General features: G+C 66.9%; 57 protein-coding genes (2 of these 57 cut by a window edge). 20 read left to right on the top strand and 37 right to left on the bottom strand.

Going from position 1 to position 54,968, the window contains the following annotated elements; all coding sequences use genetic code 11:
• From guaA to guaB, 4 genes are all read right to left on the bottom strand, one after another.
• Positions 1-299 carry the 5' end (the start) of a glutamine-hydrolyzing GMP synthase gene (guaA, locus tag KW843_RS07270; RefSeq protein ID WP_218294368.1) on the bottom strand. 1,321 nt of this gene lie to the left of the window's left edge, so the window shows 299 of its 1,620 coding nt (coding positions 1-299); it begins with the start codon at positions 297-299; its stop codon lies beyond the left edge, outside the window.
• 43 nt (positions 300-342) lie between these two features.
• Positions 343-777, bottom strand: a complete 435-nt coding sequence (locus KW843_RS07265) for a type II toxin-antitoxin system VapC family toxin (RefSeq protein ID WP_218294367.1) — start codon at positions 775-777, stop codon at positions 343-345.
• Positions 774-1,034: a type II toxin-antitoxin system Phd/YefM family antitoxin gene (locus KW843_RS07260; RefSeq protein WP_218294366.1), complete on the bottom strand. Its 261-nt coding sequence runs from the start codon at positions 1,032-1,034 to the stop codon at positions 774-776. Before KW843_RS07260 ends, KW843_RS07265 begins: the two co-directional genes overlap by 4 nt.
• A 109-nt stretch (positions 1,035-1,143) precedes the next feature.
• Positions 1,144-2,619, bottom strand: a complete 1,476-nt coding sequence (guaB, locus tag KW843_RS07255) for an IMP dehydrogenase (protein ID WP_218294365.1) — start codon at positions 2,617-2,619, stop codon at positions 1,144-1,146.
• A 110-nt stretch (positions 2,620-2,729) separates the two neighbouring features.
• Between guaB and KW843_RS07250 the strand changes: the two genes are divergently transcribed.
• Entirely contained in the window at positions 2,730-3,269 is a 540-nt protein-coding gene (locus KW843_RS07250; protein WP_218294364.1) for a DUF4124 domain-containing protein, read from the top strand.
• A gap of 63 nt (positions 3,270-3,332) precedes the next feature.
• Here KW843_RS07250 and KW843_RS07245 read toward each other — a convergent pair whose 3' ends face one another.
• Both KW843_RS07245 and KW843_RS07240 read right to left on the bottom strand, forming a co-directional pair.
• Positions 3,333-3,704: an RnfH family protein gene (locus KW843_RS07245; protein WP_218294363.1), complete on the bottom strand. Its 372-nt coding sequence runs from the start codon at positions 3,702-3,704 to the stop codon at positions 3,333-3,335.
• A complete protein-coding gene (locus KW843_RS07240) occupies positions 3,697-4,137 on the bottom strand; it encodes a type II toxin-antitoxin system RatA family toxin (protein WP_218294362.1) in 441 nt (146 codons plus the stop codon). Before KW843_RS07240 ends, KW843_RS07245 begins: the two co-directional genes overlap by 8 nt.
• 296 nt (positions 4,138-4,433) lie before the next feature.
• On the opposite strand from KW843_RS07240, the gene smpB reads away from it, so the two are divergent.
• The 4 genes from smpB to KW843_RS07220 all read left to right on the top strand — a co-directional run bounded on the left by smpB (position 4,434) and on the right by KW843_RS07220 (position 6,952).
• Positions 4,434-4,907, top strand: a complete 474-nt coding sequence (smpB, locus tag KW843_RS07235; RefSeq protein WP_218294361.1) for an SsrA-binding protein SmpB — start codon at positions 4,434-4,436, stop codon at positions 4,905-4,907.
• Positions 4,908-5,066: 159 nt separating this feature from the next.
• A complete protein-coding gene (locus tag KW843_RS07230) occupies positions 5,067-5,441 on the top strand; it encodes a hypothetical protein (protein WP_218294360.1) in 375 nt (124 codons plus the stop codon).
• Between the two features lie 27 nt (positions 5,442-5,468).
• Positions 5,469-6,023 carry a sigma-70 family RNA polymerase sigma factor gene (locus KW843_RS07225; protein ID WP_218294359.1) on the top strand — a complete coding sequence of 185 codons (555 nt, stop codon included), beginning with the start codon at positions 5,469-5,471 and terminating at the stop codon, positions 6,021-6,023.
• Positions 6,024-6,043: 20 nt separating this feature from the next.
• Complete coding sequence (locus KW843_RS07220) at positions 6,044-6,952, top strand: anti-sigma factor (RefSeq protein ID WP_218294358.1); 909 nt, start codon at positions 6,044-6,046, stop codon at positions 6,950-6,952.
• A 92-nt stretch (positions 6,953-7,044) separates the two neighbouring features.
• Here KW843_RS07220 and KW843_RS07215 read toward each other — a convergent pair whose 3' ends face one another.
• The 11 genes from KW843_RS07215 to KW843_RS07165 all read right to left on the bottom strand — a co-directional run bounded on the left by KW843_RS07215 (position 7,045) and on the right by KW843_RS07165 (position 20,330).
• Positions 7,045-8,139 carry an enoyl-CoA hydratase/isomerase family protein gene (locus tag KW843_RS07215; protein WP_218294357.1) on the bottom strand — a complete coding sequence of 365 codons (1,095 nt, stop codon included), beginning with the start codon at positions 8,137-8,139 and terminating at the stop codon, positions 7,045-7,047.
• Entirely contained in the window at positions 8,136-9,011 is an 876-nt protein-coding gene (locus KW843_RS07210; protein WP_218294356.1) for a DMT family transporter, read from the bottom strand. Before KW843_RS07210 ends, KW843_RS07215 begins: the two co-directional genes overlap by 4 nt.
• Before the next feature lie 68 nt (positions 9,012-9,079).
• On the bottom strand, positions 9,080-10,903 hold the full coding sequence (gene typA / locus KW843_RS07205) for a translational GTPase TypA (protein WP_218294355.1): 1,824 nt from the start codon (positions 10,901-10,903) through the stop codon (positions 9,080-9,082).
• Positions 10,900-11,904 carry a tRNA pseudouridine(55) synthase TruB gene (gene truB, locus KW843_RS07200; RefSeq protein ID WP_218294354.1) on the bottom strand — a complete coding sequence of 335 codons (1,005 nt, stop codon included), beginning with the start codon at positions 11,902-11,904 and terminating at the stop codon, positions 10,900-10,902. The genes typA and truB overlap by 4 nt, the downstream gene beginning before the upstream one ends.
• Before the next feature lie 2 nt (positions 11,905-11,906).
• Positions 11,907-12,278: a 30S ribosome-binding factor RbfA gene (gene rbfA, locus KW843_RS07195; protein ID WP_008904004.1), complete on the bottom strand. Its 372-nt coding sequence runs from the start codon at positions 12,276-12,278 to the stop codon at positions 11,907-11,909.
• An 18-nt stretch (positions 12,279-12,296) separates the two neighbouring features.
• Complete coding sequence (infB, locus tag KW843_RS07190) at positions 12,297-15,164, bottom strand: translation initiation factor IF-2 (RefSeq protein ID WP_218294353.1); 2,868 nt, start codon at positions 15,162-15,164, stop codon at positions 12,297-12,299.
• 24 nt (positions 15,165-15,188) lie between these two features.
• On the bottom strand, positions 15,189-16,673 hold the full coding sequence (gene nusA / locus KW843_RS07185; RefSeq protein WP_218294352.1) for a transcription termination factor NusA: 1,485 nt from the start codon (positions 16,671-16,673) through the stop codon (positions 15,189-15,191).
• Between the two features lie 77 nt (positions 16,674-16,750).
• Complete coding sequence (gene rimP, locus KW843_RS07180) at positions 16,751-17,344, bottom strand: ribosome maturation factor RimP (RefSeq protein ID WP_218294351.1); 594 nt, start codon at positions 17,342-17,344, stop codon at positions 16,751-16,753.
• A gap of 398 nt (positions 17,345-17,742) precedes the next feature.
• Positions 17,743-18,153: a thioredoxin family protein gene (locus KW843_RS07175; RefSeq protein WP_218294350.1), complete on the bottom strand. Its 411-nt coding sequence runs from the start codon at positions 18,151-18,153 to the stop codon at positions 17,743-17,745.
• Between the two features lie 78 nt (positions 18,154-18,231).
• Positions 18,232-19,512, bottom strand: a complete 1,281-nt coding sequence (locus tag KW843_RS07170; protein ID WP_218294349.1) for a cytochrome c — start codon at positions 19,510-19,512, stop codon at positions 18,232-18,234.
• A gap of 14 nt (positions 19,513-19,526) precedes the next feature.
• The gene (locus KW843_RS07165) at positions 19,527-20,330 is read right to left on the bottom strand and encodes a c-type cytochrome (protein WP_218294348.1); all 804 of its coding nucleotides are present in this window, start codon (positions 20,328-20,330) and stop codon (positions 19,527-19,529) included.
• Between the two features lie 152 nt (positions 20,331-20,482).
• Here KW843_RS07165 and KW843_RS07160 point away from each other — a divergent pair, with 152 nt between their 5' ends.
• Complete coding sequence (locus KW843_RS07160) at positions 20,483-21,952, top strand: PLP-dependent aminotransferase family protein (protein ID WP_218294347.1); 1,470 nt, start codon at positions 20,483-20,485, stop codon at positions 21,950-21,952.
• Positions 21,953-22,222: 270 nt separating this feature from the next.
• Positions 22,223-22,579 carry a hypothetical protein gene (locus tag KW843_RS07155; protein ID WP_218294346.1) on the top strand — a complete coding sequence of 119 codons (357 nt, stop codon included), beginning with the start codon at positions 22,223-22,225 and terminating at the stop codon, positions 22,577-22,579.
• A gap of 39 nt (positions 22,580-22,618) precedes the next feature.
• Here KW843_RS07155 and KW843_RS07150 read toward each other — a convergent pair whose 3' ends face one another.
• The 7 genes from KW843_RS07150 to KW843_RS07120 form a co-directional block, all read right to left on the bottom strand.
• Positions 22,619-23,188, bottom strand: a complete 570-nt coding sequence (locus tag KW843_RS07150) for a sugar O-acetyltransferase (protein WP_218294345.1) — start codon at positions 23,186-23,188, stop codon at positions 22,619-22,621.
• 45 nt (positions 23,189-23,233) lie between these two features.
• A complete protein-coding gene (locus tag KW843_RS07145) occupies positions 23,234-24,400 on the bottom strand; it encodes a Gfo/Idh/MocA family protein (RefSeq protein WP_218294344.1) in 1,167 nt (388 codons plus the stop codon).
• Between the two features lie 49 nt (positions 24,401-24,449).
• Entirely contained in the window at positions 24,450-25,460 is a 1,011-nt protein-coding gene (locus KW843_RS07140) for a sugar phosphate isomerase/epimerase (RefSeq protein WP_218294343.1), read from the bottom strand.
• A gap of 115 nt (positions 25,461-25,575) precedes the next feature.
• Positions 25,576-26,559, bottom strand: a complete 984-nt coding sequence (locus KW843_RS07135; protein ID WP_218294342.1) for a substrate-binding domain-containing protein — start codon at positions 26,557-26,559, stop codon at positions 25,576-25,578.
• Between the two features lie 206 nt (positions 26,560-26,765).
• Entirely contained in the window at positions 26,766-27,782 is a 1,017-nt protein-coding gene (locus KW843_RS07130) for an ABC transporter permease (protein WP_218294341.1), read from the bottom strand.
• Positions 27,763-29,340 carry a sugar ABC transporter ATP-binding protein gene (locus KW843_RS07125; RefSeq protein ID WP_218294340.1) on the bottom strand — a complete coding sequence of 526 codons (1,578 nt, stop codon included), beginning with the start codon at positions 29,338-29,340 and terminating at the stop codon, positions 27,763-27,765. Before KW843_RS07125 ends, KW843_RS07130 begins: the two co-directional genes overlap by 20 nt.
• Entirely contained in the window at positions 29,337-30,584 is a 1,248-nt protein-coding gene (locus tag KW843_RS07120) for an ROK family transcriptional regulator (protein WP_370628449.1), read from the bottom strand. The genes KW843_RS07125 and KW843_RS07120 overlap by 4 nt, the downstream gene beginning before the upstream one ends.
• A gap of 341 nt (positions 30,585-30,925) precedes the next feature.
• On the opposite strand from KW843_RS07120, the gene KW843_RS07115 reads away from it, so the two are divergent.
• Positions 30,926-32,209 carry an SEC-C metal-binding domain-containing protein gene (locus KW843_RS07115; protein ID WP_218294339.1) on the top strand — a complete coding sequence of 428 codons (1,284 nt, stop codon included), beginning with the start codon at positions 30,926-30,928 and terminating at the stop codon, positions 32,207-32,209.
• 506 nt (positions 32,210-32,715) lie between these two features.
• Here the strand turns inward: KW843_RS07115 and KW843_RS07110 are convergent.
• Entirely contained in the window at positions 32,716-33,192 is a 477-nt protein-coding gene (locus KW843_RS07110; protein WP_218294338.1) for a cupin domain-containing protein, read from the bottom strand.
• Between the two features lie 53 nt (positions 33,193-33,245).
• Positions 33,246-33,644 (bottom strand): 4-oxalocrotonate tautomerase family protein, encoded by a 399-nt coding sequence (locus KW843_RS07105; RefSeq protein WP_218294337.1) that lies wholly within the window; start codon positions 33,642-33,644, stop codon positions 33,246-33,248.
• 117 nt (positions 33,645-33,761) lie between these two features.
• Here KW843_RS07105 and KW843_RS07100 point away from each other — a divergent pair, with 117 nt between their 5' ends.
• A complete protein-coding gene (locus tag KW843_RS07100; protein WP_218294336.1) occupies positions 33,762-34,700 on the top strand; it encodes a LysR family transcriptional regulator in 939 nt (312 codons plus the stop codon).
• A gap of 40 nt (positions 34,701-34,740) precedes the next feature.
• On the opposite strand, the gene KW843_RS07095 is transcribed toward KW843_RS07100, so the two are convergent.
• Entirely contained in the window at positions 34,741-35,565 is an 825-nt protein-coding gene (locus KW843_RS07095) for a TetR/AcrR family transcriptional regulator (protein WP_218294335.1), read from the bottom strand.
• Between the two features lie 78 nt (positions 35,566-35,643).
• Between KW843_RS07095 and KW843_RS07090 the strand changes: the two genes are divergently transcribed.
• Both KW843_RS07090 and KW843_RS07085 read left to right on the top strand, forming a co-directional pair.
• A complete protein-coding gene (locus tag KW843_RS07090; protein WP_218294334.1) occupies positions 35,644-36,156 on the top strand; it encodes a DUF6022 family protein in 513 nt (170 codons plus the stop codon).
• A complete protein-coding gene (locus KW843_RS07085) occupies positions 36,153-36,824 on the top strand; it encodes a DUF5701 family protein (protein ID WP_218294333.1) in 672 nt (223 codons plus the stop codon). Before KW843_RS07090 ends, KW843_RS07085 begins: the two co-directional genes overlap by 4 nt.
• Before the next feature lie 48 nt (positions 36,825-36,872).
• Here the strand turns inward: KW843_RS07085 and KW843_RS07080 are convergent, their stop codons facing one another.
• Positions 36,873-37,598 (bottom strand): class I SAM-dependent methyltransferase, encoded by a 726-nt coding sequence (locus KW843_RS07080; protein WP_218294332.1) that lies wholly within the window; start codon positions 37,596-37,598, stop codon positions 36,873-36,875.
• 250 nt (positions 37,599-37,848) lie between these two features.
• Here KW843_RS07080 and KW843_RS07075 point away from each other — a divergent pair, with 250 nt between their 5' ends.
• The 5 genes from KW843_RS07075 (at position 37,849) to KW843_RS07055 (ending at position 41,974) form a co-directional block, all read left to right on the top strand.
• Positions 37,849-38,337: an Rrf2 family transcriptional regulator gene (locus KW843_RS07075; protein ID WP_218294331.1), complete on the top strand. Its 489-nt coding sequence runs from the start codon at positions 37,849-37,851 to the stop codon at positions 38,335-38,337.
• Complete coding sequence (locus KW843_RS07070) at positions 38,300-39,259, top strand: NAD(P)/FAD-dependent oxidoreductase (protein ID WP_255594584.1); 960 nt, start codon at positions 38,300-38,302, stop codon at positions 39,257-39,259. The genes KW843_RS07075 and KW843_RS07070 overlap by 38 nt, the downstream gene beginning before the upstream one ends.
• Positions 39,260-39,334: 75 nt before the next feature.
• The gene (locus KW843_RS07065; RefSeq protein WP_218294330.1) at positions 39,335-40,213 is read left to right on the top strand and encodes a GyrI-like domain-containing protein; all 879 of its coding nucleotides are present in this window, start codon (positions 39,335-39,337) and stop codon (positions 40,211-40,213) included.
• A complete protein-coding gene (locus tag KW843_RS07060) occupies positions 40,210-41,196 on the top strand; it encodes an alpha/beta hydrolase (protein ID WP_218294329.1) in 987 nt (328 codons plus the stop codon). The genes KW843_RS07065 and KW843_RS07060 overlap by 4 nt, the downstream gene beginning before the upstream one ends.
• A 211-nt stretch (positions 41,197-41,407) precedes the next feature.
• Positions 41,408-41,974, top strand: coding sequence for an ATP-binding protein (locus tag KW843_RS07055; protein ID WP_255594582.1), 567 nt, complete (start codon positions 41,408-41,410; stop codon positions 41,972-41,974).
• A 12-nt stretch (positions 41,975-41,986) separates the two neighbouring features.
• Here the strand turns inward: KW843_RS07055 and KW843_RS07050 are convergent, their stop codons facing one another.
• Positions 41,987-42,946: a DMT family transporter gene (locus KW843_RS07050; RefSeq protein WP_218294328.1), complete on the bottom strand. Its 960-nt coding sequence runs from the start codon at positions 42,944-42,946 to the stop codon at positions 41,987-41,989.
• A 129-nt stretch (positions 42,947-43,075) separates the two neighbouring features.
• Here KW843_RS07050 and KW843_RS07045 point away from each other — a divergent pair, with 129 nt between their 5' ends.
• Positions 43,076-43,942, top strand: a complete 867-nt coding sequence (locus KW843_RS07045) for a LysR family transcriptional regulator (protein ID WP_218294327.1) — start codon at positions 43,076-43,078, stop codon at positions 43,940-43,942.
• 178 nt (positions 43,943-44,120) lie between these two features.
• Positions 44,121-45,269 (top strand): zinc-binding dehydrogenase, encoded by a 1,149-nt coding sequence (locus tag KW843_RS07040; protein WP_218294326.1) that lies wholly within the window; start codon positions 44,121-44,123, stop codon positions 45,267-45,269.
• A 54-nt stretch (positions 45,270-45,323) separates the two neighbouring features.
• Here the strand turns inward: KW843_RS07040 and KW843_RS07035 are convergent, their stop codons facing one another.
• The 3 genes from KW843_RS07035 to KW843_RS07025 all read right to left on the bottom strand — a co-directional run bounded on the left by KW843_RS07035 (position 45,324) and on the right by KW843_RS07025 (position 47,201).
• On the bottom strand, positions 45,324-45,980 hold the full coding sequence (locus tag KW843_RS07035) for a DsbA family protein (RefSeq protein WP_218294325.1): 657 nt from the start codon (positions 45,978-45,980) through the stop codon (positions 45,324-45,326).
• A gap of 3 nt (positions 45,981-45,983) precedes the next feature.
• Complete coding sequence (locus tag KW843_RS07030; RefSeq protein ID WP_369642293.1) at positions 45,984-46,259, bottom strand: hypothetical protein; 276 nt, start codon at positions 46,257-46,259, stop codon at positions 45,984-45,986.
• A gap of 75 nt (positions 46,260-46,334) precedes the next feature.
• Positions 46,335-47,201, bottom strand: coding sequence for an MBL fold metallo-hydrolase (locus tag KW843_RS07025; RefSeq protein WP_218294324.1), 867 nt, complete (start codon positions 47,199-47,201; stop codon positions 46,335-46,337).
• A 128-nt stretch (positions 47,202-47,329) separates the two neighbouring features.
• Here KW843_RS07025 and KW843_RS07020 point away from each other — a divergent pair, with 128 nt between their 5' ends.
• The gene (locus KW843_RS07020; RefSeq protein WP_218294323.1) at positions 47,330-48,238 is read left to right on the top strand and encodes a LysR family transcriptional regulator; all 909 of its coding nucleotides are present in this window, start codon (positions 47,330-47,332) and stop codon (positions 48,236-48,238) included.
• Between the two features lie 228 nt (positions 48,239-48,466).
• On the opposite strand, the gene KW843_RS07015 is transcribed toward KW843_RS07020, so the two are convergent.
• The 4 genes from KW843_RS07015 to KW843_RS07000 form a co-directional block, all read right to left on the bottom strand.
• Positions 48,467-50,587 (bottom strand): alpha/beta hydrolase domain-containing protein, encoded by a 2,121-nt coding sequence (locus tag KW843_RS07015; protein ID WP_218294322.1) that lies wholly within the window; start codon positions 50,585-50,587, stop codon positions 48,467-48,469.
• 183 nt (positions 50,588-50,770) lie between these two features.
• The gene (locus KW843_RS07010; RefSeq protein WP_218294321.1) at positions 50,771-51,763 is read right to left on the bottom strand and encodes a tripartite tricarboxylate transporter substrate binding protein; all 993 of its coding nucleotides are present in this window, start codon (positions 51,761-51,763) and stop codon (positions 50,771-50,773) included.
• Between the two features lie 313 nt (positions 51,764-52,076).
• A complete protein-coding gene (locus tag KW843_RS07005; protein WP_218294320.1) occupies positions 52,077-52,439 on the bottom strand; it encodes a hypothetical protein in 363 nt (120 codons plus the stop codon).
• A 14-nt stretch (positions 52,440-52,453) separates the two neighbouring features.
• Positions 52,454-53,818, bottom strand: a complete 1,365-nt coding sequence (locus KW843_RS07000) for an acyclic terpene utilization AtuA family protein (protein ID WP_218294319.1) — start codon at positions 53,816-53,818, stop codon at positions 52,454-52,456.
• A 106-nt stretch (positions 53,819-53,924) separates the two neighbouring features.
• On the opposite strand from KW843_RS07000, the gene KW843_RS06995 reads away from it, so the two are divergent.
• Positions 53,925-54,818, top strand: a complete 894-nt coding sequence (locus KW843_RS06995; RefSeq protein ID WP_218294318.1) for a LysR family transcriptional regulator — start codon at positions 53,925-53,927, stop codon at positions 54,816-54,818.
• 88 nt (positions 54,819-54,906) lie between these two features.
• Here KW843_RS06995 and KW843_RS06990 read toward each other — a convergent pair whose 3' ends face one another.
• On the bottom strand, positions 54,907-54,968 hold the final stretch of the coding sequence (locus tag KW843_RS06990; RefSeq protein ID WP_218294317.1) for a VOC family protein. The gene runs 331 nt beyond the window's last position; only the last 62 of its 393 coding nucleotides appear in the window; its start codon lies beyond the right edge, outside the window — the gene reads right to left on this strand; it ends in the stop codon at positions 54,907-54,909.

The following is a 54,968-nucleotide window of genomic DNA, read 5'->3' as shown; positions in this document are numbered from 1 at the left end:
ACCTTGCCACCGAGTTGCTGCGCCATCGTTTGCATGCCGTAGCAGATGCCCAGCACGGGCAGACCCAACTCGAACACGGCCTGGGGAGCGCGGTCGGTGGTGTCCTCGGTCACGCTGGCGTGGCTGCCGGAGAGGATGATGCCCTTGAGCGAGCCGTCCTTCGCGTAGTCACGCACCCACTCGTCCGTCACATCGCAGGGGTGCACTTCGCAGTACACGTTGGCTTCGCGCACGCGGCGCGCGATGAGCTGGGTGACTTGCGAGCCGAAATCGAGGATGAGGATTTTCTGGTGTTGCATGGCGGTGGGTGGTCGAGGGGATGACAAGAAACGGGGCGCCTGGTCAAAGGCTGGAGAGGTCGAGAAGTGGTACGCCGCTGCGCTGGGCGGCGGCTGCCTGCGCCGCATCGAAGGTGGCCAGGGGCAGGCGCAGGGAGCGGGCCAGCCACAGGTAGGCGGCGTCGAACGTGGGCAGGCCGGTGTCGAGCGCAACGTCTAGCACGGCCTTGTGCTGGGCGGGGGCCAGTTCGTGCAGCTCCACACGGTGGCGGATGGCTTCGAGCACGCCCCACAGGCCTTCGACCGATGCGGGCGGGATGCGGCCGCTGTGAACGCCGCTGGAGATGAGGTTGCTGCACTCCCACTGCCAAAGGTTGGGGGCCTGGGGCTCGACTTCGTCGCGGCGGATCAGGGTGTAGAGGCGGCGCGTGTGCTCGCTGGCCGCATCGGGCAGCAGCCAGGCGGCGGTGACGGAGGCGTCGAGGACGAAGGCAGTCATGCTGCAGCCCTGCCCTTGCGGCGCAAGGTGTCGGGAGTGGCCACTTCGCCTGCGGGCCGGATGCTGGCGTGCAAAGCATCCATCTGGCCCAGCTCGCGAGCGATCTGCTCGTCGGTGATGACGGGGCGGCGGCGCACGGGCAGCAGGCGCACGACCTCTTTGCCGTGGCGGGTGATGCGCACTTCCTCGCCCTGCTCGACCAGCTCGATCAGGGCGGAGAACCTGCTTTTGGCTTCGTAGATGCCGACGGACTGCATGGATGCGCGGACCCCAAAAAGAAAAAGTCTGGCCTGAATGGTGAATTCAGACCAGACTATATCATTCTGACCAGATATTTTCAATCAGGCCAGATTAGATCGACGGTGCTCAGTCAGCCCTGTAGTTGGGGGCTTCCTTCGTAATTTGAACGTCGTGCACGTGGCTTTCGCGGATACCGGCGGTGGTGATCTCCACGAACTCGGCCTTGTTGTTCATGTCGTCGATGGTGGCGCAACCGCAGTAGCCCATGGCGGCGCGCACGCCACCGGCCATCTGGAACACGATGGAGACCATGGAGCCCTTGTAGGGCACGCGGCCTTCGATGCCTTCGGGCACGAGCTTGTCGGCGTTGGGATTGCCGGTGGTCGACTCCTGGAAGTAGCGGTCGGCGCTGCCCTGCTGCATGGCGCCGATGCTGCCCATGCCGCGGTAGCTCTTGTAGCTGCGGCCCTGGAACAGGATGACTTCGCCGGGCGCTTCTTCGGTGCCCGCGAACATGCCGCCCATCATGATGGTGCTGGCGCCTGCAGCCAGCGCCTTGGCGATGTCACCGCTGTAGCGCACGCCGCCGTCCGCGATCAGCGGCACGCCCGTGCCCTTGAGGGCGGTGGCCACGCTGTCGATGGCCATGATCTGGGGCACGCCCACACCGGCCACGATGCGCGTGGTGCAGATGGAGCCTGGGCCGATACCGACCTTGACCGCGTCGGCGCCCGCCTCGACCAGCGCCAGCGCGGCCGCGCCGGTGGCGATGTTGCCGCCGATCACGTCGACCTGCGGGTAGTTCTGCTTGACCCAGCGCACGCGCTCGATCACGCCCTTGCTGTGGCCATGGGCGGTGTCGACCACGATGGCGTCCACACCGGCCTTGACCAGGGCTTCCACGCGCTCTTCGGTGCCTTCACCCACGCCGACAGCGGCGCCCACGCGCAGGCGGCCCGAGGGATCGCGGGCGGCGTTGGGGAAGCTGGTTTGCTTGGTGATGTCCTTGACGGTGATCAGGCCCTTGAGCTCGAACGCGTCGTTCACGACCAGGATGCGCTCGAGCTTGTGCTTGTTGAGCAGCGCCTTGGCTTCGGCAGGCGAGGTGCCTTCCTTTTCGTTGACGGTGATGAGCTTCTCGCGCGGGGTCATGATCTGGTGGACCTTGACGTCGTAGCGCGTTTCAAAGCGCAGGTCGCGGCCCGTGACGATGCCCACCACCTTGCCGCCGTCGCACACCGGGAAGCCCGAGATGCCGAGCTGTTCGGACAGCTGCAGCACCTGCAGCACGGTGTGCTCGGGGGTGATGACGACCGGGTCGCGCAGCACGCCGGATTCATAGCGCTTGACCTTGGCCACCTGGGCGGCCTGCTCCTGCGCCGTGAGGTTCTTGTGCACGATGCCGATGCCGCCCTCCTGGGCAATGGCAATGGCCAGGCGCGCCTCGGTCACGGTGTCCATGGCGGCGGACACGAGCGGCAAGTTCAGTTGGATATTGCGGGAGAGTTTCGTCGCGAGGGACGTGTCCTTGGGCAGGACCTGGGAGTACGCTGGCACCAGCAACACATCGTCGAAGGTGAGCGCTTTTCCAAGAAGGCGCATGAGAAAGCTCCAAAAAACGGATTGTACCCGCGTCCGCGGGGCGCCGCAGGGCTCGCGCTCCTTTGCGCACGCACTGGCGGCTGCGTTGCTGCACGGCTAAACTTGCCTGCATGAAATTGCACAAGCTTGTTTTGCTGGCCGTTGCCTGCACCTGGGCCCTGGGTGCCGCTGCCCAATGGCAGTGGATCGACAAGGACGGCCGCAAGGTCTTCAGCGACCGCCCGCCGCCACAGGACATCCCGGAAAAGAGCATCCTCAAGCAGCCAAGCTACGCGACTGCACGCGTGCCCGCGGCTGCGGCAGCCGCCAGTGCGCCGGAAGCGGCCGATACCCCCGCCTCGGCTGCTGCGCCTGCGGCCGCATCCCCCCGCGCTCCCGCCAGCGCCGCCGGCAAGGACAAGGAGCTGGAAAAGCGCAAGGCTGAGGCAGAGGCCGCCGAAGCCGCCAAGAAGAAAGCCGAAGACGACAGGATCGCCAAGGCCAAGGCTGAAAACTGCACCCGTGCGCGCGCGGCCAAGGCCACTTTCGAGACCGGCGCGCCGATCAGGCAGAGCAATGCACAGGGCGAGCGCGTCTTCCTGGACGAGGCCCAGCGCAATGCAGAGGTCAAGCGCATCGACACGATCATCGCCTCCGACTGCAAACGCTGAGCGGTCATCCGTGGCAAAAAAACGGCGCCTGAGGCGCCGTTTTTGTTTCAATTGGTATCCCGATCAGTAGCCTGACTTGCCGCCCGGCCGCTGCCGCGCGAAGAGGCCCGTGGAACGCGCGCCCTGCCGGGCAAACCGCTCGCGGCGTGCCACCTTGGGGTCCACCTTGAGCTCCCGGTACAACTCCACGCGGTCCCCGTCCTTGAGCAGCGTCGTCTCGGGCATGGCACGGCCCCAGATGCCGCACGCCATGCCCTCGCGCCGCGCAGCCATCTGCCCGGCGGCTTGCAGGGCGTCGGCGAGCGTGCTTCCAGGGTGCAATTGCACAGTGCATTCGCTGACCTGCCGGGGCGCCAGCGAGACCAGCACGGTGATCCGCATCAGAGCGGGTGCGCGCGGGGTTGCGATGTCCGCACCAGCCGGCTCCTCAGCCATACACCTGTTCCGCGCGCTTCACGAAGGCATCGACCATGCTGCCCGCGATGCGGTCGAACACAGGGCCTACCAGCGCCGCCAGGGCCGCGTTGTCAAAACCGTAATTCAGGCTCAACTCCACGCGGCAGGCCCGCTGGCTGCCATCGCCCACGGGGTGAAAAAGCCAGTCGCCGTCAAGCTGCGAGAAAGGCCCCTTGACCAGCCGCATCCGCACGCGCCGGCCTGCCTCATGGGTGTTGTGCGTCACGAAGGTCTGGCGGATGCCGCCAAATGAAATGCCTACCTCGGCGGTCATGCCCTCTGCGGTCTGCTCGAGCACGGCGGCATGGTCGCACCATGGCAGGAACTGGGGGTAGTGCTCCACCCCGGTGACCAGGGCAAACATTTCTTCGGGGCTATACCAGATGAGGACGGACTTGTGGACGGTTTTCATGCAGACGGCGCCTGCACCGGTGCGCGCAAGCCAGAGGAAATTAGAATCGCGGGTGCGAGACGACGACAATTGTAGGGAGGCCTTTTATCTCCCGGTTTGCGCCGCATCTTTTAAAGCGTGTCCTGCGCCTCAAGTACCCGCGTCCGGGTCCAACCTTTCGGGAAAGCCGGGGAAAGGCCCGGCCACGTTGTCGCAGTCCGCTTGCAGTATCGATACTTCGGCGCGTCCTGCGCCCATCTGCCGGGCCTTTCTCCGGTTTTCGCGGGCACGTAAAAGTGCAAACACGCTCTCACCCCATGGCCAAAAAACCAGATCCTACGTCCCGCATTGCCGACAACAAAAAAGCGGCCTTCAACTATTTCTTCGAGGAGCGCCACGAGGCGGGCATGGTGTTGCACGGCTGGGAGGTCAAGGCGCTGCGCGAGGGCAAGGTGCAATTGACCGACGGCTATGTGCTGATACGTGATGGAGAGCTGTACCTGCTCGGTTGCCTGATCAACCCGCTCAAGACGGCCTCGACCCACGTCAACCCCGAATCCGCGCGCACCAAGAAACTGCTGCTCAAGAAGGACGACATCAAGCGCCTGATCGGCAAGGTCGAGCAAAAGGGCTACACGCTGGTGCCATTGAACCTGCACTGGAAGAACGGATTCGTGAAATGCGAGATCGCCCTGGCCAAGGGCAAGGCCGAGCACGACAAGCGCGACACCATCAAGGACCGCGAAGGCAAGCGCGAGGTCGAGCGCGCCATGAAGAGCAGAAACCGCTAGCCTGCGCGCCATCGCACGCCGGGCTCGGGCCGGGAAGCGCCACATCGATGCCAGCCCGGCCGGTTTTTTTGCGGCGGCGTGGAATAAACCACGGTGCCCATGTGTTTGTCCCGGTGCAAGGCCGCATTCGCGCCGCCTGCACCCACTCTGGAGAAACCCATGAAGAAATTTGTCTCGATGGCGGCAGCATTCATCGCCGTTGCCGGTATGGCGGGCTGCGCCTCCATGGCCGACTCGCCCGTGAAAACCGTGGACGGCGTGCTCGTCGGCGGGGGCGGCATGACGCTCTACACCTTTGACCGCGACGCGGCAGGCAGCGGCAAATCGGTCTGCAACGGGCCCTGCGCCACCAACTGGCCCCCGCTCATGGCCAGCACGGCGCCGGGCGGCGACTACAGCATCGTGACCCGTGATGACGGCAAGACCCAGCTGGCCTACAAGGGCAAGCCGCTGTACTACTGGGTCAAGGACACCAAACCCGGCGACAGGACCGGCGACGGCGTGAACCAGGTCTGGCGCACTGCCCGCCCCTGAGGGCGAGCGCGCCCATCCCACCGCGCCATGAACCGCACCCAGGTTGTCGAGCAGTTGCCAGGCCTGCGCCGCTATGCCCGGGTGCTGACAGGTGACGCCTGGGCGGCCGACGACCTCGTGCAGGACACGCTGGAGCGCGCCTGCAGCAAATGGCTGCTGTGGCGCACCGGCAGCGACCTGCGCGCATGGCTTTTCACGCTCATGCACAACCTCTATCTCAACCAGCGCCGCGCGATGCCCGCGCTGGCGCCGCTGGACATCGAGGACGTCCGCGACCAGTTGCCCGGCGCGCCGGTGCCCTCGGACGACGCGCTGGACCTGGAACGCTGCCTGCAGCGCCTGCCCGCGGACCAGCGGGCCGTGCTGCTGCTGGTGGCCATGGAGGACATGAGCTACGAGGACACGGCCCGCATCCTGGCCGTCCCCGTGGGCACGGTGATGTCACGGCTGTCGCGCGCCCGCGCCCGGCTGCGGGTACTTATGGAGCGCACATCGGTGCCTGCGCCATCCCCCTCACCAGCCACGGCGGCAGCCGCCCCACAGACCCAGTCCCAGCCCCCGGCGCTGCGCCGCCTGAAATGACGACGACCCGCGACACTGCCATGGAACCGCGCTCCCACGCCCCGCCCCTCCCCGAAGACGATCCCGCCTGGCACGCCCTGGCGGACGGCCGCCTCCCGGCCGCGCAGGCCGCAGCCTTGCGCCAGCAACTGGAAGGCAACGAGGCCGCGCGGGATGCCATCGCCCATTGGCAACAGGGGCGCGACCAGCTGCAGGCACTGCACCAGGATCTGCTCCATGCCGCCGTGCCCGATGCGTTGCTGGCCGCTGCGTTGCGCGCCGCGGGACACCAGGAACGGCAGGCACAGTGGTGGCGCTGGGGCGGCCTGGCCGCGTCGGTGCTGCTGGCCTTCGCGCTGGGGTGGGCGGGGCGTGGCCAGTGGGCAGGCGGCCCGGCCCCGGGCCACCAGCCTCTGGCGGGCGATGCGGCAGCGCTGCTGGCCACGGCGCCGGCGCAGCGCTTTGCCCAGCAGGCCGCCGTGGCCCATGCGGTCTACCAGCCGGAGGTCCGCCATCCGGTGGAAGTCACCGCGTCGCAGCAGGAGCATCTGGTGCAGTGGCTCTCCAAGCGGCTGGGCAAGCCGCTGAAGGTGCCCGTGCTCGCCCCGCAAGGCTATGAGCTGGTGGGAGGCCGCCTGCTGCCGGGCGACACCGGGGCGCGTGCGCAGTTCATGTACCAGAATGCTGCGGGCCAGCGCATCACGCTGTACCTGGGCGCACTCGCCCCCACGGCCACCACGGCGCTTTCTCGCCACGGTGCGCCACCGCCGCACGACAACCCGCCCGCCACCACGGCCACGGCGGCAGCGGCCTTCCAGTTCAGGCAGGAAGGCCCCGTGCCCGGTTTCTACTGGACCGAGGGAAGCTTTGGCTACGCGCTCAGCGGACAGCTATCGCGCGCCGAATTGCTCGCGCTGGCCACGGCGGTATACAGGCAGCTGCAGCTCTAGTGTCCCGAGTTAGAAATTCGGTTCATAAAGTAACTTCCAACTCGGGACACTAGCGTTCGCACCGGCCTGGGTTCAGGTCAGTTCAATCCAGGTCAGGCCAGGGCCGCCAGCGGGTGCGCGTGCGCGGGCCAGGGGCTGGCGAAGAACGGTGCCACCATCGCGGGCGCCACGTCCTCGATGCGGCCGGGGTTCCACTTCGGCGCATGGTCCTTGTCCACGGCCAGGGCGCGGATGCCCTCCACCGTCTCGCTCTGGCCAGGGCGCAGGAAGAAGCAGTGGCGCACCATGTCGCGCTCCATGCGCAGGTCGTCGGCCAGGCCCATGCCGCGCGCACGCCGGATCTGCTCGAGCACCACGTGCAGCATCAGCGGCGAGCGCTTGCGCAGCGTGGCCGCCGTGGCACGCGCCCAGTCGGTGTCGGCCGCCTCGAGCGCAGCGACGATCTCGCCCACGCTGGGCAACGAGAAATATTGGTCAATCTGGGCTCTAGCGCTTGACTGGCGTGCGCTGAGAGCTATGAATTTGGAAGCAACGTAGTCACGGACCGCAGGGCCATCCGCAAAACCCCCGGCCCCCAGCGCCTCCCACACGGCGGATTGCTGGTCCGAGGGCAGGCAGCCATCCGCCAACTGGTTTTCAATGGCATCACCCGCGCCGATGGTGTCGCCCGTGAGGGCCAGCCACTCGCCCACGCGGCCGGGGCAGCGCGAGAGGAAGTAGCCCCCACCCACGTCAGGGAACAGGCCGATGGCCGTCTCGGGCATCGCCATCTTGGTGCGCTCGGTCACCACCCGCAGCGCTGCCCCCTGGCTGATGCCCATGCCGCCGCCCATCACGATGCCGTCCATGAACGCGATGTAGGGCTTGCCGTAGTTGTGGATCAGGTGGTTGAGCGCGTATTCCTCGGTGAAGAAGTCTTCCAGCAGGGGGTTGCCCTGGCTGCCCGCCTGGTGCAGGAAGCGGATGTCGCCGCCCGCGCAGAAGGCACCGAACGGGCCCTCCTTGTTGCTGCCGCGAATCGCCACCGCCAGCACCCGCGCATCGTTCTGCCAGGCCAGCAGGATGCCCATCAGGTCACGCACCATGCCCAACGACAACGCGTTGAGCGCACGCGGGCGGTTCAGGGTAATGAAGCCAACCTGGCCACGCACTTCGCTCAACACTTCAGACACTACCGTCTCCGTCATTTTTGTTCCTTCCAACCCAACAGTTCATTGAAAACCAGCGCACCGATCACCAGTGCGCCCCCCGTCAGCACTGCCGTGCCGGGCTTTTCGCCCGCGCCCAGCCATGCCAGCAAGATGCCAAAGATCACTTCGAGCAAACCGAGCAGCGCCATCTCGGGCGCCTTGAGCACACGCCCACAGCGCACGGCCAGCACACAAGGAATGGCCAATTGCACCACGCCCAGCAGCGCCAGCAGGGCCAGGTCATGGGCCGACGCCTGAAAAGGCAGCGCCAGCGGCAGCGTGGCCACCACCGAGATCACCGCGCCGACCAGCACCGCGGGCACCAGGTCCACCGCGTGGCCGTGGCGCTGCGAGTGTTGCACCACCGTCCAGTTGATGGCTGCCGCCACGGGCACGCACAGCGCCACCAGCGTACCCGCCAAGGGCAGGCCCGCCATCTGCGAACCATACATCCACGCGATGCCCAGCCCCGCCACGGCAATCGCAGCCCATGTGCGCGGGGCGATATGGTGGCCGATGAACACCCGTGCGAACAGCGCGGTGAGCAGCGGCCCCACGGCCATCGTGACCAGCACATTGGCCACCGGCATGAGCACCAGGGCCACCATGAACGCCGTGAACATCACGCTCCAGCACACCCCTGAGATCCACAGCGCATGGCCACCATGGCGCATGGAGGCAAACACCGCCCTGCCCTGCAGCGCCGGCAGGATGACCAGCAGGGACAGCAGCGTGAAAAAGCTGCGCCAGAAGGTCACCTCAAAGCTCGCCGCATGTTCCAGGTGGCGCGTGACCACGCCAGCGATGGACCACATCAGGGTCACCGCCACCATCAGCACCACCGCGCGGGAATGTGTGAGTTTCAACATGGGGTTCGGGTTGCAGACGGAAAAAAGGCCACTGCGCAGCAGTGGCCCTTCCGGGGAAGCTCAGCCTATCAGGACCGGGAAGCGCGCTTGCGCTCGTTCTCGGTCAGGTGGCGCTTGCGCAGGCGCACGGACTTGGGCGTGATCTCGACCAGTTCGTCGTCCTCGATGAATTCCACGCCGTATTCCAGCGTGAGGTCGATCGGGGGCGTGATCTTGATCGCGTCTTCCTTGCCGCTCACGCGGAAGTTGGTCAGCTGCTTGGTGCGCGTGGCGTTCACCACCAGGTCGTTGTCGCGGCTGTGGATGCCGACGATCATGCCTTCGTACACGGGGTCGTTCGCCTTCACGAACATGCGGCCACGGTCGTCCAGCTTGCCCAGGGCGTAGGTGAAGATCTCGCCGTCGTCCATCGAGATCAGCACGCCGTTCTTGCGGCCGCCGATGTCGCCCTTGTGCGGCTCATAGCTGTCGAAGATGTTGCTGATGAGGCCGGAGCCGCGCGTCAGGTTCAGGAATTCGTTCGTGAAGCCGATCAGGCCACGCGCCGGAATGCGGTACTCCAGGCGCACGCGGCCACGGCCGTCCGGCTCCATGTTCACCAGCTCGCCCTTGCGCTCACCCAGGGCCTGCATCACGCCGCCCTGGTGGCCTTCTTCGATGTCAGCCGTCACCAGCTCAATAGGCTCGCACTTCTCGCCGTTGATTTCCTTGAACACCACGCGCGGCTTGGACACGGCGAGCTCGTAGCCTTCACGGCGCATGTTTTCCAAGAGGATGGTCAGGTGCAGTTCGCCCCGGCCCATCACTTCGAAGATGCCTTCCTCGTCGGTCTCGCTCACGCGCAGGGCCACGTTGTGCTGCAGTTCCTTTTGCAGGCGGTCCCAGATCTGGCGGCTGGTCACGAACTTGCCTTCGCGGCCGGCCAGCGGGCTGGTGTTCACGCAGAAATTCATGGTCAGCGTGGGCTCGTCCACCTTGAGCATGGGCAGCGGTGCGGGATTGGCGGGGTCGGTCACGGTCACGCCGATGCCGATGTCTTCAATGCCGTTGATCAGCACGATGTCGCCGGGGCCGGCCATGGGCGTCTGCATGCGGTCCAGGCCCTGGAAGGTCAGCACCTGGTTCACACGGCCCTTGACGGCCTTGCCGTCGGGGCCTTCCATGACGACCACGTCCATCATGGGCTTCAAGGTGCCTTGGCTGATGCGGCCCACGCCGATGCGGCCCACGAAGCTGGAGAAGTCCAGCGCCGAGATCTGCAGTTGCAGCGGGGCAGCCGGGTCGCCCGTGTTCGGGGGCACGTGGCTGAGGATGGTGTCGAACAGGGCCGACATGTCGGGGCCCCACTGCTCACCGGGCGCGCCTTCTTCGAGCGACGACCAGCCGTTGATGCCCGAGGCGTACACCACGGGGAAGTCGAGCTGCTCGTCGGTGGCGCCAAGCTTGTCAAACAGGTCGAACGCTGCGTTCACGACCTTGTCGGGGTTGGCACCCGGCTTGTCCACCTTGTTCACGACCAGAATGGGGCGCAGGCCCAGGGCCAGGGCCTTCTTGGTCACGAAACGCGTCTGGGGCATGGGGCCCTCTTGCGCGTCGATCAGCAGCACCACGCTGTCCACCATGGACAGGGCGCGTTCCACTTCGCCGCCGAAGTCCGCGTGGCCGGGGGTGTCCACGATGTTGATGTGCGTGCCCTTCCAGCTCACGGCGCAGTTCTTGGCCAGGATGGTGATGCCGCGCTCTTTTTCGATGGCGTTGTTGTCCATCACGGTATCGACGACCTTTTCGTGGTCGGCGAAGGTGCCGGACTGGCGCAGCAGCTGGTCGACCATGGTGGTTTTGCCATGGTCAACGTGGGCAATGATGGCGATATTGCGGATTTGTTTAGTCATAGTTTTTCCAATATGCCGCTGTGCGCCATGGACGCGGAATGCGGCGTGCTTTCCAAAATTTGTTGAATTTCCAGCGGACTCAGGAGCCTGTCCGGCACCAGCTCCCCGCCCACGATGTGGCCCACCCCCAGCAGCGCCAGGGGATTCTCGCCAAACACCGCCACGGCACTGGCATCGGGCCAGTTGCCACGGCGACGCACGCCCGACAGGAATCGGGCTGCATTCTCACCGTCCAGCGTGACATGCACGTGTTGCGCCAGCAGCGACTCGGGAGCTTCCAGGCTGGCCAGCCGTTCGGCCTCGGGCATGGCTTCCAGCTGTGCCAGCGTGACGCAGCGCTCCACGCCGATCCCACCGGTATCGATGCGGCGCAGAAAGGTCAGGTGCGCCCCGCAGCCCAGGGCGGCGCCAATGTCTTCCCCCAGGGTACGGATGTAGGTGCCTTTGCTGCAGGTCACTACTATTTTGATAGCGCTTTGCGCTTGATCTGTCTGGACCAGCGTCAATTTCAGTGCGTGAATGACCACGTCGCGCGCCTCGCGCTCCACGGTGATGCCCGCACGGGCGTATTCATACAGCGCCTTGCCATCCTTCTTGAGCGCGCTGTGCATGGGCGGCACCTGGCGGATGGGGCCGGTGAACTGCTGCTGCACCGCCGCCAGACGCTCAGGGGTGAGCTGGGCAGGGTCGACATCGCAGCGCTGCACCACATCGCCCTCGGCATCGCCGGTCGTCGTCGTCGCTCCCAGCAGCGCCAGGGCCTCATAGGTCTTGGGCGCGTCGAGCTGCAGCTGGCTGAACTTGGTGGCCGCGCCAAAACACAGGGGCAGCACGCCGGTGGCCAACGGGTCGAGCGTGCCGGTATGGCCCGCCTTTTCGGCGCGCAGGAGCCATTTCGCCTTTTGCAAGGCGTCGTTGCTCGAAAGGCCGAGCGGTTTGTCGAGCAGCAACACCCCATGCACAGGGCGCCGCTGCACCCTGGTGCGTGGCGCTGGCTGCATGGCTAATCCTCTTTTGCGCGGGAAGAGACAGCCTTGGCAATCAAGGCATTCATGTCGGCCGCCCGCTCGGAGGTGCGGTCGAACACGAAGTGCAGCGTGGGCACCGTGTGGATGTGCAGGCGCTTGAACAAGCCGTTGCGCAGGAAACCCGCAGCCTGGTTGAGCGCCGCCTGTGTCTCCACAGGGTCGCCCGTCAGCAGGCTGAAGAACACCTTGGCATGGGCGTAGTCCGGAGTCACCTCCACGCCCTGCAGCGTCACCATGCCCACGCGCGGGTCTTTCAACTCGCGCGCGATCAGCTCCGTCAGATCGCGCTGGATCTGGTCGGCGACCTTGAAGGCGCGGTTGGGGGTGGAAGATTTCTTCGCAGCCATGTCGTCGTCACCGATGCCTTACAGCGTCCGCGCGATTTCCTTGATGTCAAAGAATTCGAGTTGATCGCCTTCCTTGATGTCGTTGTAGTTCTTGAGCTTGATACCGCACTCGAAGCCTTCCTTGACATCCTTGACATCGTCCTTGAGGCGCTTGATCGAATCGACTTCGCCCGTGTAGACCACCACGTTGTCGCGCAGCAGGCGGAAGCGTGCGTTGCGATGGACCATGCCCGAGGTGATGTACGAACCGGCAATCGTGCCGATCTTGGTGGCCACGAACACCGTGCGGATCTCGGCCGTGCCGATGATCTCCTCGCGCTGCTCGGGGGCCAGCATGCCGGACATGGCCACGCGCAGCTCGTCCACAGCGTCGTAAATGATGCTGTAGTAGTGCAGATCGACGCCATTGCCCTCGGCCAGCTTGCGCGCACCGGCATCAGCCCGCACGTTGAAGCCGATCACGATGGCCTTGGAGGCGATCGCCAGGTTGATATCCGACTCGCTGATGGCGCCCACTGCGGCGTACACCAGTTGCACCTTGACTTCGTCGGTCGACAGCTTGAGCAGCGACTGCGCCAGCGCTTCCTGCGAACCCTGCACATCGGCCTTGACGATGATGGGCAGCATCTTCACTTCGCCTGCCGTCATGTCGGCGAACATGTTCTCCAGCTTCGCAGCCTGCTGCTTGGCCAGCTTGGTGTTGCGGAACTTGCCGGCACGGTAGGTGGCGATTTCGCGGGCACGGCGTTCGTCCGTGAGCACCATGAATTCGTCGCCGGCCTGCGGCACTTCCGTCAGGCCCTGGATTTCCACCGGGATCGACGGACCCGCCGTCTTGGCCACCTTGCCGTTTTCGTCCAGCATGGCGCGCACGCGGCCATAGGTCTGGCCTGCCAGCACGATGTCGCCCACCTTGAGGGTACCGGACTGCACCAGCACGGTCGCCACGGGGCCGCGGCCCTTGTCGAGCTGCGCTTCGATCACGAGGCCCTTGGCCAGCGAATCCACCGGCGCCTTGAGTTCCAGCACTTCGGCCTGCAGCAGCACCTGCTCGAGCAGCGTGTCGATGCCCATGCCGGTCTTGGAAGACACGGGCACGAACGGCGAATCGCCACCGTATTCTTCCGGCACCACCTCTTCGACCACCAGCTCCTGCTTGACGCGGTCTGGGTTGGCATCGGGCTTGTCGGCCTTGGTGATGGCCACCACGATAGGAACACCAGCCGCCTTGGCGTGCTTGATGGCTTCCTTGGTCTGGGGCATGACGCCGTCATCGGCCGCCACCACCAGGATCACGATGTCCGTGGCCTGGGCACCGCGGGCACGCATGGCCGTGAAGGCCTCGTGACCCGGGGTGTCGAGGAACGACACCATGCCGCGCGGTGTTTCCACGTGGTAGGCACCAATGTGCTGCGTGATGCCGCCGGCTTCGCCCGCAGCGACCTTGGCGCGGCGGATGTAGTCCAGCAGCGAGGTCTTGCCGTGGTCGACGTGGCCCATGACGGTCACGACCGGGGCGCGCGGCAACAGCTCTGCGTTCTGCTGCGTCGAATCGTCGTCGGTGAAGGCTTCCGGATCGTCCAGCGCCGCCACCACCGCCTTGTGGCCCAGCTCTTCCACCACGATCATGGCGGTGTCCTGGTCCAGCGGCTGGTTGATGGTGACCATCTGGCCCATCTTCATCAGCGCCTTGATCACTTCGGACGCCTTGATCGACATCTTGTGGGCCAGCTCTGCCACCGTGATGGTCTCGGGCACATGCACTTCAATGATGCGCGCCTCGACCGGTGCGGACTGCTGGTGGTCGTCGCGATGGTCGCGGTTATCACCACGGCGGCCACGCGGGCCACCACGCCAGTTGTTGCGGCCGACACCGCCGCTGCTGTCGCCGCGGGTCTTGATTTCCTTCTTCTTGGCGGTGTCATTGGCCCAGCTGGAGGACAGCTTGGCCGACTTCACTTCCTTGCCGGCGCCGGGCGCGCCTGCGCCGGCGGCGGCCGGAGCCCCCGCACGCGCCACACCCGTGCCCACGGCCGGCTTGTGCAGCGTGCCCTTCTTGGCATCGCCCACCGCGGCGGGCTTGGCCACGGGCTTGGGTTCCTCGGGCTTCTTGGCCACCATGACCGCCTTCTTGGGCGTGGCCATCATGGAGCGAATGGCCGCGGCCTCGGCTTCGGCCTTGCGGCGGCGGGCATCCAGATCGGCCGCACGCGCGGCTTCCTCGTCGGAGCGGGCCTTGGACTCGGCAGCAGCCTTTTCGCGCGCTTCGGCCTGGGCGGCGCTGCGCGCAGCGGTTTCAGCGGCCTGCTCGCGGGTCGCTTCCTGCTTGACGGCAGAGGCCTGGGCCTTCTTTTCGGCTTCCTGCGCAGCGTAGGCGGCAGCACGCTCCTCGGCTTCGCGTTCGCGCTTTTCACGGGCTTCGCGTTCAGCGCGCTTCTCGGCCAGCTCCGCCTCCTGGCGGCGGATCAGCTCGGCCTGGCGGCGCGCTTCTTCCTCGCGGCGGGACAGCTCGAGATCCTCGCTGGAAACAGCGGCCTCCTGCGCCGCCACGGGCGCATGGGTTTCGGCAGACGCCTCGGCACCTTCGTCGCGCTGGATGAACGTGCGCTTCTTGCGCACTTCCACCTGGATCGTGCGGGCCTTGCCCGTGGCATCGGCCTGCTTGATCTCGCTGGTGGACTTCTTCACCAGCGTGATCTTCTTGCGGTCAGCCGAAGCCGTGCCATGGCTGGCCTGCAGATAGGCAAGCAGCTTTTGCTTGTCCGACTCGGTCAACGCGTCGGAGGGGGCAGCCTTGCCCACGCCGGCAGCCTTGAGCTGGTCGAGCAGGGTTTCAGGCGATTTTTTGAGTTCGGTTGCAAACTCGGCGACAGTATTACTGGACATATGTGGTTCGTGCCTCCCTGACCTTTACTCTTGCCCCGCGAACCAGTGTTCGCGCGCCTTCATGATCAAGGCTTTGGCTTCTTCTTCAGACTGTCCGGTCAGGTCGGTCAGTTCATCAATGGCCAGATCGGCCAGGTCGTCACGTGTATGCACACCGCCTTCAGCCAACTTGGCAATCAGCTCGGGGGTGAGGCCTTCGAGGTCGCGCAGGTCCTGGGAGACCTCTTCCACGCTTTCCTCGCGGGCGATTTCCATCGTGAGCAGCGCATCCTTGGCGCGGGCGCGCAGCTCGTTGACGGTGTCTTCGTCGAAGCTTTCGATCTCCAGCATTTCCTGCAGCGGCACATAGGCCACTTCTTCCAGGCTGTTGAAGCCTTCGGAGATCAGGATGTCGGCGATTTCCTCGTCCACATCCAGCTTTTCCATGAACAGCTTGCGGGCCGTGTCGGTCTCGTTGGCCTGCTTCTGCGCGCTTTCGGCGGCGTCCATGATGTTGATCTTCCAGCCGGTCAGATCGGACGCCAGGCGCACGTTCTGGCCGCCGCGGCCGATGGCGATGGCGAGGTTTTCCTCGTCCACCACGACATCCATGGCGTGCTTTTCCTCATCGACCACGATGGAGGACACGTTGGCCGGTGCCAGCGCGCCGATCACGAACTGGGCGGGGTCTTCTGACCACAGCACGATGTCCACGCGCTCGCCGGCGAGTTCGTTGGTCACCGCGTTCACACGGGTGCCGCGCACGCCGACGCAGGTGCCGATGGGGTCCACGCGCTTGTCGTGCGACAGCACGGCGATCTTGGCACGCGAGCCGGGGTCGCGGGCGCAGGACTTGATCTCCAGCAGGCCCTGCTCGATCTCGGGCACTTCCTGGCGGAAGAGCTCGATCATGAACTCGGGGGCCGAGCGCGACAGGATGATGGGCGCGCCGCGCAGGGTCAGGTCCACTTCCATGATCATGGCCCGCACGCGGTCGCCGCTGCGCAGGTTTTCCTTGGGGATCATCTCGCTGCGGCGCAGGCGGCCTTCCACACGGCCGGACTCGACAATGATGTCGCCCTTGTCCATGCGCTTGACGGTGCCGGTGAAGATGCGCTCGCCGCGCGACATGAAGTCGTTGAGCAGCATTTCGCGCTCGGCGTCACGGATCTTCTGCAGGATGACCTGCTTGGCGGCCATGGCGCCGATGCGGCCGATCGGCACGGACTCGACACCCTCTTCGATGTACTCGCCGACTTCGATGTCGGGAATGCGGTCCTTCGCATCCATCAGCAGCTCTTCGGCTTCGGGATTCTGCAGGCCCGCGTCATCGGGCACGACCAGCCAGCGGCGGAAAGTCTCATAGTTGCCGCTGTCGCGATCGACGGACACGCGAATGTCCACCTCGCCCTGGTACAGCTTCTTGGTAGCCTGGGCCAAGGCCGACTCCACGGCGCCCAAGACCACATCACGCTCAACGTTCTTTTCGCGCGAAATGGCCTCAACCAACATCAACAATTCGCGATTCATGCGACGACTCTCCTGTTTCAATCACCCGAGGGCAGGGTCCGCGCGCTGCGGCCACCCACCCCAATTCATTCAGCCACTCAGGCGGACGCCGGCCCGGCCTTGCCTCCACGCCCCTTGAAATCCACGATGGGCGCCAGACGGACGTCCCGCACCTCATCCAGGGTAAAACCCAGCGCCTGCAGCGGCGCCGGAACGCGTTTCTTGCTCACCTTCTGGCCCGGCTTGACCGGCGGCTCGTCGCTCCAGACGATCTGCCAGCCTCCAGCTTCGGCCCGCTCCAGCGTGCCGCGAAATTTCTTGCGGGTGGCATTGACCTGCCCCGCCGCTGCGGCGCCGATGGGCGCCTTCAGGGTGATGTCGATGACCGAGCCCTCGAAGCGCACGAAGTCCTGCTCGTGACGCAAGGGGCGGTCGATACCGGGGGAAGACACTTCCAGGCGCTTGTACTCGACGCCATCGACCTCCAGCGCAAATTGCAGCTGGCGCGTGACCTTTTCGCAGTCTTCGACGGTGACAAACTGATCCAGCGCCGGGACCGGCGCGTCGGCGGGCGGCTGCACCCAGGGCAAGTCAATGGTGATGCGCAGCAGACCACCGGCAGAGCGTTCGATCTCCACCAGGTCATATCCCAGGCCCGTCACAATTTGTTCAACGACTTGCTGTAATGCCACGTGTTCAGTTCAATCCCGGAAAACAACACGACTGACGCAAATCGGGATCCGGCGAGTCGCCGACCCCATGGTGGGAGCACTTCCTGTGCGCCCTTGTTTGCGTAAGTCCAAAACAAAAAACCCGATAACCCCCGGAGACCTTCCCCGACAGCTTCGAGCTCCAAAAGCATTCGACCAAAAAAAACGGGCGGTTGGTACCCGCCCGTTTGGTCGTGAGATTCATATTGTAGCGTGTAACGCCTTGATTTGCAAAGATGGACTGTGGTCAAACTGCCTTCTGAACCCGCCGGCAGGGGCCCCGCCGGCACAAAAATCCGGCGCCTGCGCGGCCAGCGGCGTTTCCGGCAGAAAGGTGCGCTGCTGCGCCCCGCCCGCCCAGCCGATTTGTCCTCGTCGTCCTAGTCGTCCTGGGCGCCGCGCGCCGCGCGCACGCGCTCGAACACGCCCTGCGCCTCGCCACCGGCCGCCGAGGCATTGCGCGCGCCCGCCTGCAGGCTGCCCAGCAACCGGGCCAGCACTGGCGCCTGCGGCAGCAGCGGCCCCAGAAAAAGCGCGCTGGTGCCGCGGCCGATCAGCAATGTGGGAAAAGTCTCCACATCCAGGTCCCCCGCGATCTCGGACTCGTCCTCGATGTCCACCCATTCGAACCGCACCCCGGGGTTCGCCCGGGCCAGTTCGTCGAACAGGGGGCGGTAGTCGCGGCAGGTGCCGCACCAGCCCGCGCACAGGCATACAGCCCACCAGCCGCCAGCGGCGGCCTGCGGGGACGCCCCTGAGGCGGGATCGGGCAACACGGCCGGACTTTCCATCAGCGTAACTCCTGGGTCATCCCGGCCGGGGAGCCCTGCGGCCGTGCGCAGAGGCCCTCCCGGGGGCCGGGTCTGGGTCTACATGCCGCGCCGCTCGCGGGCGCGGTAGACCTCGATGGTACCCACACCGGGCGCCTGGTTGCCCCAGCTGTTGCGCACGAAGGTGGCGACCGCCGCCACTTCCTCGTCCGACAGGGTCTGCTGGAACGGGGGCATGCCGTGCGGACGTGGGTTGCCGGCGGTGGCGGGCAGGTAGCCGCCCTGCAGCACCACGCGCACCAGGTTGGTGGGATCGGCCAGCGTGACCGCGCGGTTGCCGGCCAGAGCGGAGAACGCCCCAGGCTCGCCCTGCCCCGCGTCGCCATGGCATTGCGCGCACTGCTGCTCATACACCTTCGCGCCCCGGGACATGGCCGCGGAGGGCGGCGCGGGCGGCGTTGCGGGCGCGGGGCCGCCCTGCTGCGGCAAGGCCTGCAGGTATACCGCCATGGCGCGCGCGTCGGCATCGGTCAGGTACTGCGTGCTGCGGAACACCACCTCGGCCATGGGGCCCAGCACCGAGCCGTGCGGGGCCACCCCGGTTTGGAGCAAGGCCACCACGTCCTCGGCGGGCCATTCCTTGACGCCCGCCTCGGCCGCCGCGTTGAGCGCGGGGGCATACCAGTTCTGCACGGGAATCAGCCCGCCGGTGAAGGCCTTGGCATCCGTGGTGGCGCCCAGCGCGTTGCGTGGCGTGTGGCAGGCGGTGCAATGGCCCAGGCCGTTGACCAGGTAGGCGCCCCGGTTGTACTCGGCCGTCTGTGCGGGCTCGGGCCGGGGTGTGCCCGGGGTGAAAAACAGCGCGCGCCACACGCCCAGCGCCGCCTGCGTGTTGTACGGGAAACGCAGCGCATGCGCCCGGTTGGCTTCGGCGGCGGCGGGCACGCTTTGCAGATAGGCAAAGATGGCATCGGAATCCTCGCGCGTGACCTGGGTGTAGTTGGGGTACGGGAAGGCGGGGTACAGCAGGCGCCCGTCCTTGCTGCGGCCATGGTGCATGGCGCGCCAGAACTCGGCCGAGGTCCAGCTGCCGATGCCCTGCGCCTTGTCGGGCGTGAGGTTGGAGCTGTGCACCACGCCAAACGGCGTCTCGATGCCGCGCCCGCCCGCGAACGGCGCGCCGCCCTGGGTGGTGTGGCAGGCCATGCAGTTGCCGACACGGGCCAGGTACTCGCCGCGCGCCACCAGCGCGGGCGTGCCCTGCAGCGTCTCGGCGCCGGGCAGCGGCTCTTCGCCGCGCAGGTTCAGGGTGACCAGTGCGGCGGCCGTGATGCCCAGGGCGGCCAGCACGGAAGAAATCGTCCAGAGGATGCGTTTCATGGATGACATCCCTCTCAGCGCGCCGCGCCGGAAGCGGCCGCCACGGGCACCTCGGCCACGCCGCCGCAGCGGGCGGGCATGGGGGCGGGCAGCGTGCGGGCGGGTTTGCCGCCCCCTGCCACGGGCTGGGCGGCCAGCCAGGCGGACACGGCGCTCACGTCGTCGGGCGTGAGCTGGCGGGCGATGTCGGCCATGCAGTCGGGCGCATGCGCGCGGCGCTGGCCGGTCTTCCAGGCGCCCAGCTGGCTGTTGAGGTAGTCGCGCGGCAGGCCCAGCAGGCCCGGGATGGACGGCGCCACGCCCGTCATGGCGCTGCCGTGGCACGACACGCAGGCCGGAATGCGGCGCGCGGCATCGCCCTGCTGCACCAGCTGGCGCCCCTGCTCCAGCGCGGCGGCCGGCGCCTGGGGTGCGGGCGGCGGCGGGTACGGCAGGTCCTGCGCGGCAAAGTGCTCGGCCATTTCACGCAGGTAGTCGTCCGTCAGGTGCTCGATGAGGTAGGTCATCTGCGGATAGCTGCGCCGCCCGTCGCGGAAGTTGAGCAGCTGGTTGGCCAGGTAGCCCGCCGGCTTGCCGGCGATGCGCGGAAAGTAGCCGTCGGGCGTGGCACGGCCTTCCTTGCCGTGGCAGGCCGTGCAGGCCAGCACGCGCGAGGACATCGACGACGCGGACACCGTGGCGGACGGGGCCGCCGCAGCCGCCGCAGGGCTAGGCACGGGCTGGGCCCAGGCGCCAGCACTCCACGCCAGCGCCATCGCGGCAGAGGCGCCGGCGAGGCGGGAAACAGGGCGCAGCAGGCTGCGCAGGCAATCGATCATGGGGTTTTTGTCAGTAGGGAAGCGGCCGGCCCGCACACATCGCGACGGACACCAGCACATGCCGCCACTCTACGCCCCGCCCCAAAAACAGTACAGATTCAGTTTCTAGTTAAAAATACAGATCAGTTTGCCCTGGATCAACCCCAGCCCCCATGAAACGCTACGAACGCCACGCCGACGCCATTGCCCAGCTCATCCACAGCGGCGCGCTGCGCCCGGGCGACCGCGTGCCCTCGGTGCGCGAGGCCAGCCGCACGCGCGGCATCAGCCCGTCCACCGTGTTCGAGGCGTACTACCTGCTGGAGGCCCAGGGCCTGATCCATGCGCGCCCGCGCTCGGGCTACTACGTGAGCGCCCGGCTGCCGGCCGCCGAGTCCCGGCCCGCCGAGCCCCTGCCCTCGCAGCCGGCGAACACCTCCACCGGCGTGGCCATCAGCGACCTGGTGTCCGAGGTGCTGGGCCTGGCGCGCGACCGCGACCTGGTGCCCCTGGGCTCGGCCTTCCCGGGGCTGGAGCTGTTTCCGCTGGAGCGCCTGGCGCGCTGCCTGGGCAGCGGCATGCGCAAGCTCGACCCCTGGAGCATCGTGCAAAGCCTGCCGCCCGGCGACGAGCGCCTGCGCCAGCAGATCGCGCTGCGCTACGGCCTGCACGGCATGGCCGTGGACGCGCAGGAGATCATCATCACCAACGGCGCGATGGAGGCGCTCAACCTCTGCCTGGAGGCCGTCACCCGCCCCGGCGACGTCGTGGTGGTCGAATCGCCCACCTTCTACGCCGCGCTGCAGGCGCTGGAGCGTCTGAACCTGCAGGCGCTGGAGGTGGCCACCCACCCGCGCGACGGCATCGACCTGACCGCGCTGGCCGAAGCCCTGGCGCGCCAGCCCCCGCACCAGCCCGTCAAGGCCTGCTGGCTGATGCCCAGCTTCCAGAACCCGCTGGGCAGCCTGATGCCCGAGGACAAGAAGCGCGAACTCGTGGCCCTGCTCGCGCGCCACCAGATCCCGCTGATCGAGGACGACGTGTATGGCGAACTGCACTTCGCCCCCCACCGCCCGCCCCCGGCCAAGGCCTTTGACGGCGAAGGCCTGGTGATGCACTGCAGCTCGTTCAGCAAAAGCCTGGCACCCGGCTACCGCGTGGGCTGGGTGGCGGCGGGCCGCTTTGTCACGGCGGTGCAGCGCCTCAAGCTCATGACCACGCTCTCGGCCGCCACGCCGTCGCAGCAGGCGTTGTCCGAGTACCTGGCCCAGGGCGGCTACGACCGGCACCTGCGCCAGCTGCGCCGCAGCCTGGCGCAGCAGCAGGCGACGGCGCTGGCGGCGGTGGCCCGGCATTTCCCACCGGGTACGCGGGTCGCGCAGCCCGAGGGCGGGTACTTCCTGTGGGTGGAGCTGCCCCCGCAGGTCGATGCCCTGCAACTGCACCGCCAGGCACTGCAGCAGGGCATCAGCCTGGCACCAGGACAGATCTTTTCGGCGGACCGGCGCTTTGCGAACTGTGTGCGCATCAACTACGGGCACCCCGCGCAAAGCCGCTTTGAAGCCGCCCTGGCTACCGTGGGCGCCCTGGCCTCGGCGATGGCACGAGAGGCGTCCGCTCCCAAGAAGCTATCAAAACAGTAGCTGCCAGCGCTTACACATCAGGCGCTTGCGGTCAGTTTCTCCAAAAACTCCCCTTCCCCGGGGTTCCCTGGCCTCCAGGGCACCCGCCTTGCGGCGCATGCCCTTGCTTGCAGCAAACTGACATGCCGCCGCCGCGTTGGAAAGGCCCAACCTCGGGTTCTCCCGCCCTCGGCACAGCTCTTGCAACGGCATACTGGCGGCCGTCCGCAACCGGGGCAGCGCTACCAGCCTGGCCCCGCGAGGCCTTTTCCACCCCACCCGACGCCCACCATGGCAGCACCCCAGCATGTCCCGTTCCTGACCGTGGAAGATGAAGACGACTGGGTCGTCTCGTTCGCGCTGGGCCCCGTGGGAGCCAGCCGCCTCACGCTCACGCGCACGCCCCACCTGGAATTCATGCTGCGGCCCGAACAGCGCGGCGTCTCCGTGGGCGGCGTGGAGGCGGGCCAGCGCGCCACCCTGCTGGTGGCCGTGCAATGGGGGCACAAGTGCGTGGACGTGGTGTCCACCGCCAGGCGCTACAGCCTGGACATCAGCAAGGTCGATGCCGCCACGCGCACCGCCGCGCTGCGCGTGCTGGGCAAGATGAACTTCGACCAGCGGTTCCAGCTGGCCAACGCCCAGTAAGCCGCCGTGCGGGCGACCGCACGGGTTCGCCGGGTCGCCTCAGGCCACCAGCGGGTCGAGCGGCCGCACCACCCGGCACGGGTTGCCCGCCGCCAGCACCCGCGCCGGCACGTCGCGGGTGACCACGCTGCCCGCGCCGATCACCGCACCATCGCCAATCGTCACGCCGGGGCAGATGATCGCGCCGCCGCCAATCCACACGTCCTCGCCGATGGTCACGGGCAGGCACAGCTCGACGCCGGTCGCGCGCTCTTCGGGCGACAAGGGGTGCGAGGCGGTGTAGATCTGCACGCCCGGCGCGCACAGCGTGCGGGCCCCGATGCGCACCGGCGCGCCGTCGAGCACCACGCAGTTGAAGTTGAAGTACACGCCTTCACCCAGAAAAATGTTGTAGCCGTAGTCGCAATGAAACGGTGGCGTGATCTGCACGCTGCCGGGCTGGCCCGGCAGCAGCTGCGCCTGCAGGGCTTGCAGCGCGGCAGCATCCGCCGCAGGCGCGTGGTGGATGGCGTGGCACAACTGGCGGGCGCGCAGGCGGTCGGCCACCAGCTGCGGGTCGGCGGCCATGTATGGCGCGCCGGAGATCATCTTGTCTTTCTCGGAGGTCATCGGGTGATTCTGCCCTGTGCCATCCCCCTCCACCGGCCCGCCCGCCTACCCTGCCAGCGCCGTCCACTTGCGCTCGCTCGCGGCGGACTCCACCACCTTCTCGATGAAGCGCACGCCCTCGGCCCCGTCTTCCACGCGCGGGTAGTCGGCCTCCAGCGCGCTGGCGGTTCTGCCTGACGCCCGGGCGCGGATGTCCGCCGCCACGCCCAGGTAGACGTTGGCAAAGGCCTCGATGAAAGCCTCCGGGTGCCCGGCCGGAATGCGCCCCGCGCGCAACGCCGATTCGCTCAGCCAGGGCGAGCCGCGCGTGAGGATGCGGCGCGGCCCGTCCACCGGCGAATGCACCAGGTGGTTCGGGTCCTCCTGCCGCCACACCAGCGTGCCCAGCGTGCCGGACACCTGCAGGCGCACATCGTTCTCCAGCCCCGCCGCCACCTGCGACGCGACGATCACGCCGCGTGCGCCGCCCGCATAGCGCAGCAGCAGCTGTGCATCGTCGTCCAGCCGGCGGCCGGCGCCGAAGGTGGTGAGGTCGGCGCACAGCGCCTCCGGCCGCTGGCCGGTGACGGTGGCGGCCAGGTTCTCGGCGTGCGATCCGATGTCGCCCATGGTGCCCACCGCGCCGCTGCGCGCGGGGTCCAGCCGCCAGTCGGCCTGCTTGTTGCCGCCGCCCTGCTCCACCGCCGTGGCCAGCCAGCCCTGGTTGTATTCCACGGTGACCTTGCGCAGCGTGCCCAGGGCGCCGCTCTGCACCAGGTGGCGGGCCTCGCGCACCATGGGGTAGCCGGTGTAGTTGTAGGTCACGCCGAACACGGTGCCGGCCTTCTTCACCGCCGCCACCAGCTCATCGGCCTGCGCGCTGGTGTGCACCAGCGGCTTGTCGCACACCACATGAAAGCCCGCCTGCACAAAGGCCAGGGCCACCGGGTGGTGCACATGGTTGGGGGTGACGATGCTCACCAGGTCGATGCGCTCGCCGGGGCTGCGGCGCAGCTCGTCAGCCAGCAGGTCCTGCCAGCTGCCGTGGTTGCGGTCGTCCGCCAGGCCCAGCTCGGCGCCGGATGCGCGGGCCCGCTCGGGTGAGGATGACAGAGCGCCCGCCACCAGCTCGAACTGGCCGTCGAGCGCCATGGCCTTGCGGTGCACCGCACCGATGAAGGCGCCGTGGCCGCCGCCGACCATGGCGTAGCGGAGCTTTCTTTCACTGGACATACAAAAAGCCTTTGCTCGCTGTGTGTTGTTGTCGGTTTGAGGAGCGCGGCTAGGCCTGCTTGTCCCGTGCAAAGACGGCATCGAATGCGCCCGCCGCGGGCTTGAAGTCGAGCCGCTTGCAGAACGCCGCGCTCTCCGTGGCGCCGTGCACGCGGTCCATGCGGCTGTCTTCCCACTCCACCGAGAGGGGGCCCTGGTAGCCGATGTCGTTGAGCGCGACGATGATGGATTCGAAATCGATCATCCCGCGCCCCACGCTGCGAAAGTCCCAGTGGCGCCGGGCATCGCCAAAGCTGGTGTGCCCGCCGAAGGTGCCCACCGTGCCGTCGCCCTTGCCCCACCACACGTCCTTCATGTGGGCGTTGTAGATGCGGTCGGCGAACTGGCGGATGAACTTGATGTAGTCCACGCCCTGGTAGGCCAGGTGGCTGGGGTCGTAGTTGAAGCCGAAGCGCTTGTTGCCGCCCACCGCAGCAATCGCCCGCTCGGCCGAGGCGATGTCGAAGGCGATTTCGGTGGGGTGCACCTCCAGCGCAAAGTTGATGTCGTGCGCTTCGAACACATCGAGGATGGGGCCGAAGCGCTTGGCGAAGTCGGCAAAGCCCTTTTCCCAATACGCCTGCGTGGTGGGCGGAAAGGCATAGATCGAATGCCACACTGACGAGCCCGTGAAGCCCGTGACCGTCTTCACGCCAAACCTGGCGGCAGCGCGCGCCGTGTCGGCCAGCTCGGCGGCGGCGCGCTGGCGCACGCCCTCGGGATCGCCGTCGCCCCACACATAGGGCGGCAGGATGGACTGGTGGCGCTCGTCGATCAGGTCGCACACGGCCTGGCCCACCAGGTGGTTGCCGATGGCAAAACACTGCAGGCCGTGCTGGGCCAGCAGTGCGTGTTTGTCCTTGACGTACTGGGGCGTCGACAGCGCCTCCTGCACGTTGAAATGGTCGCCCCAGCAGGCCAGCTCCAGGCCGTCGTAGCCCATGCTGCGTGCCAGCGGCGCGAGTTCTGCCAGCGGCAAGTCGGCCCATTGGCCGGTGAAAAGGGTGACGGGTCTTGGCATGGCGGCTCCCAAGGGGCGTGGGGTTGCAGGTGCGAAGCGGCAAGCAGCTATATTTTCGATAGCTGCTTGTGCTTGATGGATAAGCGCTAGAGGCCTATTTGACTCAAAAACACCATCAGAATGGCGAGTCTGGGAAGTAGAAGCTCTTCGCGTTTTCCTTGGTGATGAGCACCGACGGAATGATCGTCGTCGCAGGCAGCTTCTCGCCCTTGATGCGCGCCTCGGCCGTGAGCTTGATCGAGTCGTAAATGAACTTGGGGCTGTACGACACATTGGCCTGGATCAGCGGGTTGCTGCCGTCGGCCAGCGTCTTGATCATGCCCTTGGCACCCGCGCCGCCGAACACCAGCTTGATGTCCTTGCGCTTGGCCTGCTCGATGGCCTTGAGCACGCCCACGGCCATGTCGTCGTCGGCCGCCCACACCGCGTCGATCTGCGGAAAGCGCGTCAGGTAGTCCTGCATCACCTTGAAGGCATCGTCGCGGTTCCAGTTGGCGTACTTGGCGTCCAGCAGCTTGATGTCGGGGTGGTTCTTCAGCACCGCGTTGAACGCGTCCATGCGCTCGTTGTCCAGCGTGGTCGCAATGCCGCGCATGGCCACCACGTTGCCCTTGCCGTTCAGCGCCTTGGCGATGTACTCGGCCGGAATCTTGCCAAACGCCGTGTTGTCACCGGCCACATACGCGTCCTGTGCGCTGGTGTCCGTCAGGCCGCGGTCCACCACCGTCACGTAGACGCCCTTGGCCTTGACCTGGGCCACGGGCTTGGTCAGCGCGGCCGATTCAAACGGGAAGATGACCAATGCGTTGATCTTGTTCACCGTCACCAGGTCCTGCAACTGATTGGCCTGCTCGGGCGCGCCGCCTGCCGTCTTCACGATGACCTGCAGGCCGGGGTGGGCCTTCTCCAGGTCCTTCTTGGCCTGGTTGGCCCAGTACACGATACCGCCCGTGAAGCCGTGCGTGGCCGACGGAATGGCCACGCCCACCACCGTCTTGTTGGCCTGCGCCATCGCAGGGCCGGCCAGCGCCAGTGCGGCGGCGGCACCCACGGCCGAGAGGGCCAAGCGGCGGGTGAAAGTAGATGTCTTGCTGTTCATGATGCGTTGTCTCCTGTTGCTATTGCTTTGCTGAAAAATGGCCATGAAAGCCTGGCCGACTGGGGAACACCTCGAAAAATATATGCACGCAAAGAGTGGGTGGAAAACTCAGCGAAGCGGTCCTGGCGAGGCGCTGTGCCGCAGACAGTGCGGATAGCACGGCAAGACACAGCAACAACGCCAGGAGAGTTGTTCCGGCCACTCCGTCACCTTTTGCCGCGCTGCATGAATGCGACGGCAATGATCACGAAGCCCTGCACCGCCGCATTCAGGTACACGCTGATGATGCTGGTCAGGTTCAAGATATTGCTGATCACCGACAGCAGGATCGCCCCCACCACCGTGCCGGTGATGCTGCCCGCCCCGCCCTTGAGCACCGTGCCGCCCACGATGACGGCGGCAATCGCCTCCAGCTCCCACAGCAGCCCCGTGGTGGGCGATGCGGACCCCAGGCGCGGCACATACAGCAGCGTGGCAATGCCCACGCACACGCCGAGCAGCATGTAGGTCAGGATCTTGATCTTGTGCACGTCCACCGCCGCGTACTGCGCCACCTGCTCGTTGGAGCCGATGGCCTGCACATAGCGGCCATAGGCCGTGCGGTTCAGGATGACGCCGCCGATGACAGCCACCAGCAAAAAGATCCACACCGGAATCGGCACACCCAGCAGGTTGGCGTAGTACACCGGGCTGTAGATGTCCGACAGATCGTTCTCCAGCGTGATGGCTCCGCCGTTGGAGAAGTACGTGAGGTACGCGCGGAAGATGCCCAGCGTGCCGAGCGTGACGATAAAAGGCTCGATGCGGCCCTTGGTGATCAAGAGGCCGTGCACCAGCCCGAACACCGCGCCCAGCACCACCGCCAGCAGCATGCCCACCACCACGGCCGCCATGGGCGAGCCCAGCATGGGCGCCATCGCGTTCATGAACAAAATCACCGAGCCTGCGATCAGTGCCGCCATCGACCCCACCGACAGATCAATGCCGCCCGAGATGATCACAAAGCACATGCCCACCGCGATGATGCCGATGAAGGCCGTGCGGGTGAGCACGTTCATCACGTTGTCATAGGTGGCGAAGTTGCTGTTGAGCAGCGTGCCGGCAATGCACAGCAGCACCAGCCCGATGACCGGGCCCAGCCCGTGCAGCTTGCCCCACCAGGCCGTGGCGCCGCCGTGGCGGCCCGCTGCGGTGGATGCGTTTTCAGCGGGTACCTGTGGCATGTGCGATCAACTCCTCTTCGGTCAAATGTGGTTCTTGCAGCGTGGTCTGCAGCCGCCCGGCGCGCATCACCGCCACGCGGTGGCACAGGCCGATCAGCTCCATCAGTTCGGAAGAAATCACCACCACCGCCAGCCCCTGCTCCGCCAGGCGCTGCACCAGGTGATAGATCTCGCGCTTGGCGCCCACGTCCACGCCGCGCGTGGGCTCGTCCAGCACCACCACGCTGGGCCCGGGGTGCAGCACCTTGGCCAGCGCCAGCTTTTGCTGGTTGCCGCCCGACAGCGAGGACGCGCGCACCTCCAGCGACCCGGTGCGGATGCCGAACTCCTGCACCGCATCGCGCAGCGCAGCCTGCTCGGCCGCCGGGTCGAGCCAGGGCTTGGCGTAGCGCTCCAGCGCCATCAGCGTCAGGTTGGGCCGCAGGCTGAAGTGCACGTGCAGGCCCTTGCCCTTGCGGTCTTCGCTCAGGTAAGTGAGGCCGTGGCGCGCCGCATCGCGCGGGCTTTTCAAATTCACCGGCTTGCCCGCCAGCTCCACCGTGCCGGCCGAGCGCGGGCGCAGGCCCAGCAGGCCTTCGAACAGCTCGGTGCGGCCAGCGCCCACCAGCCCGGCGAAGCCCAGAATCTCGCCGCGCCGCACGTCAAAGCTCACGTCCTCGGCCCAGCCCGGCACCGAGAGGCCGCGCACCTTGATGGCGGGCTCTCCACCCGCAGGCGCGGGCAGCTTGGGCGGGAACAAATCCGCCAGCTCGCGGCCCACCATCAGGTTGGCCATCTGCCGCCGCGTCACGCTGGCCGTGGCCTCGCGCGCCACCAGCAGGCCGTCGCGCATCACCACCACCTCGTCGGTGGTGCGCTCCACCTCATCGAGCTTGTGCGATATGTAGATGATGGTCACGCCCGCCGCCTTCAGGCCAGCCATCAGCGCAAACAGGCGCTCCGTCTCGCCCGGAGTCAGCGTGGCGGTGGGCTCGTCCATGATGAGCAGGCGCGCATTGCGGGCCAGCGCGCGGGCAATCTCCACCAGCTGCTTTTCGGCCACGATGAGCTTCTTCACCCGCGTGTCCGGGTCCAGCGGCAAACCTACCTGTGCCAAGGCAGCGCGCGTCTTCTCGCGCATCGCCTTGTCGTCGAGAAACCATGACCCCCACGGTCGCGCACTGCGTGTCGCTCCCTGCCCCCCAAGGGGGCCGCTTTCTGCCTTGGGGCGGCCCGGCGGCAGAAAGAGGCCCTTCTTGATCTCGTGCCCCAGAAAGATGTTCTGCGCAATCGTCAAGTCGTCCGCCAGGTTGAACTCCTGGTGGATCAGCACAATGCCCTGCGCCTCGGCCGCGCGCGATCCGCCGCCCGGGGCGCGCACCGCGCCGTCCACCACCACCTCGCCGGTGGTGGGGCTCTCGTACCCGGCCAGAATCTTCATCAGCGTGGACTTGCCCGCGCCGTTCTCGCCCAGCAGGCCATACACCCGGCCCGGCTGCAGCGCAAAGCCCACGCCGTGCAGCACGCGCACGGGGCCGAACTCCTTGGTCACATTGCGAAACTCGACAGCGACGCTCATCGTGTGGCCCCCACGGCATTGGCTTTGGTCGCAGAAGAAGAGGCACGCGGCGACAGCGCCAAGCTCTGCTGCATGGCCAGCACGCCCGCGCCCACCACGCCGGCATCGTCGGCCAACGGCGCGTATTGAATCTCCAGGTGCCGCGTGGAGAGCGCCAGAGACCGGTGGTACACGCTCTGCCGCACCGACGCCAGGAACAGCGGCCCCATGTCCGTCACCCGCCCCGCAATGAACACATGCGACGGGTTGAAGAAGTTCACGATGGACGCCAGCATCTGCCCCACCAGGCTGCCCGCGCGCTGGATGATCGCGTTGGCCGCCACATCGCCCGCCCGGCTGGCCTGGGCCACGTCCTCGGTGGTCAGCGTGCCGGTGGCCTGCAGGCGCTCGGCCAGCATCGCGCTCTCGCCCCGCTCCACGGCCTCCATCGCCATGCGCGCCATGGCGGGCGCAGCGGCCATCGCCTCGACACAGCCCTGGTTGCCGCAGTGGCAGCGCGGCCCGCTCTGGTCCACGCAGATGTGGCCCACGTCGCCGGCCGACCCGTTGGCGCCCCGGTACACCTGCCCGTGGCAGACGATGCCGCAGCCAATGCCCGTGCCGACCTTGATCACGAGGAAGTTGGGCAGATTGCGCTGCAGCCGCCACAGCTCGCCCAGCGCCATCAGGTTCACGTCGTTGTCCACAAACACCGGCGCGGCAAACGCCTCACGCAGGTAGTCGCGGATGGAGAAGCCGTCCCAGTCGGGCATCAGCGGCGGGTTGACGAGCTGCCCGCTTTCAAAATCCACCGGCCCCGGCACGCCCATGCCGATGGCGATCACCTGCGAAGCCTGCATGCCGCAGCGCGCCAGCAACTCGCGCATCAGCCCCCGCACACGCGCCAGGATCACGCCCGGCCCCTGGCGCACATCGATGGGCTCGCGGTGCCGCGCCAGCACCGTCATGTCGGGCCGCATGATGGCGACTTGCATGCTGGTGGCGCCCAGGTCGGCGCCAATCACCACGCCCAGGGTTTCGCTTAAACGGAGTGTTTCGGCCCGCCGGCCGCCAGACGATTCCTGCAGGCCCACCTCGTCCAGCAGGCCTTCATCGAGCAGCGCCGCCACCATGGCGTTGGCCTTGCTCTTGGAATAGGCCAGGCGCTGCGCCAGCGCATTGCGCGACGCACCGGCGGACCAGAAGATGGTCTGCAAGACGTCCAGGTCTTCGGCGCCGCAGTGACTCCAGCGGGTGGATGGCAAGGCTTGTCTCCTGTCGTTGCGTTGTGCAGCACCTCATGGGGGTGGGTGCTTGACAGGGATGCTATGCGGTCTACTTTGGCCGGACAAGACTGAACTTTGAACAAAAACAGATCAAAGTTTATGAAAACCGATGCAATAGGAATGAGGTTTATGGCAAGACAGCACTTCAAAACCCGAAGGCGAAATATGATCCGGTCCATGCCAATGCCCTTGTAGCGCTATAAAAAGTGCCGCGAAGCTGAGCAACAGGCCATCCTCAATACTTGCCTCGCCAATCTATACAGCCAGCCCAGAAATGGACTGCCGATTGGGAAGGCCCATCACTAGGCATCAGTTCCTCTATGCGCAGACTCCTTGCAACAGACCTGGGCATTTGGCCAATGATTCAAAGCCAAGAACGTGCCTCAGACATGATGGTGAATGGGCCCGCTTATTGGGCAAGGCTTGCCGACTACCTGCTCATGTATGACCAAGTAGTCATTCCGACTGGCAACTTGCAGATATTGTCTGTACTCAGGTTCATGCTTGGCGACGATGTCCTCCTTGAACTGCTCCAAACCCGAACCATCGTCCTCACTCGATTCGATCAGTGGTTTGGTTATGTCGGCACCGGAGGAGTCGTCTTCTTCAAAGTTGGAGATGGTCCAGAAAACAAACGTTTGATACCGAATCTGGCTACTAGTCATTTCCTACCACTGGACCAGGCAATTGACGCGGCATTCATGGCAATGAACCCAGCTTCAACGTCCGTAACGAGGCAGCAGTACAAGGGATTGCTGCTGGATCACACAGCTCAACTTTCAACGGAATCGCTTCTGGAGGGTGTTAGAGCAGAAGCCTACCGTGACATCCAGGACAGCCCATATCTGCAGGCAATGCTATCTATTCGCAATGGTGGCCGAGCGATTGAAAATTTGGTCGGCAGTAAAGCGAACACCATTAATATCTTTAACCCTCATGTTCCGCCTGAAAAGAATGATTCTCCTGAAATTCGCGCGGTTTTGCGGGTCGTATTCGAGAACTTTCTGCTTAGTGTCGGCAGCCAGATAGAGGCGGGAGAGCTTACAGGCGATGCTTCAACTCTTTCCGTCCTACAGGCAAAAGGACAAAGGCTGGGCTTCTCACCTCACGGCCGTACGGCCTTCGCGCAGATTCAGCAAGTGTCAGGCGTTCCTGACCTTGGGCTAGCTTTCGCAAATAAGCAGTTGACTGCTCGTCAAATTATCGATTTGCGTCAATCCAAGCACGCTCAGTCTTTCCGCGATTGGCTAGCGGTAGGGAGTCCGGCATCAGCTGCTCAAGAGACGCTACGGCGATACGTTGAGAGTGTTGGAAAGCCAACTTTGGTGGATTCACTTCCCGCAAAGCTGCTGCGCTTCGCGACAACAAGCACGTGGGGTGCGCTGGAGCCAATTTCTGGCGGGATAGTTGCCGCCACGGACACATTTCTTCTGAGCAAATGGTTTCCTGGAAACAGCCCTCGTCTATTCATGCGCCAGGCAAAAATCGTAGCCACGAACTCGCCGGTGATTAAGGCACCACAACAGAAAGGCCGAAACAGAAATGAGCCATGCTCATGCGGCAGCGGAAAGAAATACAAACAATGTTGCGGCAAACTGAACTGAAGGCCTGACTCGTCGTTCCAGAGGGCGCGCTGTAGCCACGCTGAACCGCCTCATCCTCCGGCTTCAGCACTGCCAGTTTCGCAGCAAGGAGCCCCTGGCTTCAGCCGCTGACGGAGCTCCGCGCGGCACAAAGTGAAAAATCAGTAGACAGGTAGCGCCAACAAACGGACCAGCCGGTGCGCTTTGCACATACCTGCGGTGCGGCGCCACGCGGTCTGACATCCCAGCGCTCTCTAGCCGCTACGCCGCCAAGTCCAGCATAGGCTGAATGGAGTCCCCACCGTCGAAACGCTAGCCGGGGATACGCCAGCGCCATGTCTTCTAGCTCCAGCCGATACCTGCGACCACCAGCACGCAACGGGACGGCTATAAGGCTTGCTCTGTATTTAATAGCTATCAGCGCTATACCAATAAGCGCTAGAGCCTGTTTTTACTCATATTTCTGCGGGGCATGTGCTTGCCCACGCTGCACAGAGTGCCCCGCCCGCCTGGACTCGCGCACGCCGCTAACAAAGATCACGCACCGACACGCCCACCGCATCGCACCAGCGACGATAGTCCGCCCGCCGATCCGCCGTGGTGATCCGCTGCAGCACCGTGTGGTGCGGGCCGATGTATTCGACGCTGCCCTTGACCACCACATGCACCAGCAACTCTTCGGTACCCGTCGCCTCCCACCAATCCACATTCCCAGCGGGTTCGTGGATGTAGTCGCCCGGCCGCACCACGCGGCCATCGTTCAAGCGGCGCTCGCCCGCCAGCGTCAGGGCGTGCACTTCGCCCGTGTGGCGGTGCAGGCCCAGGCGCGTGCCGGGGGACAGGCGCATCAGCTCCACCCAACCAGCATCGTCGGGCAAAAACTGAATGGGCAGGGACCACTTGCCTTCGCCTTCAGGAATCCAGTCCGCCAGGCCCGCGCGCTCCAGCGTCTGGGCCACGATCACGTCGGCGAGGTGGTTGTTCGTTGTCGTCGTCATCGTCATGTCGGTGCTCCTGGGTAGCTATTGGTTGATGGTTTGCTTGATGGCTTGATTGCTTATTGCTCTGGGTGCTGGTGGCGGTATTCCTGCGTGCGGCCGCCAAAGCCGTACGCGGCGGCGCGCACGTCCTGCACGTAGACGTAGCTCTCGGGGTGCAGCGCGCCCAGCAGGCCTTCAAAGGCTGCGAACGCCTCGGCGATGTAGCGCGCCTTCTCGGCCTTGGTGTTGGTCTCGTCCACCACCTTGACGTCGAAGTAGAAGCTCGATTGCTTGAGGTCGACCAGCGAACGGCCGGCGACGTACCAGTCGGCCGGGTCCACAAAGGTGATGACCACGGCGGTGAGGTCGCGCCGTTTGCCGAGCACGCGGGTGGTCAGGTCCAGCAGGGTTTCTGCAATGCGGGCAGACAGTTCGGGCGTGCGTTGGGCAGACACTTTGACGTTGAGGATGGGCATGGAGGGCTCCTGTTGAAAGCATTGGGTTGAACGAGCCTTCACTGTAGAAATTGCGCCCCGCCACGGAAACCGCCCGTGGCGATAATGGCTTTTGCTCCGCACGCAAAGGCGCGCACGATGAAACAAGAACCCCGCTCCTTCCTCCCCGATCCGGCCGACCTGCGGTGGCTGGTGCGGTCGCTCGACCTGCGCTCGTTTTCTGCGGCGGCGCGCGAGATGGACGTGGCGGTGTCGGTCGTCGCGCGCGGTGTGGACCGGCTGGAGGCCGGCTACGGCGTGCGCTTGCTGCGCCGGTCCACGCACGGCCTGTCGGCCACGCCCGAGGGCGCAGAACTGGCGCAGGAAGCGCGTGCCTTGCTGGCGCAACTGGAGGACATCGGGGCATCGCTGTCGGACCAGCGCAGCCGCGTGGCGGGCACCTTGCGCCTGGCCTCCAGCCAGGAGATTTGCGAGGCGCTGGTGCTGCCCCACCTGGCGGACCTGCAGGCGCGCTACCCCGCGCTGCGGGTGGAGCTGCTGGCCGATGACCGCGTGGCCGACCTGGTGACGGAGGGCATCGACGTGGCGCTGCGCACCACCGTGGGCCACAGCGACCTGGTGGTGGCGCGCGCGCTCGGCCGGTTCGAGCGGCGCCTGTACGCGGCCCCGGAGTATCTGCGCCAGCACGGCACGCCCGCCGACCCCAGCGATCTGCAGCAGCACCACACCGTCACGCACACCGCGCAGGGGCCGGCGGTGACCTGGGCCTTTCGCAGTGCACAAGGCAAGCCGCTGGAGGTGACCGTGCGCTCGCGCCTGGCCGCCAGCAGTTCGGCCCTGGTGCACCACGCACTGGTGGGAGGCGCGGGCATCGGCATACTGTCCAGCCCGCTCGCGGCGGCCGATGCGGCGCAAGGCCGGTTGGTGGAGGTGCTTGCGCCTTTTGCGTCCCGCACCGTGCACACGCTGTACGCGGTGTCGTCACCGGGCCGGCGCAATGCGGCCAGGGTGAAGGCGGTGATTGATTTTCTGGTGAAGGCGTCGAAGGACCGGTGGGCGCTGGCGCCTGTGCGTTGAAGGTGTATTTACGCAGCCCGCTGGGCGGGGCGTGGGTGCGCTAACGCGATCCGTGCCTTCCCGCACCCCCACCCTGCTCTTTTGCCACCTGCAGAGCAATCCCATCAATCAATCGATCCAGCCCAAACCCAAAGCTGCGCGCGGGGTCCGTAGGGCCGCCGTACGCTGCGCCTGCCGCTGCGCCCACCCGCACGGCCAGCGGGAACAGCTCGGGCTGGAGCAAGCGCTCCAGATGGGCCGCATGGGCGGCCCACCACTGGGCGTCTGACTGACCGGTTTGCGCTTCGGCGGTGGTGGCTTCGGTGGCGCTGCGGGCGCTACCGCGCACGTAATCAGACACCACGGCAATGACGAGGTCCATGTCCAGGTCTGACAGGCCCGCGCTTTCAATGGCGCGCAGTTCCCGCTCGTACTTGCGAATGGCGTGGGGGCCCAGAGACGGGCGCTGCAAGGCCACTTGCAGCATCCAGGGGTGGTGGCGGTACAGGTTCCAGGCATCGGTCGCCACCGAGCGCAGGCATGCCTGCCAATCTGCGCCGCTGGACAGGTCGTCCGGCAGTTGCGCGTAGGCGGCCTCCAGGACCAGTTCCAGCAGGACGTCTTTGTTAGGCAGGTAGCGATACAGCGCCATGGGCGCCACGTCCAACCGGGCACCCAGGGCCCGCATCGAGAGCGCGGCTAGGCCACCTTCGTCGGCCAGTTCCAGCGCAGCAGTTCCGATCAACGTGGCAGACAGGCTGCGTTTGGGGCCGCGCCGCGCGCTCTCGGGGGCGGGGGTGGCGCCCCACAAGAGATTGAGGGTGGTTTCCGGGTCGGCCTGGCCGGGAAACGATACGGGGGATGGGCTGCCGGTTTTCTTGTTCATTTGTTGACAGTGTACGCTGTTCAGTGAATGATATGCGTACATCGTACACACAAAGGAGTCAGATTGCGGACCTTGACCATGCCTTCCATTGACACCAGCTCCATTGAGCGGCTGGGCGAAACCTCGGCCGCGTGGCTGGCTTGTGCCTGGCAGCCCACCCAAAACGCCCACGAAGCCCGGCTGCAGCACGCCTTTGCGCGGGCTGGCGAGCGAGCGTATGGCCTGTACCTGCGGCTTTTGTTCAGCCCGCTGGCGCGGGCAATGCGCGCGGCCGGGCTGGCCGTGTACCCGCCCCTGCCGGGTGGCCTGGCCGATTCGCGCGAGTGGGGCCTGGCGGACGACAGCGAGCGGCAGCGCTGGTTTTGGAGCTGCGTGGTGCGAGAGGACGACGAGGCGCCGCTGGGCACGCTGGTGACGGTGCTGCACCACGACCACACGCGCTTTCGGCTGCCGCAGCCGGTGCAGCTGTTTGCATTGCCCGTCGCGCGTGCGGCGGTGGTGGAGCAAGAGCTGGGGCGCATGAACGGGGCCTTCGCCGCTGCAGCGCCCTTGCGGTTGCACGCAGCGTACGGCGCAAAGGCGCAGCCATGAACGCCGCGCTGTCCGCACAGATCGACCGGCTGGTGGCGCTGGGCATTCACCACACGCTGGGGCTGCCTGCGGAGGACTTTCGCCAAGCGCTGGTGCCGCTGCTTGACCACCTGCCGCACGCCCCCGGTGATGCGGGCGTTGGTACGCTAGGCGCTGCAGACATTGATGCCGGCACGGCCGACGCCGTGATCGTAATCAACACCCCCGCCCTGCCCGCCCGGCAACTGCTAACCCTGGTCAGCCGCAACGGCAAGGCGGCCATGGAGCGCCTGCACCCCAGGCAGCCAGAGGACTTTTGCCCCACGCGCGACATTGCGATGCCCGCGGGCGAGGCGTACCTGTTGCTGGGCGTGGACCGTGGCAACGCCACCTTGAATGCCGTGCCCAGCGATGCGCAAAAGCGTCTGGCGGCGCAGCAGCGCTCGCCGATCACTGTGGAGGAAGGCATTTGCCTGCTGCTGCAGTGGCCACAGTTTCTGCAACCCAACCACTGCTTCATGATGCTGGGCTCGCGCTGCGGGGACCGGCGCGTGCCCGCGCTGTGGTTGAGCAACCAGCACCCACGGCTGGGCTGGTGTTGGGAAGGCAACCCGCACACGTGGCTAGGCTTTGCATCCTGCCGGGGCCGCAGCCCGGGGGTAGCGCTGCAGCCTGTTTTTGCTACCTAGCAGCGCGTGGCCGGGCTGCGGAATGCCCCAGGGGGCGACTTGATCAGATCACGCGCGCGCCACCCAACCCCTGAACGCAAACCCCATGTAAAACATCTGCACATCGCTGAACCCGGCCTCGCGCAGAATTGCCTCATCCTCCTCTGGCGTCAGCACCGCCAGCTCTGCAGCAATCTTGTCTCGCGCCCTGGCCGCATGCTCCGGCGGCACGCCGGACGCCACCTGAAACGCGGCATAGCGCGACAGCCACAGGTCGCGCTCCCCTGCCCCGCCTTCGCCGCCGTAATCACTAGCATCACCATCGGCCACGCTCAGGTGCACCGCGACGAACGGCGCCCCGGGCTTCAACCGCCGCCGGATCTCGGCCACCATGGCCGCACGCTCCTCGCGCGGCACAAAGTGAAAAGTCAGCAGGCACGTCGCGCCATCGAACGGCCCGGCCGGTGCGCTCTGCACATAGCCGTGGTGCAGCGCCACGCGGTCGTTTGACACACCTGCGCTCTGCAGCCGCTGCGCGGCCAGGTCCAGCATGGGCTGGCTGGGGTCCACGCCGTCGAACCGCCAGCCGGGGTGCGCCAGTGCCATGTCCTCCAGCTCCAGTCCGCCGCCTGCGCCCACCACCAGCACCCGGCCGTCGGCGGGCACGCGCTCGGCCAGCAGGATGCGAACCATGGGCAGCAGGCTGTCGTAGCCGGGCACGTTGCGGCGGGGGCCTTCGGCGTAGCGGGCGACGGCGGCGGGGTCGGTGAAGGGGGAGGCGGTGGGATGGGTCATGGTGTGTGGCGTGTGGTGGATACGGCGCTTTTGCGTTGAGCTTGTCCAACGGGATTCCCAGGTCAGCGCAGGGTTTCGACAGGCTCAACCCGAACGGGTGGGGGTGTGCGACAGGGGCGAAGGAATCAAGCCAAATTGGCACATTACGCTTATCCATCAAGCGCTAGCAGCTATCAATTCAGTAGTTTTCCGTGAGCCCGCCAGCGCTCTTTCTGGGCCCATGCTAACATCACGCAACTTTGAATGTTGCATGAAACGAGATAGCCGCCTTTCCAACGTCCTCCACGCGCTGCTGCACATGGCAGAGATGGATGGCCCCGCCACGTCCGAGTCGCTGGCGCAGGCCATGCAGACCAATCCTGTGGTGGTCCGCCGCTTGATGGCGGGGCTGCGGTATGCGGGTTTTGTCTCGTCGGCCAAGGGGCATGGCGGGGGGTGGGTGCTGTCGTGTCCGCTGTCCGAAGTGACCCTGCGCGACATCCACGAAGCGCTGGGCGCGCCCACGCTGCTGGCGGTGGGCAACCGGGTCGAGAGCCCGGGCTGCATCGTCGAGCAGGCCGTCAACCGCGCGCTGACTGACGCTTACCAAGCCGCCGAAGAGGTGCTGCTGGCCCGTCTGGGCGAGGTGACGCTGGCGCAGCTCTCGGCCGAGTTTCATCAACGCATGGTGGCAGGGTGCCACGGTCACAAGGAGATTTCTCATGGCGACAGCAGCAATGACAACAACCCAGGCGTATGAGGTGATCGTGATAGGCGGCAGCTTTGCCGGCCTGTCGGCCGCAATGCAGCTGGCGCGGGCCCGGCGGCGAGTGTGTGTGGTGGATGCGGGCCAGCCGCGCAACCGGTTTGCCGCCGCGTCGCACGGCTTCTTCGGGCAGGACGGCGAGCCGCCGCTGGCGATGATCGAGCAGGCGCGGCGCAAGCTGCTGGCCTACCCCACGGTGGCGCTGCGCCAGGGCACGGCCGTGTCTGCGACGGCGCAGCAAAGCGCGGGGTCGCCGGAGAGCGGCTTTGCCGTGGTGCTGGACGATGGCACGCACATGGAGGCTCACAAGCTGGTGCTGGCCTTTGGCGTTCAAGATGGCCTGCCCGACATTGTGGGCCTGCGCGAGCGCTGGGGCACCAGCGTGCTGCACTGCCCGTATTGCCACGGCTACGAGTTTGCGGGCCAGCGGCTGGGCGTGCTGTACCACTCGCCGCAGTCCGGCATGCATGCGCAGCTGATTGCCGACTGGGGCCCGACCACCCTTTTCCTGAATGGCGAAACCACGCTGGAGGACAGCGAGCGCACGCGGCTGCTGGCGCTGGGCATTGCGGTGGAACCGGCGCGCATCGCCGCGCTGGAGGGGCCTGATCGGGCGTTGAGCGGTGTGCGCCTGGTGGCCAATGGCGGCGCCGATGGCCGCCTGATGCCGATTGACGCTTTGTACGTAGCCGCCACCACAAGCCCCGCCAGCCCGCTGGCAGAACAACTGGGCTGCGCGCTGGATGAGGGCCCCATGGGCCCGTGCATCCGCACCGATGCGAACAAGATGACCACGGTGCCGGGCGTGTATGCCGCAGGCGACGCCACGCTGATGCGGCACAACGCCACGCTGGCGTCTGCAGAAGGGGTGCTGGCGGGCGTGGGGGCGCACCAAGCGATGGTGTTTGGGCAGTGACTAGCTGCGGCACCAGGCCACAAAGTAGCAAGATCGGCTAAGTACGGCGCGCAAGCTGCGGCACACTCTGCGGCCATGAGCCTGGACCAGAGCGCCGATCAGCACTACCGCAACCGCGTGGCCCGCGTGATCGCCCACATCGTGGCGCACCCGCTGGCAGCGCATCGGCTGGAGGACCTGGCCGCCATTGCCCACTTTTCCCCTTTCCACTTTCACCGCGTCTACAGCAGCATTGCGGGCGAAACCGTGGCCACCACGGTGCGCCGCGTGCGCCTGGCGTTGGCCACGCAGCTGCTGGAGCAAGGCGGGCAGAGCATCACCCAGGTGGCGATGGAGGTGGGCTACGACAGCCCGCAGGCCTTCACCCGTGCGTTCAGCCAGTTCACCGGGCAATCGCCACGGGCATTCCAGCGGGATATGCACCGCCTCATCCTTGATCCAGGCGCCGCAGACGCGCATGCAAACGCGCATGCAAAGGCCGAGCAAACGCTGGCCGTGCAGATCGTTGAGCGCCCGGCGCAGCGCCTGCATGCATTGCGCCACCAGGGGCCGCCATCCACCATCCCCCACACGCAGCGGCGGCTGTACCTGCAGTGCGGCCAGCGCGCGGCCCACCGGCTGGGCGCATCTTGCGGTGACCCGCAGGACGTGGAGGGCGGCGGGTTTCGCTACTATGCGGCGGTGGTGCTGCCAGAGCAGACCTCGGTGGCAGATGGCGGGCTGGAACTGCTGGACATCCCGGCAGGCCTGTATGCACGCCACACGCTCACCGGCCCCTACACGCGCATCAATGCGGCACTGGCGGCCATCCACACACGCTGGCTCCCCGCCAGCGGCTATGAGCCGGACGACCGCCCCACGCTGGAGCACTACCTCAACTCCCCCCGCAACGCCGCGCAGGCGGACCTGCGCACCGACCTGCTGATTCCCATCCGCCCCACCACATCCCCATGACCCGTTTTCGCTGGCTCTTTCGTTCCCTTTTGCCCGCAGCGCTGTGCAGCGCCGCCACCCTGGCCCACGCTGCGGGCTTTGCCTTCATTGAGGTGCCTGCAGACAAGGACGGGCCCGCGCTGCGCGGCGCCGTGTGGTCGCCCTGCAGCGCGCCGCCGGGCCGCATCGACCTGTCGCCGCTGGTGCTGCAAGGCACGCGGGACTGCCCCGTCACCAGCCAAGGCCTGCCGTTGATCGTCATGTCGCACGGCGCGGGCGGTTCGGCCCTGGGGCACCACGACACGGCGGCCACGCTGGCCGAGGCGGGCTATGTGGTGGCCGCTATCAATCACCCGGGCGACAACTTTCAGGACCTGAGCCGCCAGGGTCACCTGTCGGCCTTTGCCACGCGGCCCGTGGACATGAAGCGGCTGACGGACTACATGCTGGGCGCGTGGCCCCAGCGCGCGCAGCTGGACGCGGGCAAGGTCGGTTTCTTCGGCTTTTCACGCGGCGGCTACACGGGCCTGGTGGCCATCGGCGCCGTGCCGGACTGGACGTCACGGCAGGACCTGTGCTCGCCGCTATCCACCCGGCCCTTGTGCGGCGAGATCCGGCGCAAAGAGATCCCCACCACGCCCGCGCCGGACCCGCGCATTCGGGCGGCAATCATCGTCGACCCCTTGAGCGTGTTCGATGCCAAAGGCCTGGGGCAAGTCAAAACCCCCGTCCAGCTGTGGGCCTCGGCACTGGGCGGCGATGGCGTCACGCTGCAAAGCGTGGAGACCGTGCGCCAGGGCCTGCCCAGCGCGCCCGAGTGGCATCTGGCGGCCAACGCGGGGCACTTCGCCTTTCTGGCGCCCTGCTCGCCAGCGCTGGCCGAGGCAGTGCCGGGCATCTGCCGCGATGGCGCGGGGTTTGACCGCGTGGCCTTTCACCAGGTTTTCAATGCGCAGGTGCTGGCGTTCTTTCAGCGGCACATCGCGGCAGCCAAAGCGCCCTGACGGCAGGCTGGAATTCGTCGCACCCACACGGCCCGTGGGTTGACGCTGCGCGCGCCAGCCACCTACACTGCCAACCTCGCATCTGATCCTTGGAATCGGAGCGAACCGCAAAGCCCTCCACCACCGTCGAGGGCTTTTTTTCGTCCGCCCGATGGAAAGCTCTCCCTGCCTGCAGAGAGGGCTTTTTGCATTTTTGGAGCCCTTTCTCATCATGCACTCCGCTTCGACACACACCACCCCCGCAGCCGTTGCAGGCACCGCCCCCCGCATTCATCTGGTCATCGGGCCGGTCGGCGCGGGCAAGTCCACCTTCGTGCGTCAACTGGTGCAGCATCACCGCGCCGTGCCGCTGAACCTGGACGACTGGATGGCCACGCTGTTTTCGCCGGACCGGCCCGATACCGCCGATGTGATGGCCTGGTACGTGCCCCGCACCCTGCGCTGCCTGGAGCAGATCTGGAAAACCGCAGAAGCCGTGCTGGCCGCGGGCAACGATGTGGTGCTGGAGGTGGGCCTGATCCAGCAGCACCAGCGCGACGCCTTTTATGCGCGCATGGGGCCGTGGGCTGACGCGATGACGGTGTACCTGCTGGACGCACCGCGCGAGGTGCGGCGCGAGCGCGTGTTGCGGCGCAATGCCGAGCAGGGAGAGACGTTCTCGATGGTGGTGCCCCCGCACATCTTTGAGCTGGCCAGCGACCTGTGGCAGCCGCCCAGTGACGCGGAGTGCGCCGAGCGGTCGGTGGTGTTCGTGCCGATGGCAGAGCAGCTGCGCTGAGCTGTCGGGCCATCAGCCCGATTGGGCAACAGCAGCCCGGCCCGGCCGCCGAATCGTCCACAGCGCCGCCGCCATCAGCCCCACGCCCGCCAGTTGCACGGGACTGAGCGTGCGGCCATACACCACCCAGTCCACCAGCACCGCCGTGAGCGGGTACACGAACTGCAGCACCGCGATGCGCCCCAGCCCCAGGCGCGCCATGCCGGCAAACAGCACCACGTAGGCCAGGCCGGTGTGCAGCACCCCCAGGCCCAGCAGCCAGCCCCAGGCTGCACCCTGCTGCGGCCAGCCCAGCACGCAGGGGGCCCAGGCCAGCGCCACGGCGCCCACCAGGCACTGCCACAGCGCCATCGCAAAGGGGCTGATGGTCTTTTGCGTGTTGGCGAGCAGCGTGACGCCGGCGTAGCACAGCGAGCCGCCCAGGCACATCAGTACCCCGGCCATGTAGCCGCCACTGCTGCTGGCCGCAGCAGCCGCTGCGGTGCCGTCCAGCAGGCCGGTGGTCAGCACCAGGCCCCCCAGCGCGGCCAGGGTGGCCAGCCACTGCATGGGCGAGACGGCTTCGCGCAGGAACAGCGCGCCGAACACGATGACCCAGATGGGCTGGATGTGAAAGATCACCGTGGCCACGGCGATGGAGGTGCGCGGGATGGCCGCGAAGAACAGCGCCCAGTTCAGCACCATGAGCACGCCCGTGGCGCAGGCCACCCAGCGCGCGCGGCCGTTCAGCAGCAATTCACGCCCCCGGCCCGTGGCCAGGCACCAGGCCAGCAGCGCCAGCGCGCCGAACGCGCAGCGGAACCACACGGTGACCAGCGGGTGCTGGCCCGCCTCTTCCACGAACACGCCGATGGTGCCCAGCAGCACGCCACCGGCGATGAGCAGCCACTGGCCGTCCCGCTCGCGCGCGTTGCCGGGCGTGGGGGCGTTGGCAACAGTGGACGGCGCGGCGATGCTGGCTTTGTGGTTCATGCGGTCGATGCTCGAAGATTGCCGCTTTGGTGTAAAGCGCATAGTTCGAAGAGCTACCATTCGATAAACGAATTACCGCAAAGCCATGGTCTGGCTTGGCTGCATGCCCCACCCACAAGGACGCGCCCCATGAACCACCCGGATTTCCAGATCGACTGGCTGCGCGCCTTCGTGGCCGTGGTGGACGCGGGCTCGCTGTCGGGCGCGGCGCCGCTGGTGCACCGGTCGCAGTCGGCGGTCAGCATGCAGATCAAGAAGCTGGAGGCCGCGCTGGGCCGCCCGGTGCTGCTGCGCGGGCCGCGCCACCTGGAGGTGACGCCGACCGGGGCCGAGCTGCTGTCGTACGCGCGCCGCGTGCTCGACCTGCAGGCCGAGGCGCACACGGCGCTGTTCGGCCCGCAGCTGGCCGGGCGGGTGCGGCTGGGCGTGCCGGACGACTACGCCAGCGCCTACCTCACGCCGGTGCTGCGCAGCTTTGCGCACCGCTACCACGGGGTGGAGATCGAGCTGACGTGCGAGCAGTCCACCTCGCTGATCCCGCGCCTGGGGCGGGGCGAGCTGGACCTGGCCCTGGTCTCGCGCGACAAGCCCCAGCGCGGGCGCTTCTTGTTCCACGAGCCGCTGGTGTGGGTGGGCTCGCCGCAGCTGGAAGTGTGGCGGCGCGACCCCTTGCCGATTGCGGTGTATGAATCGGCCAGCCTGGCCCGCATGGCGACGATGAAGGCCCTGGCCGCGCGGCGGCGGGCGCACCGCATCGTGTACCACAGCTCCAGCCTGGCGGGGCAGCTGGCCGCGGTGGAAAGCGGCCTGGCCGTGGCGGTGCTCACGCGCTGCAGCGTGCCCGCGCATCTGCAGATACTGCAGGACCTGCCGGCGGAGTTCGACCTTCCGCCGCTCGATTCGATGGACGTGGCGGTGCTGCGCAGCAAGGTGTCGCTGCGCTCGCCGGCGGTGGATGCGATGTACGAGCAGATGGTGCGCACGCTGGGGGGTTGACGGCGCGTGGAGGGACGCGGCCTGCGTGCCGGACTGCACGGCGGTACCCAGAGCAACCCTGCCGCCGCAAGGCACTTGCGCGACCGTGGCTGCGGCGCAATCCAGTTCTAATGTTCGGCACCGGGCCGCGCCCTTGGAAGAAGGGCGCGCCCTTCTTCCTTCCCACCGAAAGCCACCCATGACCACCACCGCCACCATCCCCGCGACCGCGCTGCAACTGCGCTCGCTCGTCCAGCCCGACGGCACCTTGCAGATCAGCCTGGAGCCCACGCCCGTGCCCACGCCGGGGCCCGACGAGGTGCTGATCCAGGTGCAGGCCACGCCCATCAACCCGTCGGACATCGGCCTGCTGCTCGGTCCCGCCGACCTGGCCACCGTCCAGGTATCCGGCAGCCCTGACCGGCCGGTGGCGACCGCCCGCATCCCCGAACGCGCCATGCCCGGCATGGCCGCGCGCATCGGCCAGAGCATGCCGGTGGGCAATGAAGGCGCTGGCCTGGTGGTGGCCGCAGGGTCGTCCCCCGCCGCGCAGGCGCTGCTGGGCCGCACGGTGGCGGTGATCGGCGGCGCCATGTACGCGCAGTACCGCGCCATGCCAGCGGCGCAGTGCCTGCCGCTGCCCGAAGGCACCACGGCGGCCGAAGGCGCATCGTGCTTCGTCAACCCGCTGACCGCGCTGAGCATGGTCGAGGCCATGAAGCGCGAAGGCCATACCGCGCTGGTGCACACCGCCGCGGCCAGCAACCTGGGCCAGATGCTGCTCAGGATCTGCCAGAAGGACGGCATCGGGTTGGTCAACATCGTGCGCAAGCCCGAGCAGGCAGAGATGCTCAAGGGCATGGGCGCGCAATATGTGTGCGACAGCAGTGCGCCCACCTTCATGGCCGACCTGACGGATGCCTTGGCCGCCACGGGCGCCACCATCGCGTTCGATGCCACGGGCGGCGGTACGCTGGCCGGGCAGATCCTGCAGTGCATGGAAGCGGCCATCAACCGCAAGGCGCAGGAGTACAGCCGCTATGGCTCGGCGGTGCACAAGCAGGTGTACCTGTACGGCCACCTGGACACGCGCCCCACCGAGATCCAGCGCACCTTTGGCATGGCCTGGGGCGTGGGCGGCTGGCTGCTGTTTCCCTTCCTGCAGAAAATCGGTGACGCGGCGGCCCAGGCGCTGCGCGCGCGCGTGGCGGCCGAGCTGAAAACCACGTTCGCCAGCCACTACGCGCGCACGGTGTCGCTGGCGGGTGCGCTCAGCGCCGATGCCATCGCCTTCTACGGCGCGCGCAACACGGGCGCCAAGGTGCTGATCGATCCGTCGATGGAATAAACCGGGGCGCCGTGCGCACGGGGCTGCCCGCCAGCATCAGGCGGGGGGCGGCCATCAGGCCGCGGCAGCCGCCCGCACCAGATCAACCAACCGCTCACGCGGCCCCAGCAGCGCATCGCCACCGAGCAGGCGCAGCGCACCGCCCTGCCCCGCGACCACCAGTTGCGGCACACCCCGCGCGCCCACGGCGCGCAGCATGGACTGGGCCTGGGCCACGCGCTCGGCCAGCAGCTTGCGCAGTGCCGCCGCATCGGGCCCCCGTGTGAGCGCGGCGGCGTCGCTCAAGCCCAGGGCGGTGAGCACATCGGCCAGCACCCCGGGTTCGGCGGTATCGCGGCCGTCCACGTAGCGGGCGTGCTGCAGCGCGTGCAGTGCCTCCAGCTCGCGCCCGGGCGCGGTCCGGGCCACGGCGGTCAGCGCCAGCGTGGCGGGGCCCGAATCGAAGCGGCCATCCGCCGCGCCCAGAATGTGGTCGCGATAGGCCTGCGTGAAAGGCTGCCCTGTGAGCTGCTGGATGCGCTGGTCGTTGCTCCATGCATAGGCGGCGAATTCCGCGTCCATGGGCCGTGCGCCAGCGCCTGCAAACAGGCCCGTGGGCGCGAGCGAGACCTGGACGCCGTCCACGCCCTGCAGGTGTTTCAGCGCGGGAGCGGCGGCGTAGCACCAGCCGCACAGGGGGTCGAACAGATAGGTCACGGAGATGGCGAACATGGATCAGGGGCTTTCAGGGTGGGTGGGGGGATGTGCGGAGGTGGCAAGCGCGGCCTCGAAAAGCGCCAGCTCTTCAGCCAGCGTGCCCCGGCTGCGGAAATGGCGGCCGGCCCGGTCGTACCAGTTCTCGGCGTCTTCTAGGTCGCCTTCCTGCAGATGCAGGATGCCGTGCAGCCAGGCCGCCAGCATCGAGCCGTCGTGCTGCACCAGGTCGTGCGCCGCGTTCCAGCGGCCGGCGTGCAGGTGCTGCAGGATGGGCTGGAGAGGGTGCGAGGTCACGATCTGGTTCCTTTCAAACAAACAGTGGCTGCCTGCATGCCCCCTCAGAGGGTTGCAGGCCAGCCGGTGGGTGGCTTACCACTTCATCTCGCCCTTGTTGACCTTGGCGCCGATGTCCAGCGACAGGCCCATGGGCGCGGCGGGGTAGGCCTTCTTCATCGCGTCGATGAGTTCGGCGCTGGTCTTGGTGGCCGCGGCATGCTTCTCGAAGGCCTGCAGGTAGCCCTTGGTGTAGGTGATGTTGGCAGCATCGAGCGTGCCACCGGCGGGCATGTGGCCGGGCACGACCACGGTGGGCTGCAGGGCGGCCATTTCGTCGAGCTGGGCCACCCAGGCGCTGCGCTCGGCCACGGTTTGCGTATCGGCCGTCCACACATGGGTGTTGGAGCCCGACACCGCGATGTTGCCCACGACGGCCTTGATGGACGGGATCCACGCATACGGGCGGTGCGCCAGCAGGCCCGTGGTGCCACGGATCTCGACCGCCTGGCCGTCCACGTTCAGCGTGTTGCCCGCAAGGGCCTTGGGCAGCACGGGCGTGCGCGGTGCGTTGGCGCCCATCTTGGGGCCCCAGAACGAGAGCTTGGTGGCCAGCTTGGCGTTGATCTTCTCCAGCACGGCGGGCGTGGTCACCACGTCGGCCCTGGGGAAGATTTCCTTCAGCGTTTCCACGCCGAAGTAGTAGTCGGGGTCGGCCTGGCTCACGTAGATGGTTTTCAGCTCCTTGCCGGTGTCGAGCACGTTGGCGGCAATGCGCAGCGCGTCGGCGCGGGTGAAGCCGGCGTCGATGACCATGGCTTCCTTCTCGCCATAGACCAGGGTGGAGTTGACGTTGAAGCTGTTGCCGTCGGCGTTGTAGACCTTGACCTGCAGAGGCTGGGCAGCCTGGGCGCCAGTGAAGGCGACGGCGAGGGTGGCGGCGATGAGGGTGGTGCGGAACATGGCGGTTTCTCCAGTGTGTTGAAGGGGTTGTGAGGGGTTGGCGTTGATGTCGAAGCGAAGTTTATTTGCGCCAATCGATCCAATAAACCCCATAAAATGCGCATATTTGTTGCACCAATAGAGCAAATATGGACCGCCTGACCGCCATGCGGGTGTTTGTGGAAGTGGCCACCAGCGGCAGCTTCAGCGCCACGGCCGACCGGCTGGAGATGTCGCGCGCCATGGTCACGCGCTATGTGGGCGAGATGGAGCAGTGGCTGCAGGCGCGGCTCTTGCAGCGCACCACCCGCAGCGTGACGCTGACCGACGCCGGCGAGCACTGCCTGCGCCGTTGCCAGCAGATGCTGGCGCTGTCGCTGGACCTGGAGGAAGAAACCGCCACCACCACCGAGGGCGCGCTGCGCGGGCAGCTGCGCATCACCTGCAGCGTGTCGTTCGCGTTCGCGCAGATGGGCGCGGCGATTGCGGATTTTCTGGCCCAGCACCCGCTGCTCAAGATTGATCTGGACGCGAGCGAGGGCTCGTTGAACCTGGTGGAAAAACGCATCGACCTGGCCATCCGCATCAGCGCCGAGCCCGACCCGCTGCTCATCGGTCGCCCCCTGGCGCGCTGCGATTCGGTGCTGGTGGCATCGCCCACGTACCTGGCCGCGCATGGCACACCGCAGGTGCCCGCCGACCTGGCGCAGCACCGCTGCCTGAGCTATGCCAACTTTGGCAAGAGCGTATGGACGCTGACCCGCGATGGAGAGACGGAGCGCGTGGGCGTCTCAGGCCACTTCAGCGCCAACGAGGCCACCACCCTCATGCGCGCCGCGCTGGCGGGCGGCGGCATCGCGCTGCAGCCCACCTACCTGGTCAACCCCTACCTGCACCGCGGCGAGCTGCAGGCGGTGCTGCCTGCATGGAGCTTGCCGGTGATGACGATCCATGCGCTGTACCCGTCGCGCAGGCACCTGTCGCCCGCGGTGCGGGCGCTGCTGGATTTTTTGGTGCTGCGGTTTGAAGGTGTGCCGTGGCAGCAGTGCGCCGGCTAGATAAAACGCTACTTTTTTGATAGCTATTGACACTGGCGGATCAAGCGCTGCAGGCTGTTTTTGCTTGATTTTCGCGTGGAGCTCGAACGCACGGCGGCATTCTTGCCCCTCGCCCCTCGCCCCTCGCCCTTCGCTCTTGCGGGAGAGGGGCTGGGGAGAGGGGGCCATCGCCCAGCAGCATGGCAGCACCAGACCTACCGCCCGCCCCCGCTCCCCGGCCTCATCACCTCACGGCAGCACTGCAGCCGCCTTCGCACGCGCAATCTGCAGGTCCGCATCGCGCTGCAGCAGCAGGCGCTGCGCGACCAGTGTGTTGGCGGCCTCGGTCACGGCCGTCACGTAGCCGTCTTGTGTGCCGTACAGCTCTTCCAGCGACGGCCGCGCATCGCCCGCCGCCAGCCGCGCGGCCCGCGTCTTGTGAAAGGGAATGAAGCTGCCCGTGAGGTTGGCCAGGTCGGTGATGCCGGGCGTGGCGACGTAGTTGAACTCGATGCTGGTACCCAAGGGTGCACGCGCTTCCACGCTGCGGATACCAGCGCGGGTGAGGCCCGTGGACGCATCGACCTGCGGCACCAGGATGGCGTAGTCGCGGCCCAGGTTGCGCGGGGGCAGGATGGTGGCGATGCCCGATTCGTCCTGCGGGATGTACTGCGGCCCGAAGTCGAACAGCGGGAAGTTGTTGTACACGCCCCGGTAGCTGAAGTCAGGAATGGCGGTCTGCACGCCGCCCACCGCCCAGGTCAATCCCTTCATGGCCGGGAAGGCCAGCACTTCGGGCCGCACCAGCGTGCCGTCGGCCAGCTTGGGCACTTGGCTGGCGGGCGGCTGCGTGCCGCGCACCACCCAGTCTTCCAGGTTGAGGAACAGCGCACGGAAGGTGTCGTTGAACTGCACCACCGTGCCCGTGGGGTACGTGGCGCGCGTGGGTGCATAGGCAATGCTGGCCGTGCCCCCTGCCCCGCCGTGCTGGGTGCTGGCGTAGTAGTAAATGCGCGCGTTCTCGGGCTGGACCAGGTCCTTGGTGCCGTTGGCGTCGGTCAGCACGGGCGAGCCCTGCAGCTGCCAGAACTCGGTGCCCGACAGGCCCAGGAAGAACTTGGGACAGGTGTTGGTGGCCGCGCAGCGCTTCATCACCCCGCCCTGGCGGCCGCTGATGTCGTCCTGGTAGTCCTTGTCCAGCCCGCGCGGTGCCGTCTGGCCGAAGGCGGTGTGGTCGGTGCGCAAGCCGCCGCCGCCACCGGGCACGGCAAAGCGGGTGTTGATGTGCGTCTGGCGCGCAGCCACGTGGGCGAACATGCCGTCGAACACCTTGCCGCCATCGAGCGCCTGGTTGAAGCCCAGGTGCAGAAAGGTCTTCATAGCGTTGCCCGACTGCGAGGTGCCCTGCCCCAGCGTGTGCGTGATGCGGCCAGCCAGCGGGTTGGGGGTGCCCGCAGAATCGGCCGCCTTGCCGCGAAAGAAGCTCACGGTGTCGCGCAACGCGGCCAGGCCCACGCCCATGACCTTGGGGTCCTTGGCGACGTAGACCAGCTCGTACAGGTAGGCTGGGTCGAACCCGCCCTTCAGGCACACGCTGGTGGGGCTGGGCGTGCCAGGGAAGGCGTTGGTGCCCGTGTCGCAGGTGGCGAACTTCCAGTCGCTCGCGGGCACGGACACGCGCGCATCGGTCTCGTTGGCGCGGCGGGTGAGCGAGTAGCCGGGCTGGGTGTTGTCCAGGCTGGCGGGCTCGTACGGGATCATGGTGCCGTTGAAGACGCCCCCGGGCAGCGTCATCGCGGGGCTGGCAGCGGTGGGCACCAGCTCGGCACGGTAGGGGCCGGTGATGCTGCTGCCGTCCTTGTTCTTGGCCACGGGCACCGTCACCGTGAGGCGCGCGGCGGTGCTTTTGGGCACATCGCCCTGCCAGGCCGAATACAGCATCACGTAGCCACGCTCCAGGTACACCGCATCGCTGGGCGTGGCCGTGGGGTTGAGCATCGTGAGGATGTTGCCGCGGTTGGGTGCGTCGTAACGCAGCACGCCGCTGGCCTTGGCCATGTTCCTGGGCTTGAGCATGACGAAGTCGGTCTGGTACTCGACCATGCCGTTGGCATTGGTGGGCGCAAGCGCCAGGTCCTGGATGGTGGCGTTCTTGGGGTCCTTGGGGTCTACCTCGCCGCTGATGGTGCCGGTCACGCGCTCGTATTCGCCCACGGCGCCATAGGTGCCCGGAAAGGCCTCGGTGGCGGTGATGGCCAGCTTGAGCGCGGGGCCCTTGGGCGCATCGTTGCTGGACCCCCCGCAGGCCGTGATGGCGGCTGCAGCGGCGGCCGTGAGCGCGAGTTTTCCGAATGCACGAAAAGGTTTCATGGTGTCTGTCTCCTTGGATGGATGGTGGTGCGGGCCGCTGGAACGGCTCTGGAACAAAACGGCAGCGTCTGTTGCGCCGCGCGCGGGCAAGGCTTCGCCCAGACCTGCCGGCAAAGGCAGGCTGCGAGAAGCAAAAAAGGAATGAAACGGCCCGGTGGGTGAGCCTGTGGGTGGGCCGGTGGCTTATTCGGCCTCGATACCGGCGGCCTTGATCACCTTGCCCCACTTCTGGGTTTCGGCGGCCTGGAACTTGGCGAGTTCATCCGGCGTGGTCGTCCAGGCTTCGGAGCCGGCGTTGTCATAGAAGCTCTTGGCCGCGGCGCTCTTGGTGGCGGCGGTCAGCAGCTCGTTGAGGCGCGCCACCACCGGCGCGGGCGTGCCCGCCGGTACGTAGGCAGCAAACCAGTAGCCCATGTCGTAGCCCTTCACACCGGCTTCGTCCAGCGTGGGCACATCGGGCAATTGGGCGCTGCGCTTTTGGGTGGAGTAGCCCAGGGCCCGCAGCTTGCCCGCCTTGACCTGGGGCACGCCGGTGGAGGTGTCGGTGATCATCAGGTCGATCTGCCCGCCCAGCAGGTCAGTGATGGCCAGCGGATTGCTCTTGTAGGGCACGTGCAGGATGTCCACCGCCGCCAGTTGCTTGAGCATCTCGCCCGCCATGCGGCTCGATGAGCTGCCGCTGCCGAAGCTGAGCTTGCCGGGGTTCTTCTTGGCAAAGGCCAGCAGCTCGCCCACGTTCTTGTACGGCGCGCTGGCGTTGACCACCAGCACCTGCCCGCCCTTGCCCAGGCCCGTCACGGGCGCGAAGTCCTTCACCGGGTCGTACGAGAGCTTTTTGTACAGGTGCTCGTTGGCGGCGTGTGTGGTGTTGGTGGTGATGAGCACGCTGTAGCCGTCCGCCGCAGCCTTGGCCACGGCCGACGCCGCGATCATGCCGCTGGCGCCCGCCTTGTTGTCGATGACCACCGCCTGCTTGGTGTCAGTGGTGATGGACTGGCCCAGCGCGCGCGCCAGCTGGTCGGTGGCGCTGCCGGCCGCGAATGGCACGACGAAGGTGATGGGTTTGGCGGGGTAGGCACCGGCCGCCTGGGCCAGCGCAGCAGGGGCGTGCAATGCGCACAGCGCCATTACGGCGGCAGTGGCGAGCAGAGCGCGGCGGGGGGATGAATGGGTCATGTTGTCTCCTGGTGTTGGTATGGATGGAAAAGCGAAAGGGGAGGTCTAGGGCCTGTTCACACTATTTTTGCCATTGCGAAGGCAGCCCCAGCCACGCCAATCTAGGCGCGTGACGACGCCAAGGCCGGGGCCTTGGCTAGGAACGCAACGACGAGTGGCGTGGCTGGGGTTGCCTTCCCTTCGGCTTGCGAAGCAAACAGGCCATCCGCTGTGTTGCCAATCCTCGCTGGGGCCGCACCCCAGCTTCGTTTGGCGCCTAGCGCCTGGCCTGTTTGCTTCGCAACGCATCTGGCAAAAATAGTGTGAACAGGCCCTAGGCCGTGGGACCGCCAAAGTGCGGCGCGAGGTGCGCGGGCACGGTGACGGGCATATCGAGCAGCAGGTAGCTCAGCGCCTTGCCGTGGCTGTCGAGGTTGAGCGCGTCGTTCACGCCACCGTCGAGCACGTCGTCCAGAACGATGTTCATGGCCTGCAACTGGGGCAGCAGGTAACGCGTAACCTGGCGTGGGCGGCGCTGCGCGAATTGCTGCGCTACCGCCGCTTCGGTGACCTGATCGACCAGCACGGCCCACAGCGCGGGGTGCCAGGCGATGACGCTGATGTTGGAGCGGTTGCCCTTGTCGCCGGTGCGGCTATGAGCAACTCGATAAAGCGGAACGGTGATGGTGGTTGTCATGGTGTGGGTACTCCTCAATCCACCATCTCAAAACGCACGGCCACCGCATCGCGCGGCACCAGGCACGACACAGTGCCCAGGCGCGGGCGCATGGCGGTGCGCACGCCACCACCGCCTGCAGGCCCGCAGGTGTAGAGCGCGGTCACCTCGCGCACAAGGCGCTGGGCGCTGGCGTGGTCGCGGTGCTGCAGGGCCACGCGCAGGCGCACATCGCGGGCGTGGGCACCTGCGTCTGCAGGGGCGTCCAGCCACCGGCTGGTGTCGTCGCCGAAGATGCTGGTCACGCCGATCAGGTCGATGCGCAGCGGGCCCAGGCCGCTCAATCGCTCGCGCAGCACCTCGCCCGCCAGGCGCGCGCGGGCTTCGGCGCGCGGGCCGGCGTAGGAGATTTCCCCCTCGGCGAACCAGCCGGATTCAAAGCACACGTTGACCTTGAGCGTGGCGGGCCGGGCATGGCCCTGCACGCCTTCCAGCCGCACGGCGTCGGTGCCCACGGCCTGCACGCGGGCCTGGGTGATATCGGCCACCACGTCGGGCGTGAGGTAGGCCGCAGGGTCGTGCAGCTCGTACAGCAGTTGCTCCTTGACGGTGCGCTCGTCGATGCGCCCCCCGGTGCCGGACGGCTTGGTGATGGTGCAGTGGCCGTCGGCATCGATCTCGGCGATGGGATAGCCCAGTTGCGCCAAGCCTTGTACATCCTTGTAGCCAGGGTCGGCAAAGTAGCCGCCCGTGACCTGCGCGCCGCATTCAAGCAGGTGCCCGGCCATGGTGGCGCGGGCCAGGCGGTCCCAGTCGTCCGGGGCCCAGCCGTAATGCGCCAGCGCCGGGCCCAGCACGAGCGACGGGTCGGCCACACGGCCACACACCACGATATCGGCGCCTGCGCGCAGCGCGTCGGCAATGGCCTGCGCGCCGATGTAGGCGTTGGCGCTGACGATGGGCTCCGTGGGCATGGCGTCACCCAAGGCGCCTTGCAGCAGCGCGCGGTGCTCGGGTCCGCTCAGGTCGTCGCCCTGCAGTACGGCAATGCGCGGGGAGGCCAGGCCCAGCTCGGCCGCCAGGGCGTGGATGCGGCGCGCGGCGCCGTGCGGGTTGGCGGCGCCAAAGTTGCTGACGATGCGCACGCCGTGCGCCAGGCACTGCGACAGCACGGGGCGCAGCAGGTCCACCAGCAGGGGTTCATAACCTGCATCCGGGTCAGTGCGGCGCGCCAGTTGCGCCAGGGCCAGTGTGCGCTCGGCGAGGGTCTCGAAGATGAGCACCGCAGGCTGGCCGCTGGCGATGAGCGCCTGCACCACGGGCAAGGCCGCGTCGGTGCGGTCACCCGAGAAGCCGGCGGCGCAGCCCACCAGCAGTTTGGTTTTTTGGTCGTTCGGCATGAATCCGTTGTCTCCTGACCATGAATGTAGGAACATGGCTGTATTCTGTGAAATCGATTGTTCTGATGAATCCATCTGATATGCAGATGAATCATTCAGCCCCACCATGAGCGCCCCTCACCTCTCCAGCCGCCAGTTAGACGCCTTCCTTGCGCTGGCCGAGCAGCGCAGCTTCACCCGCGCCGCCACGTTGTGCCACTTGTCACAGCCCGCGTTCAGCGCCCTCATCCGCGCACTGGAGGACGACCTGGGCCTGCGCCTGTTCGACCGCAGCACACGGCATGTGGACCTCACGCCCGAGGGGCAGAACTTCCTGGAGTCGGCCCGCCGCATCCGCGCCGAAATCACCAGCGCCCTGGCCGCCGTGCGCGACACGGCCACGCTGCAGCGCGGGCGCGTGGCCGTGGCGCTGCTGCCCTCGCTGGCCGCGGGTTGGCTGCCGGGCGTGCTGGCGCAGTACCGCGCGGCGCACCCGGGCATCGAGATCGACATTGCCGACGTACTGTCCGAACCCTGCATCGAGCGCGTGGCCAGCGGCCATGCCGACTTTGCACTGGCCGCCATCCGCGCCGACACCCCCGCGCTGCAGGCCGAGCCGTTCTGCAGCGATGACTTCTATCTGGTGTGCCCCGCCGACCACCCGCTGGCGCGCAGGCGCAAGGCCATCACCGCGCAGGACCTGGCCGCCTGGCCCTTCATCCACCTGGCGCGCACCAGCAGCGTGCGCCAGTACCTGGAGGCGGCCCTGCACCCGCAGGCCATGCACACGCTGATGGAGGTGGAGCAACTGGCCACCGTGATGGGCATGGTGCGCGCGGGGCTGGGCATTAGCGTGGTGCCGGCGCTCACGCTGTTTCACTTCGAGCAGCCGGGGCTGGTCACGCGGCCGTTGTCGCTGCCCGGGCTGACACGGCAGATCTACCTGGTGCGGCGGCGCGACGAGAGCCTGTCGGTGGCGGCGCAGGCGCTGTATGCGCTGGTGATGGTGCAGCGGCCTTGAATCAGAGGCGGCAATTACTATTAATTTGATAGCTATCAGCGCTTATCCATTAATAGCTGGTGGCCAACTTGCCTTGAAAATAGACGCCTCAAGCCGCCGCAGCACGCGCATAGCTCAAGGTCAGCATCTCCCACTGGTGCCCATCAGGCT

Source organism: Acidovorax sp. sif1233 (assembly GCF_019218755.1).
GTDB lineage: Bacteria > Pseudomonadota > Gammaproteobacteria > Burkholderiales > Burkholderiaceae_C > Acidovorax.
The sequence above is the reverse complement of the archived record's forward strand: the minus strand, read 5'-3'. Positions and strand labels throughout refer to the sequence as shown.

Bases quoted from the DNA above. Each gene is read 5' to 3' on its own strand.
- KW843_RS07175 (WP_218294350.1), bottom strand. From the start codon at position 18,153: ATGGAAAGTCCGGCCGTGTTGCCCGATCCCGCCTCAGGGGCGTCCCCG.
- KW843_RS07135 (WP_218294342.1), bottom strand. From the start codon at position 26,559: ATGAACAGCAAGACATCTACTTTCACCCGCCGCTTGGCCCTCTCGGCC.
- KW843_RS07095 (WP_218294335.1), bottom strand. From the start codon at position 35,565: ATGAACAAGAAAACCGGCAGCCCATCCCCCGTATCGTTTCCCGGCCAG.
- KW843_RS07150 (WP_218294345.1), bottom strand. From the start codon at position 23,188: ATGACCTCCGAGAAAGACAAGATGATCTCCGGCGCGCCATACATGGCC.
- rbfA (WP_008904004.1), bottom strand. From the start codon at position 12,278: ATGGCTGCGAAGAAATCTTCCACCCCCAACCGCGCCTTCAAGGTCGCC.
- KW843_RS07220 (WP_218294358.1), top strand. From the start codon at position 6,044: ATGGAACCGCGCTCCCACGCCCCGCCCCTCCCCGAAGACGATCCCGCC.
- KW843_RS07240 (WP_218294362.1), bottom strand. From the start codon at position 4,137: ATGAAAACCGTCCACAAGTCCGTCCTCATCTGGTATAGCCCCGAAGAA.
- KW843_RS07140 (WP_218294343.1), bottom strand. From the start codon at position 25,460: ATGCCAAGACCCGTCACCCTTTTCACCGGCCAATGGGCCGACTTGCCG.
- KW843_RS07055 (WP_255594582.1), top strand. From the start codon at position 41,408: ATGCACTCCGCTTCGACACACACCACCCCCGCAGCCGTTGCAGGCACC.
- KW843_RS07070 (WP_255594584.1), top strand. From the start codon at position 38,300: ATGGCGACAGCAGCAATGACAACAACCCAGGCGTATGAGGTGATCGTG.
- KW843_RS07085 (WP_218294333.1), top strand. From the start codon at position 36,153: ATGAACGCCGCGCTGTCCGCACAGATCGACCGGCTGGTGGCGCTGGGC.
- KW843_RS07210 (WP_218294356.1), bottom strand. From the start codon at position 9,011: ATGTTGAAACTCACACATTCCCGCGCGGTGGTGCTGATGGTGGCGGTG.
- typA (WP_218294355.1), bottom strand. From the start codon at position 10,903: ATGACTAAACAAATCCGCAATATCGCCATCATTGCCCACGTTGACCAT.
- KW843_RS07075 (WP_218294331.1), top strand. From the start codon at position 37,849: ATGAAACGAGATAGCCGCCTTTCCAACGTCCTCCACGCGCTGCTGCAC.
- KW843_RS07040 (WP_218294326.1), top strand. From the start codon at position 44,121: ATGACCACCACCGCCACCATCCCCGCGACCGCGCTGCAACTGCGCTCG.
- KW843_RS07105 (WP_218294337.1), bottom strand. From the start codon at position 33,644: ATGCCCATCCTCAACGTCAAAGTGTCTGCCCAACGCACGCCCGAACTG.
- KW843_RS07100 (WP_218294336.1), top strand. From the start codon at position 33,762: ATGAAACAAGAACCCCGCTCCTTCCTCCCCGATCCGGCCGACCTGCGG.
- KW843_RS07160 (WP_218294347.1), top strand. From the start codon at position 20,483: ATGAAACGCTACGAACGCCACGCCGACGCCATTGCCCAGCTCATCCAC.
- KW843_RS07260 (WP_218294366.1), bottom strand. From the start codon at position 1,034: ATGCAGTCCGTCGGCATCTACGAAGCCAAAAGCAGGTTCTCCGCCCTG.
- KW843_RS07045 (WP_218294327.1), top strand. From the start codon at position 43,076: ATGAACCACCCGGATTTCCAGATCGACTGGCTGCGCGCCTTCGTGGCC.
- KW843_RS07050 (WP_218294328.1), bottom strand. From the start codon at position 42,946: ATGAACCACAAAGCCAGCATCGCCGCGCCGTCCACTGTTGCCAACGCC.
- KW843_RS07080 (WP_218294332.1), bottom strand. From the start codon at position 37,598: ATGACCCATCCCACCGCCTCCCCCTTCACCGACCCCGCCGCCGTCGCC.
- KW843_RS07155 (WP_218294346.1), top strand. From the start codon at position 22,223: ATGGCAGCACCCCAGCATGTCCCGTTCCTGACCGTGGAAGATGAAGAC.
- KW843_RS07010 (WP_218294321.1), bottom strand. From the start codon at position 51,763: ATGACCCATTCATCCCCCCGCCGCGCTCTGCTCGCCACTGCCGCCGTA.
- KW843_RS07130 (WP_218294341.1), bottom strand. From the start codon at position 27,782: ATGCCACAGGTACCCGCTGAAAACGCATCCACCGCAGCGGGCCGCCAC.
- KW843_RS07015 (WP_218294322.1), bottom strand. From the start codon at position 50,587: ATGAAACCTTTTCGTGCATTCGGAAAACTCGCGCTCACGGCCGCCGCT.
- KW843_RS07245 (WP_218294363.1), bottom strand. From the start codon at position 3,704: ATGGCTGAGGAGCCGGCTGGTGCGGACATCGCAACCCCGCGCGCACCC.
- KW843_RS07060 (WP_218294329.1), top strand. From the start codon at position 40,210: ATGACCCGTTTTCGCTGGCTCTTTCGTTCCCTTTTGCCCGCAGCGCTG.
- KW843_RS07230 (WP_218294360.1), top strand. From the start codon at position 5,067: ATGAAGAAATTTGTCTCGATGGCGGCAGCATTCATCGCCGTTGCCGGT.
- KW843_RS07110 (WP_218294338.1), bottom strand. From the start codon at position 33,192: ATGACGATGACGACGACAACGAACAACCACCTCGCCGACGTGATCGTG.
- KW843_RS07250 (WP_218294364.1), top strand. From the start codon at position 2,730: ATGAAATTGCACAAGCTTGTTTTGCTGGCCGTTGCCTGCACCTGGGCC.
- KW843_RS07225 (WP_218294359.1), top strand. From the start codon at position 5,469: ATGAACCGCACCCAGGTTGTCGAGCAGTTGCCAGGCCTGCGCCGCTAT.
- KW843_RS07125 (WP_218294340.1), bottom strand. From the start codon at position 29,340: ATGAGCGTCGCTGTCGAGTTTCGCAATGTGACCAAGGAGTTCGGCCCC.
- infB (WP_218294353.1), bottom strand. From the start codon at position 15,164: ATGTCCAGTAATACTGTCGCCGAGTTTGCAACCGAACTCAAAAAATCG.
- smpB (WP_218294361.1), top strand. From the start codon at position 4,434: ATGGCCAAAAAACCAGATCCTACGTCCCGCATTGCCGACAACAAAAAA.
- KW843_RS07165 (WP_218294348.1), bottom strand. From the start codon at position 20,330: ATGATCGATTGCCTGCGCAGCCTGCTGCGCCCTGTTTCCCGCCTCGCC.
- KW843_RS06995 (WP_218294318.1), top strand. From the start codon at position 53,925: ATGAGCGCCCCTCACCTCTCCAGCCGCCAGTTAGACGCCTTCCTTGCG.
- KW843_RS07025 (WP_218294324.1), bottom strand. From the start codon at position 47,201: ATGTTCCGCACCACCCTCATCGCCGCCACCCTCGCCGTCGCCTTCACT.
- KW843_RS07000 (WP_218294319.1), bottom strand. From the start codon at position 53,818: ATGCCGAACGACCAAAAAACCAAACTGCTGGTGGGCTGCGCCGCCGGC.
- KW843_RS07170 (WP_218294349.1), bottom strand. From the start codon at position 19,512: ATGAAACGCATCCTCTGGACGATTTCTTCCGTGCTGGCCGCCCTGGGC.
- KW843_RS07005 (WP_218294320.1), bottom strand. From the start codon at position 52,439: ATGACAACCACCATCACCGTTCCGCTTTATCGAGTTGCTCATAGCCGC.
- KW843_RS07215 (WP_218294357.1), bottom strand. From the start codon at position 8,139: ATGACGGAGACGGTAGTGTCTGAAGTGTTGAGCGAAGTGCGTGGCCAG.
- KW843_RS07265 (WP_218294367.1), bottom strand. From the start codon at position 777: ATGACTGCCTTCGTCCTCGACGCCTCCGTCACCGCCGCCTGGCTGCTG.
- KW843_RS07115 (WP_218294339.1), top strand. From the start codon at position 30,926: ATGCGCAGACTCCTTGCAACAGACCTGGGCATTTGGCCAATGATTCAA.
- KW843_RS07035 (WP_218294325.1), bottom strand. From the start codon at position 45,980: ATGTTCGCCATCTCCGTGACCTATCTGTTCGACCCCCTGTGCGGCTGG.
- KW843_RS07020 (WP_218294323.1), top strand. From the start codon at position 47,330: ATGGACCGCCTGACCGCCATGCGGGTGTTTGTGGAAGTGGCCACCAGC.
- truB (WP_218294354.1), bottom strand. From the start codon at position 11,904: ATGCAGCCAGCGCCACGCACCAGGGTGCAGCGGCGCCCTGTGCATGGG.
- nusA (WP_218294352.1), bottom strand. From the start codon at position 16,673: ATGAATCGCGAATTGTTGATGTTGGTTGAGGCCATTTCGCGCGAAAAG.
- guaB (WP_218294365.1), bottom strand. From the start codon at position 2,619: ATGCGCCTTCTTGGAAAAGCGCTCACCTTCGACGATGTGTTGCTGGTG.
- KW843_RS07145 (WP_218294344.1), bottom strand. From the start codon at position 24,400: ATGTCCAGTGAAAGAAAGCTCCGCTACGCCATGGTCGGCGGCGGCCAC.
- KW843_RS07090 (WP_218294334.1), top strand. From the start codon at position 35,644: ATGCCTTCCATTGACACCAGCTCCATTGAGCGGCTGGGCGAAACCTCG.
- KW843_RS07065 (WP_218294330.1), top strand. From the start codon at position 39,335: ATGAGCCTGGACCAGAGCGCCGATCAGCACTACCGCAACCGCGTGGCC.